General features: G+C 60.6%; 53 protein-coding genes and 4 tRNA genes (2 of these 57 cut by a window edge). 20 read left to right on the forward strand and 37 right to left on the reverse strand.

Going from position 1 to position 56507, the window contains the following annotated elements; genetic code table 11:
* Positions 1-338 carry the 3' end of a transporter substrate-binding domain-containing protein gene (locus P7C00_RS27700; protein ID WP_404937695.1) on the forward strand. The gene continues 3310 nt to the left of window position 1, outside the view, so 338 of the gene's 3648 nt are visible here — the last part of the coding sequence; its start codon lies beyond the left edge, outside the window; its stop codon occupies positions 336-338.
* Positions 339-435: 97 nt separating this feature from the next.
* Here the strand turns inward: P7C00_RS27700 and P7C00_RS27705 are convergent.
* The 7 genes from P7C00_RS27705 to rluD form a co-directional block, all read right to left on the reverse strand.
* Positions 436-512: transfer RNA gene (locus P7C00_RS27705), tRNA-Pro, on the reverse strand.
* Between the two features lie 93 nt (positions 513-605).
* Positions 606-681: transfer RNA gene (locus P7C00_RS27710), tRNA-Lys, on the reverse strand.
* A gap of 5 nt (positions 682-686) precedes the next feature.
* A tRNA-Pro gene (locus P7C00_RS27715) sits at positions 687-763 on the reverse strand.
* Between the two features lie 9 nt (positions 764-772).
* Positions 773-848 (reverse strand) — tRNA-Asn (locus tag P7C00_RS27720).
* Positions 849-1144: 296 nt separating this feature from the next.
* Positions 1145-3709: an ATP-dependent chaperone ClpB gene (clpB, locus tag P7C00_RS27725; RefSeq protein ID WP_346636002.1), complete on the reverse strand. Its 2565-nt coding sequence runs from the start codon at positions 3707-3709 to the stop codon at positions 1145-1147.
* A 130-nt stretch (positions 3710-3839) separates the two neighbouring features.
* Complete coding sequence (pgeF, locus tag P7C00_RS27730; protein WP_404937696.1) at positions 3840-4565, reverse strand: peptidoglycan editing factor PgeF; 726 nt, start codon at positions 4563-4565, stop codon at positions 3840-3842.
* On the reverse strand, positions 4562-5524 hold the full coding sequence (gene rluD / locus P7C00_RS27735) for a 23S rRNA pseudouridine(1911/1915/1917) synthase RluD (RefSeq protein ID WP_102865461.1): 963 nt from the start codon (positions 5522-5524) through the stop codon (positions 4562-4564). The genes pgeF and rluD overlap by 4 nt, the downstream gene beginning before the upstream one ends.
* A 150-nt stretch (positions 5525-5674) precedes the next feature.
* Here rluD and P7C00_RS27740 point away from each other — a divergent pair, with 150 nt between their 5' ends.
* The 3 genes from P7C00_RS27740 (at position 5675) to P7C00_RS27750 (ending at position 8535) form a co-directional block, all read left to right on the forward strand.
* Positions 5675-6697, forward strand: coding sequence for an outer membrane protein assembly factor BamD (locus P7C00_RS27740; protein ID WP_346636000.1), 1023 nt, complete (start codon positions 5675-5677; stop codon positions 6695-6697).
* A 126-nt stretch (positions 6698-6823) separates the two neighbouring features.
* Positions 6824-7057 (forward strand): PP0621 family protein, encoded by a 234-nt coding sequence (locus P7C00_RS27745; protein ID WP_346635999.1) that lies wholly within the window; start codon positions 6824-6826, stop codon positions 7055-7057.
* A 149-nt stretch (positions 7058-7206) separates the two neighbouring features.
* On the forward strand, positions 7207-8535 hold the full coding sequence (locus P7C00_RS27750) for a sigma-54 dependent transcriptional regulator (RefSeq protein ID WP_346635998.1): 1329 nt from the start codon (positions 7207-7209) through the stop codon (positions 8533-8535).
* Here P7C00_RS27750 and thiO read toward each other — a convergent pair.
* From thiO to pilV, 6 genes are all read right to left on the reverse strand, one after another.
* Positions 8532-9632 carry a glycine oxidase ThiO gene (gene thiO, locus P7C00_RS27755; protein WP_404937697.1) on the reverse strand — a complete coding sequence of 367 codons (1101 nt, stop codon included), beginning with the start codon at positions 9630-9632 and terminating at the stop codon, positions 8532-8534. The genes P7C00_RS27750 and thiO overlap by 4 nt on opposite strands.
* A 56-nt stretch (positions 9633-9688) precedes the next feature.
* Positions 9689-10090 (reverse strand): type IV pilin protein, encoded by a 402-nt coding sequence (locus P7C00_RS27760; RefSeq protein WP_346635996.1) that lies wholly within the window; start codon positions 10088-10090, stop codon positions 9689-9691.
* Positions 10091-10105: 15 nt separating this feature from the next.
* Entirely contained in the window at positions 10106-10378 is a 273-nt protein-coding gene (locus P7C00_RS27765; protein WP_404937698.1) for a hypothetical protein, read from the reverse strand.
* Between the two features lie 232 nt (positions 10379-10610).
* On the reverse strand, positions 10611-11051 hold the full coding sequence (locus P7C00_RS27770; RefSeq protein ID WP_346635995.1) for a PilX N-terminal domain-containing pilus assembly protein: 441 nt from the start codon (positions 11049-11051) through the stop codon (positions 10611-10613).
* A 41-nt stretch (positions 11052-11092) separates the two neighbouring features.
* Positions 11093-11803: a pilus assembly protein PilW gene (locus tag P7C00_RS27775; protein WP_346635994.1), complete on the reverse strand. Its 711-nt coding sequence runs from the start codon at positions 11801-11803 to the stop codon at positions 11093-11095.
* The gene (gene pilV / locus P7C00_RS27780) at positions 11800-12243 is read right to left on the reverse strand and encodes a type IV pilus modification protein PilV (protein ID WP_404937699.1); all 444 of its coding nucleotides are present in this window, start codon (positions 12241-12243) and stop codon (positions 11800-11802) included. Before pilV ends, P7C00_RS27775 begins: the two co-directional genes overlap by 4 nt.
* A 398-nt stretch (positions 12244-12641) precedes the next feature.
* Between pilV and P7C00_RS27785 the strand changes: the two genes are divergently transcribed.
* Positions 12642-13166, forward strand: a complete 525-nt coding sequence (locus P7C00_RS27785; protein WP_346635992.1) for a GspH/FimT family protein — start codon at positions 12642-12644, stop codon at positions 13164-13166.
* Here P7C00_RS27785 and ispH read toward each other — a convergent pair whose 3' ends face one another.
* The 6 genes from ispH to murJ all read right to left on the reverse strand — a co-directional run bounded on the left by ispH (position 13167) and on the right by murJ (position 20624).
* Positions 13167-14114, reverse strand: a complete 948-nt coding sequence (gene ispH / locus P7C00_RS27790; RefSeq protein ID WP_102865452.1) for a 4-hydroxy-3-methylbut-2-enyl diphosphate reductase — start codon at positions 14112-14114, stop codon at positions 13167-13169.
* Positions 14115-14217: 103 nt separating this feature from the next.
* Entirely contained in the window at positions 14218-14670 is a 453-nt protein-coding gene (fkpB, locus tag P7C00_RS27795) for an FKBP-type peptidyl-prolyl cis-trans isomerase (protein WP_123724475.1), read from the reverse strand.
* Positions 14663-15175 carry a signal peptidase II gene (gene lspA / locus P7C00_RS27800; protein WP_123724474.1) on the reverse strand — a complete coding sequence of 171 codons (513 nt, stop codon included), beginning with the start codon at positions 15173-15175 and terminating at the stop codon, positions 14663-14665. Before lspA ends, fkpB begins: the two co-directional genes overlap by 8 nt.
* The gene (gene ileS, locus P7C00_RS27805; RefSeq protein ID WP_346635991.1) at positions 15168-17999 is read right to left on the reverse strand and encodes an isoleucine--tRNA ligase; all 2832 of its coding nucleotides are present in this window, start codon (positions 17997-17999) and stop codon (positions 15168-15170) included. Before ileS ends, lspA begins: the two co-directional genes overlap by 8 nt.
* Before the next feature lie 13 nt (positions 18000-18012).
* A complete protein-coding gene (gene ribF / locus P7C00_RS27810; protein ID WP_346635990.1) occupies positions 18013-18957 on the reverse strand; it encodes a bifunctional riboflavin kinase/FAD synthetase in 945 nt (314 codons plus the stop codon).
* Positions 18958-19085: 128 nt separating this feature from the next.
* The gene (gene murJ, locus P7C00_RS27815; protein WP_346635989.1) at positions 19086-20624 is read right to left on the reverse strand and encodes a murein biosynthesis integral membrane protein MurJ; all 1539 of its coding nucleotides are present in this window, start codon (positions 20622-20624) and stop codon (positions 19086-19088) included.
* Positions 20625-20875: 251 nt separating this feature from the next.
* Here murJ and rpsT point away from each other — a divergent pair, with 251 nt between their 5' ends.
* Positions 20876-21154 (forward strand): 30S ribosomal protein S20, encoded by a 279-nt coding sequence (gene rpsT / locus P7C00_RS27820; RefSeq protein ID WP_016967023.1) that lies wholly within the window; start codon positions 20876-20878, stop codon positions 21152-21154.
* Positions 21155-21266: 112 nt separating this feature from the next.
* Here rpsT and P7C00_RS27825 read toward each other — a convergent pair whose 3' ends face one another.
* From P7C00_RS27825 to rplU, 5 genes are all read right to left on the reverse strand, one after another.
* A complete protein-coding gene (locus P7C00_RS27825) occupies positions 21267-21728 on the reverse strand; it encodes a CreA family protein (RefSeq protein ID WP_346635988.1) in 462 nt (153 codons plus the stop codon).
* Positions 21729-21747: 19 nt separating this feature from the next.
* A complete protein-coding gene (gene proB / locus P7C00_RS27830) occupies positions 21748-22866 on the reverse strand; it encodes a glutamate 5-kinase (protein ID WP_404937700.1) in 1119 nt (372 codons plus the stop codon).
* 184 nt (positions 22867-23050) lie between these two features.
* Entirely contained in the window at positions 23051-24274 is a 1224-nt protein-coding gene (cgtA, locus tag P7C00_RS27835) for an Obg family GTPase CgtA (protein WP_123724470.1), read from the reverse strand.
* A 194-nt stretch (positions 24275-24468) separates the two neighbouring features.
* Complete coding sequence (gene rpmA / locus P7C00_RS27840) at positions 24469-24726, reverse strand: 50S ribosomal protein L27 (protein ID WP_003228360.1); 258 nt, start codon at positions 24724-24726, stop codon at positions 24469-24471.
* Between the two features lie 35 nt (positions 24727-24761).
* Positions 24762-25073 (reverse strand): 50S ribosomal protein L21, encoded by a 312-nt coding sequence (gene rplU, locus P7C00_RS27845; protein WP_007924746.1) that lies wholly within the window; start codon positions 25071-25073, stop codon positions 24762-24764.
* Positions 25074-25336: 263 nt separating this feature from the next.
* Here rplU and P7C00_RS27850 point away from each other — a divergent pair, with 263 nt between their 5' ends.
* The 3 genes from P7C00_RS27850 (at position 25337) to P7C00_RS27860 (ending at position 27241) form a co-directional block, all read left to right on the forward strand.
* Positions 25337-26305: a polyprenyl synthetase family protein gene (locus P7C00_RS27850; RefSeq protein WP_123724469.1), complete on the forward strand. Its 969-nt coding sequence runs from the start codon at positions 25337-25339 to the stop codon at positions 26303-26305.
* Between the two features lie 121 nt (positions 26306-26426).
* Positions 26427-26768 carry a zinc ribbon domain-containing protein YjdM gene (locus P7C00_RS27855; protein WP_016967028.1) on the forward strand — a complete coding sequence of 114 codons (342 nt, stop codon included), beginning with the start codon at positions 26427-26429 and terminating at the stop codon, positions 26766-26768.
* Between the two features lie 203 nt (positions 26769-26971).
* Positions 26972-27241, forward strand: coding sequence for a hypothetical protein (locus P7C00_RS27860; protein WP_123724468.1), 270 nt, complete (start codon positions 26972-26974; stop codon positions 27239-27241).
* A gap of 89 nt (positions 27242-27330) precedes the next feature.
* Here the strand turns inward: P7C00_RS27860 and P7C00_RS27865 are convergent, their stop codons facing one another.
* The 3 genes from P7C00_RS27865 to P7C00_RS27875 all read right to left on the reverse strand — a co-directional run bounded on the left by P7C00_RS27865 (position 27331) and on the right by P7C00_RS27875 (position 29004).
* Positions 27331-27948, reverse strand: coding sequence for an FKBP-type peptidyl-prolyl cis-trans isomerase (locus tag P7C00_RS27865; RefSeq protein WP_404937701.1), 618 nt, complete (start codon positions 27946-27948; stop codon positions 27331-27333).
* 110 nt (positions 27949-28058) lie between these two features.
* A complete protein-coding gene (locus tag P7C00_RS27870; RefSeq protein WP_346635986.1) occupies positions 28059-28382 on the reverse strand; it encodes a DUF6482 family protein in 324 nt (107 codons plus the stop codon).
* 133 nt (positions 28383-28515) lie between these two features.
* The gene (locus P7C00_RS27875) at positions 28516-29004 is read right to left on the reverse strand and encodes a TIGR00645 family protein (protein ID WP_015637095.1); all 489 of its coding nucleotides are present in this window, start codon (positions 29002-29004) and stop codon (positions 28516-28518) included.
* A gap of 161 nt (positions 29005-29165) precedes the next feature.
* On the opposite strand from P7C00_RS27875, the gene P7C00_RS27880 reads away from it, so the two are divergent.
* The gene (locus P7C00_RS27880) at positions 29166-30995 is read left to right on the forward strand and encodes a hypothetical protein (RefSeq protein ID WP_346635985.1); all 1830 of its coding nucleotides are present in this window, start codon (positions 29166-29168) and stop codon (positions 30993-30995) included.
* A 3-nt stretch (positions 30996-30998) separates the two neighbouring features.
* Here P7C00_RS27880 and P7C00_RS27885 read toward each other — a convergent pair whose 3' ends face one another.
* Both P7C00_RS27885 and P7C00_RS27890 read right to left on the reverse strand, forming a co-directional pair.
* On the reverse strand, positions 30999-31340 hold the full coding sequence (locus tag P7C00_RS27885; RefSeq protein WP_123724465.1) for a hypothetical protein: 342 nt from the start codon (positions 31338-31340) through the stop codon (positions 30999-31001).
* A 213-nt stretch (positions 31341-31553) separates the two neighbouring features.
* Positions 31554-33992, reverse strand: a complete 2439-nt coding sequence (locus tag P7C00_RS27890; RefSeq protein ID WP_346635984.1) for an AAA family ATPase — start codon at positions 33990-33992, stop codon at positions 31554-31556.
* A 277-nt stretch (positions 33993-34269) separates the two neighbouring features.
* Here P7C00_RS27890 and P7C00_RS27895 point away from each other — a divergent pair, with 277 nt between their 5' ends.
* The 4 genes from P7C00_RS27895 to P7C00_RS27910 all read left to right on the forward strand — a co-directional run bounded on the left by P7C00_RS27895 (position 34270) and on the right by P7C00_RS27910 (position 37725).
* Positions 34270-34758 (forward strand): DUF3015 domain-containing protein, encoded by a 489-nt coding sequence (locus P7C00_RS27895; RefSeq protein WP_011063564.1) that lies wholly within the window; start codon positions 34270-34272, stop codon positions 34756-34758.
* A 93-nt stretch (positions 34759-34851) separates the two neighbouring features.
* Positions 34852-36705 carry a DUF4105 domain-containing protein gene (locus P7C00_RS27900; protein WP_346635983.1) on the forward strand — a complete coding sequence of 618 codons (1854 nt, stop codon included), beginning with the start codon at positions 34852-34854 and terminating at the stop codon, positions 36703-36705.
* A 99-nt stretch (positions 36706-36804) separates the two neighbouring features.
* Positions 36805-37161, forward strand: a complete 357-nt coding sequence (locus P7C00_RS27905) for a hypothetical protein (protein ID WP_346635982.1) — start codon at positions 36805-36807, stop codon at positions 37159-37161.
* A 72-nt stretch (positions 37162-37233) separates the two neighbouring features.
* Positions 37234-37725 carry a GreA/GreB family elongation factor gene (locus P7C00_RS27910; protein ID WP_346635981.1) on the forward strand — a complete coding sequence of 164 codons (492 nt, stop codon included), beginning with the start codon at positions 37234-37236 and terminating at the stop codon, positions 37723-37725.
* A 6-nt stretch (positions 37726-37731) separates the two neighbouring features.
* Here P7C00_RS27910 and gdhA read toward each other — a convergent pair whose 3' ends face one another.
* On the reverse strand, positions 37732-39069 hold the full coding sequence (gdhA, locus tag P7C00_RS27915; RefSeq protein WP_346635980.1) for an NADP-specific glutamate dehydrogenase: 1338 nt from the start codon (positions 39067-39069) through the stop codon (positions 37732-37734).
* Between the two features lie 324 nt (positions 39070-39393).
* Positions 39394-41058, reverse strand: coding sequence for an energy-dependent translational throttle protein EttA (ettA, locus tag P7C00_RS27920; protein ID WP_011063569.1), 1665 nt, complete (start codon positions 41056-41058; stop codon positions 39394-39396).
* Between the two features lie 282 nt (positions 41059-41340).
* Between ettA and P7C00_RS27925 the strand changes: the two genes are divergently transcribed.
* The 5 genes from P7C00_RS27925 to P7C00_RS27945 all read left to right on the forward strand — a co-directional run bounded on the left by P7C00_RS27925 (position 41341) and on the right by P7C00_RS27945 (position 49813).
* A complete protein-coding gene (locus P7C00_RS27925; protein ID WP_404937702.1) occupies positions 41341-45189 on the forward strand; it encodes an EAL domain-containing protein in 3849 nt (1282 codons plus the stop codon).
* 195 nt (positions 45190-45384) lie between these two features.
* Positions 45385-46638 (forward strand): serine hydroxymethyltransferase, encoded by a 1254-nt coding sequence (glyA, locus tag P7C00_RS27930; RefSeq protein WP_123724460.1) that lies wholly within the window; start codon positions 45385-45387, stop codon positions 46636-46638.
* 323 nt (positions 46639-46961) lie between these two features.
* On the forward strand, positions 46962-48275 hold the full coding sequence (locus tag P7C00_RS27935) for a C4-dicarboxylate transporter DctA (protein ID WP_404937703.1): 1314 nt from the start codon (positions 46962-46964) through the stop codon (positions 48273-48275).
* 79 nt (positions 48276-48354) lie between these two features.
* Entirely contained in the window at positions 48355-49068 is a 714-nt protein-coding gene (locus P7C00_RS27940; RefSeq protein WP_123724457.1) for a FadR/GntR family transcriptional regulator, read from the forward strand.
* Between the two features lie 37 nt (positions 49069-49105).
* Positions 49106-49813, forward strand: a complete 708-nt coding sequence (locus P7C00_RS27945; protein WP_404937704.1) for a GntR family transcriptional regulator — start codon at positions 49106-49108, stop codon at positions 49811-49813.
* Between the two features lie 23 nt (positions 49814-49836).
* Here the strand turns inward: P7C00_RS27945 and yjiA are convergent, their stop codons facing one another.
* The 3 genes from yjiA to P7C00_RS27960 form a co-directional block, all read right to left on the reverse strand.
* Entirely contained in the window at positions 49837-50808 is a 972-nt protein-coding gene (gene yjiA, locus P7C00_RS27950) for a GTPase (protein WP_404937705.1), read from the reverse strand.
* 114 nt (positions 50809-50922) lie between these two features.
* A complete protein-coding gene (locus tag P7C00_RS27955; protein ID WP_007937254.1) occupies positions 50923-51120 on the reverse strand; it encodes a YbdD/YjiX family protein in 198 nt (65 codons plus the stop codon).
* A gap of 16 nt (positions 51121-51136) precedes the next feature.
* Positions 51137-53203, reverse strand: a complete 2067-nt coding sequence (locus P7C00_RS27960) for a carbon starvation CstA family protein (protein ID WP_346635976.1) — start codon at positions 53201-53203, stop codon at positions 51137-51139.
* Positions 53204-53492: 289 nt separating this feature from the next.
* On the opposite strand from P7C00_RS27960, the gene P7C00_RS27965 reads away from it, so the two are divergent.
* Positions 53493-53861 (forward strand): PilZ domain-containing protein, encoded by a 369-nt coding sequence (locus P7C00_RS27965; protein WP_346635975.1) that lies wholly within the window; start codon positions 53493-53495, stop codon positions 53859-53861.
* Positions 53862-53877: 16 nt separating this feature from the next.
* On the opposite strand, the gene P7C00_RS27970 is transcribed toward P7C00_RS27965, so the two are convergent.
* The 3 genes in view from P7C00_RS27970 to P7C00_RS27980 are tightly spaced (at most 45 nt apart) and all read right to left on the reverse strand, a layout consistent with a single transcriptional unit that may run on beyond the window.
* Positions 53878-54606 carry a hypothetical protein gene (locus P7C00_RS27970; protein WP_404937706.1) on the reverse strand — a complete coding sequence of 243 codons (729 nt, stop codon included), beginning with the start codon at positions 54604-54606 and terminating at the stop codon, positions 53878-53880.
* A 33-nt stretch (positions 54607-54639) separates the two neighbouring features.
* Positions 54640-56007: a DNA repair protein RadA gene (radA, locus tag P7C00_RS27975; RefSeq protein WP_346635973.1), complete on the reverse strand. Its 1368-nt coding sequence runs from the start codon at positions 56005-56007 to the stop codon at positions 54640-54642.
* 45 nt (positions 56008-56052) lie between these two features.
* On the reverse strand, positions 56053-56507 hold the 3' portion of the coding sequence (locus P7C00_RS27980; RefSeq protein ID WP_346635972.1) for an ankyrin repeat domain-containing protein. The gene runs 85 nt beyond the window's last position; 455 of the gene's 540 nt are visible here — the last part of the coding sequence; its start codon lies off the right edge, out of view; the stop codon is at positions 56053-56055.

Below are 56507 nucleotides of genomic sequence, written 5' to 3' on the forward strand. Positions count from 1 at the left end.
ATACCTTGGTGGGCAGCGAACCGACGATGTTGCATCACATTTTGAGTGAGTTGCTCAGCAACAATCGCACGGACATGCAGAGCCTCGACACCTCGCTCCAGAAGCAGGCGACAGCCGAGCTGGCAGAGTTGGCGCACCGCATCAAGGGTGCTGCGCGCGTGGTCAAGGGCGAACAATTGGTAGAGAGCTGTCGCCAGCTAGAAGATGCCTGCCTGAGCCCTGACCTGTCCCTGGACATGGTCACGGAATGCGTGGAACAGGTGAAACAGGCCATCGTCACCCTCGAACAGCGCCTGCTTGAACAACGCAAGGCCTGGGAGGAACTGCCCCTCGGCTGACAACAAGGCGGCTGCCTCCCGGGCGGCCCCTTGATTCAGCGCTTTTTTGCAGACAAACGAAAAAGGGCACCTCTAGAGGTGCCCTTTTTCGTGAATATGGTCGGGGTAAGGGGATTCGAACTCCTGACATCCTGCTCCCAAAGCAGGCGCGCTACCGGACTGCGCTATACCCCGGTAAAAAAAAGGCACCTACAAGAGGCGCCTTCCTCGATCAGCGCTTTTGGCCTCTGATCTTAAGATTCGATTCCAGCGAACTGGTTTCAAAAATGGTGGGTCGTGTGGGATTCGAACCTACGACCAATTGGTTAAAAGCCAACTGCTCTACCAACTGAGCTAACGACCCAAAAATGGTCGGGGTAAGGGGATTCGAACTCCTGACATCCTGCTCCCAAAGCAGGCGCGCTACCGGACTGCGCTATACCCCGGTTTGAAATTGGCTCCGTGACCAGGACTCGAACCTGGGACCCAATGATTAACAGTCATTTGCTCTACCGACTGAGCTATCACGGAACTACATATTTCAAGCTACAACGTTTTTACTTCATCCTCTTCGACTTGCCCGTATCGCTACGTTCATGTCTCTGAGGCGCGCTATTTTACAATCTTAAAAACCCCTGTCAACCCCTTAAATTGCTTTTAAGACAATGATTTGCGACTTCATTGCCGGCTTCTTCCTGATCAGAAAAAACCCTGAGGGTGACTGACTGCGGGGCGCACTTTACAAGCCTTTTCCTTTCAGTTCAACGCCCTAGTGAAAAAAAAGGCCTCGTAATGCGAGGCCTCTTTATCAATACGCCACCGTGCGATCAGGCAAAGACGATTTCATCGTCCTGCACCGACGCAGTGACTGTCGCTCCTGGCAGGAAACCACCAGACAGGATCAACTGGGCCAACGGGTTCTCGATCCAGCGCTGGATCGCCCGCTTCAGCGGCCTCGCGCCATACACCGGGTCGTAACCGACGGCGATCAGCTTGTCCAAGGCCTCGTCACTCAGCTCCAGGCTCAACTCGCGCTCCGCCAGACGGCTACGCAGGCGACCCAGCTGGATCTGCGTGATACCGGCGATCTGATCCCGCGCCAAAGGCTCGAAGATCACCACTTCGTCGACCCGGTTGATGAACTCCGGCCGGAAGTGGGTGGACACCGCGTCCATCACCGCCGCACGTTGCGCCTCGCGATCCCCTACCAGTTCCTGGATCTGTGCCGAGCCCAGGTTGGAGGTCATGACGATCACCGTGTTGCGAAAGTCCACAGTACGCCCGTGACTGTCCGTCAGGCGGCCATCTTCCAGGACCTGCAAGAGGATGTTGAACACATCCGGATGGGCCTTTTCCACTTCGTCCAGCAGGATCACCGAATACGGCTTGCGACGCACGGCTTCGGTCAGGTAGCCGCCCTCTTCATAACCGACATAGCCAGGCGGCGCACCGATCAAGCGAGCCACGGAGTGTTTCTCCATGAACTCGGACATGTCGATTCGCACCATGGCCTCCTCTGTGTCGAAGAGGAATTCCGCCAGGGCCTTGCACAGTTCAGTCTTACCCACCCCAGTCGGGCCGAGAAACATGAACGAGCCACTTGGCCGGTTCGGATCGGACAAGCCGGCCCGGGAGCGACGCACTGCGTTGGCCACTGCCACCACAGCCTCGTTCTGGCCGATCACCCGTTGATGCAACAGGCTTTCCATCTTCAGCAACTTGTCGCGCTCACCTTCGAGCATTTTCGACACTGGAATACCGGTCCACTTGGACACCACCTCGGCGATTTCCTCCTCGGTGACCTTGCTGCGCAGCAACTGGTTCTCGCTGTGGCCGTGCTGGTCGACCATTTGCAGGCTGCGTTCCAGATCCGGGATTACCCCGTACTGCAGCTCAGCCATGCGGTTCAGATCGCCTTTACGCCGCGCCGCCTCCAGTTCCTGCCGCGACTGCTCGATTTTCTGCTGGATCTGCGCGGAACCCTGCACTTCGGCTTTTTCCGAGGTCCAGACTTCTTCCAGGTCAGCGTACTCGCGCTCCAGTCGGACAATCTCTTCCTGGAGTTTTTCCAGGCGCTTGATCGCCGCCTCGTCGTCTTCCTTCTTCAGCGCCTGGGATTCGACTTTCAGTTGAATCAGGCGCCGCTCCAGACGATCCAGCACTTCCGGCTTGGAATCGATCTCCATGCGGATGCGGCTGGCAGCCTCGTCGATCAGGTCGATGGCCTTGTCCGGTAGTTGCCGGTCAGTGATATAGCGGTGGCTGAGCTTGGCCGCAGCAATGATCGCACCGTCGGTGATCGCCACCTTGTGGTGCACTTCATAGCGCTCCTTCAGGCCGCGGAGGATGGCAATGGTGTCCTCCTCGCTCGGCTCATCCACCAACACTTTCTGGAAGCGTCGCTCGAGGGCTGCATCCTTCTCTATATATTGGCGGTACTCGTTGAGCGTGGTGGCACCCACACAATGCAACTCGCCACGGGCCAGGGCCGGCTTGAGCATGTTGCCCGCATCCATCGAGCCCTCGCCCTTGCCGGCGCCGACCATGGTGTGCAGTTCGTCGATAAACAGGATGATCTGCCCTTCCTGCTTCGACAGCTCGTTAAGCAGGGACTTCAGGCGCTCTTCAAACTCGCCACGGTACTTGGCACCGGCAATCAGCGCGCCCATATCCAGGGACAGCAGACGTTTGCCTTTCAGGCCATCGGGCACTTCGCCATTGATGATTCGCTGGGCCAGGCCCTCGGCGATGGCGGTCTTGCCCACACCGGGCTCACCGATCAATACCGGGTTGTTCTTGGTCCGGCGTTGCAGTACCTGGATGGTCCGGCGAATTTCATCGTCACGGCCGATCACCGGATCGAGCTTGCCGTCTTCGGCACGCTTGGTCAGGTCGACGGTGTATTTATCCAAGGCCTGACGCGACTCCTCGACGTTGGCATCATTCACCGCCTCGCCGCCGCGCAGGTTATTGATGGCGTTTTCCAGGGCTTTCTTGCTCACGCCCTGACCCAGCAACAATTTGCCGAGCTTGCTGTTTTCGTCCATGGCTGCCAGCAGCACCAGCTCACTGGAAATGAACTGGTCACCTTTCTGCTGCGCCAGGCGGTCGGCCTGGTTGAGCAGGCGCGCCAGATCCTGGGACATGTTCACGTCGCCAGTGGGGTTCTGGATTTTCGGCAGTTGGTCGAGCTCTTTGCTCAGTTCCTTGCGCAGGCTGTTGACGTCAAAGCCCACTTGCATCAGCAAGGGCTTGATTGAGCCGCCCTGCTGTTCAAGCAGCGCTTGCATCAGGTGCGCCGGTTCAATGGCTGGATGATCGAGGCCAACCGCCAGGGATTGAGAATCGGATAAAGCCAGCTGCAATTTGCTGGTTAATCGGTCTATACGCATTAGTCACCTTCCTTTTGAGCAGGCCGGAGCGATGGACACACCTAAATAGAGAAACCTGCCAGATGATTCTCTAGATGCGGTCGATTCTGGGAGATTCAAGCGTCAGCTGCTTGACGCAAGTCAGATTAGTCTAGCGCTCAAGCCAGATAAGGGAGGCGAAACGCCCAGTACGCGGGCTGCGTCGATAAGAGAAGAAGCGTGGGTCGGTCACCGTACAGTAGCCACCGCCATAGACCGCCGTCACACCTCGGGCCGCCAGACGCAGGCGCGCCAACTGATAGATATCGGCCATGAAGCGCCCGGCATTGACACTAGGGACAAAGGCTTGCTCCGCTGCCGCCAATTGGGCAACGAACGCTTCACGCACTTCCGCCCCGACCTCAAAGCTCTGTGCGCCTATGGCGGGTCCCAGCCATACCAGTACCTCAGCGGGCGATACATCCAAGCTGTCGAGAGTGGCTTCCAGCACGCCGGCTGCCAGCCCGCGCCAGCCGGCATGGGCTGCCGCGACCCGGGTTCCGGCACGGTTGCAGAACAACGCAGGCAGGCAGTCGGCGGTCATCACCGTACAGGCAACGCCGGGCGTGGCAGACCAGCTGGCATCGGCGCAGACCACTACGCCAGGATCGGCGTGGGCCACAGCGACCCCATGCACCTGCTGCAACCAGGCCGGGGCTATATCGAAGTGCTCGGTCAGGCGCCGGCGATTCTCGGCCACCGCTTGAGGCTGATCCTCAACGTGGTCTCCCAGATTGAGGCTGTCGAACGGCGCCAGGCTGACGCCGCCATCGCGGGTGGTAACACAGGCTTTGACCCCGGCCGGCGCGGGCCAGTCAGGAATCAGCCAATCACTCATCCGATGAACGCCTCACGGTCCTGCTTGAGCAGCGACAACAGCCAGACGAAGTCATCCGGCAACGGCGACTCCCAGCTCATGCGTTGACCGGTGGTCGGATGGTCCAACTCCAGGAAACGCGCGTGCAGGGCCTGACGCGGGAAGTTTTTCAGCGACTCGACCATGGTCTGGCTGGCCGCCGGCGGAATGCGGAAGCGACCGCCGTAAGCCGGATCGCCCACCAACGGGAAATTGATGTGCGCCATGTGCACCCGGATCTGGTGGGTGCGACCGGTTTCCAACTTGACCCGCACGTGGGTATGGGAACGGAAGCGTTCCAGCACGCGGTAGTGGCTGACAGCCTGCTTGCCACCCTCCATCACCGCCATGCGCTGGCGCTGCTGGCCGTGGCGACCGATGGGCGCATTGATCTTGCCCCCCGCAGTCACTACACCAATCACGATGCATTCATAGATGCGGCTGACGCTGCGGCTCTGCAACTGAGCCACCAACTGGGTCTGCGCTTGAATAGTCTTGGCCACCACCATCAGACCGGTGGTGTCCTTGTCCAGACGGTGGACGATACCCGCCCGCGGCACATTGATAATGTCGGGGATGTGATGCAGCAGGGCATTGAGCAGGGTGCCATCGGCATGGCCGGCAGCCGGGTGCACCACCAGGCCCGCAGGCTTGTTGATCACCAGGATGTCATCGTCTTCATAGACGATGTCCAGCTCGATGTCCTGGGCGATCCACTCACCCTGGGCCTCCTGCTCGGCGGTCAGTTCGAGAACGGCACCGCCGTGCACGATGTCCCGAGGGCGGATCACCGCTCCGTCCACAGTCAGGCGGCCGTCTTTGATCCAGGCGGAAAGGCGCGAGCGCGAATGCTCAGCGAATAGTTGGGCGGCGACTTGATCGAGGCGTTGACCGCCCAGTTCGGACGGCACCTCTGCGCGAAGTTCAATTTTATCGGACATGCTCGGACTGGGCGTCGGCACAGCCTTTGGTTTCGGCTGCGCGCTTGTGGTTAAATACGGCGTCTTTTGCCCCGAGGCTTTCAACGGGGCGCTCATCATAACAGGACGGCCCCGCCCAAGACAGCGGCCGTCATAGGGACGCAAGCCGCCATGCAAGTGAAACACCTGCTGCTGATCGCCATCCTCGCACTGACCGCTGCTTGCTCATCGAAGGAAGTCGTTGACGAAAACCTGAGCGAAGTCGAGTTGTACCAGCAGGCGCAGACCGACCTGGACAACCACAGCTTTACCAGCGCCACCGCCAAGCTCAAGGCCCTGGAATCGCGCTATCCCTTTGGTCGCTACGCCGATCAGGCACAGCTCGAGCTGATCTACGCCAACTACAAGAATGCCGAGCCCGAGGCCGCGAAATCCGCCGCCGAGCGCTTCATTCGCCTGCACCCCCAGCACCCGAACGTGGACTACGCCTACTACCTCAAGGGCCTGACCTCCTTCGACCAGGACGTAGGCCTGCTGGCGCGCTTCCTGCCACTGGACATGACCAAGCGTGACCCGGGTGCCGCCCGCGACTCCTACAACGAGTTCGCCCAACTCACCAGCCGCTTCCCCAACAGCCGCTACGCCCCGGACGCCAAGCAGCGCATGATTTACCTGCGCAACCTGCTGGCTGCCTACGAAATCCACGTGGCCGACTATTACCTGACCCGTCAGGCCTATGTCGCCGCCGCCAACCGTGGCCGCTATGTGGTGGAAAACTTCCAGGAAACCCCTTCCGTGGGTGACGGCCTGGCGGTGATGACCGAGGCCTATCAGCGCCTGCATCTGGACGAACTGGCTGCCACCAGCCTGGAAACCCTGAAGCTCAACTACCCGAACCACCCAAGTCTGGTTGACGGTCAGTTCGTGCCACGAGTGGCCGAAGCCGACAACCGCTCCTGGCTGAGCAAAGCCACCCTGGGCCTGATCGAGTCCCGTCCACCGCTGCCGCCGGGAGAAACCCGCGCCAACCAGGACGTGATGAAGCAGTACCAGGATGCCAAGGACGCGATCCCGTCGGAGCTCAAGCCTAAAGACAGCAATGGCGACGTGGTCGAGGAAGAAGAGCACGAGGCTACTGGCAACAACAGTGACCGCTCCTGGTTCAGCTACATGACCTTCGGCGTGTTCGACTGAACAGTGCCGCAGTAAAAAAAGGGAGACTTTAAGTCTCCCTTTTTCATGCCCGCAGCTTTATGGGCCTGTGCGCCCGCCGGGCGCTTGGATAAACTGCTCGCTCTTTTTCCCATAAAGCTGGTCACCATGGTTCGTCTACTGTTCTGGATCGCTCTGATTGCCGCTGCGGTATGGTTCTGGCGCAAATTCAAGCGCCCCGCTGCAACTCCCCGCACACCCCACGAGCCGGCCAGCACGCCAATGGTGCGCTGCGCCCACTGCGGCGTACATCTGCCTCAGGACCGGGCGCTGAGCCTGTCGCAACAGTGGTACTGCAGCCAGGCGCATCTGGAGCAGGGCCCGGACAACCAGCAACGCTGAGTCCTACCTGATCGCCCGCACAATTGGCGACAAAATAACCCGCCCCCAGCCCCCTGCGCCGCCCATCCTGGCGGCCTAGACTGAACTCTCGCCCCCCAACACGGGCGCTATTGCCCGCTGTTGACTCACCAATGAAAACGGCAGCCGCCATGAGCCCAATGCACAGGGTGCTGGTGGTCGATGAGGCCACGGAAGTCCGCGCCCTGGTGGAAATCACCCTCGGCCGCATGCGCCTGCACACCCAAAGTGCCCGCACCTTGCAGGAAGCCCGGGCTCACCTGGCCCGAGAGCACTTCGACCTGTGCCTGACCGACCTGCATCTGCCGGATGGCAGCGGACTGGATCTGCTGCTGCATATTCGCCAATGCCACCCTCAACTGCCGGTCGCGCTTTTAAGCGATGCCCCTGGCATGCAGGCCAGAGCCCTGGAAGCCGGGGCTTGCGACCTGTTGCACAAGCCTCTTCACCCCGTGCGCCTCCGAGAATGGATAAGCAGCAGGCTGAAACGGCTGTCCACTGCCACAAAAAACCTACCCGAGCATCAGTTGTTGGGGGACTCACTGCCCATGGACAACCTGCGCCGACACATCGACAAGTTGGCCCCCAGCCTGGCGGCGGTCTACATCAGCGGCGAATCCGGCAGTGGCAAAGAGCGAGTGGCACGCCTGATCCACCAGTTGGGCCCCAGGGCCAGGGAGCCCTTCATTCCGGTCAACTGTGGGGCCATTCCTGGCGAATTGATGGAGAGTGAGTTTTTCGGTCACCGCAAAGGCAGCTTCAGCGGCGCCCTGACTGATCAGCCCGGTCTGTTCCAGGCCGCTCAGGGGGGCACCCTGTTCCTCGACGAGGTCGCCGACCTGCCTCTTGCCATGCAGGTGAAGCTCCTGCGTGCGCTACAGGAAAAGTCCGTGCGCCCGCTAGGCAGCCAGGAGGAAAGAGCCGTCGATGTGCGGATTCTCTGCGCCACTCACAAGGACCTGAAGTGCGAGGTAGAGTCCGGCCGCTTTCGCCAGGATCTCTACTACCGCCTGAATGTCATCGAACTGCGAGTCCCCGCCCTGCGCGAGCGCCCGGACGATATCGGGATACTGGCGCGGCACATTCTGCAACGCCTGGCCGACGCCAGCGACAAGCCTGCCACCCAACTACACCGGCAAGCACTGCAAGCCCTGGAGCGCTACGACTTTCCCGGCAACGTACGTGAACTGGAGAACCTACTGGAACGGGCCCAGACCCTTTGCGAGGGCCCGTGGATTGAACTGGCCGACCTGCATCTGCCTGTCAGTGAAAACCAGGCCCCCCCTTCTCCCTCGCGCCTCCCCAACCTGGACCTCGCGCTGCACCTGCAACAGGTGGAGCGCCATCTGCTGCTCCAGGCCCTGGAGGAAAATCGCTGGAACCGTACAGCGGCGGCCCGACGCCTGAGTCTGTCCCTGCGTTCGATGCGTTACCGCATGAAAAAGCTCGGCCTGGATTAAATTCGACCTTCGGGCGCATAGGGTGCCGGATCAATAATCGGTGCCTGTCCCAGCAGCAGGTTGCAGAAGAGTTGGCAGGAAGCGGGCGCCAGCACCAAGCCGTTACGGTAATGCCCGCAGTTGAGCCACAAACCGGCAAATCCTGGAACTGGCCCGATGTAGGGAATGCCCTCTGGTGACCCCGGACGCAGCCCGGCCCAATGCCCCACTACCTCAGCGTCCGCCAGTGCTGGAATCAGCTCGACAGCAGAAGCCTTGAGACTTTCCAGAGCGGATGCAGTCGGCGTCTTGTCGAACCCTTCGTGCTCCAGGGTACTGCCCACCAGGATGTGTCCGTCACGCCGGGGAATCGCATAACGGCCCTTGGCCAGGACCATGCTGGACAGGAAGTCGGCAGCGCATTTGTACAGGATCATCTGCCCTTTGACCGGCTCCACCGGCAGTACAAGCCCCAGACTGCCCAGCAACTCCCCACTCCAGGCCCCCGCGCAGAGCACCACCTGATCGGCGCGAATCTCACCCAGCGAACTGTGCACGCCTACCACCTGCCGGCCTTCACAAATAAAGCCGCTGACGCTGCACTGCTCGTCGATGTGCACGTTGGGCAAAGCCTGCAAAGCGGCCTTGAGGGATTTGACCAGCCGCGGATTACGCACATTGGCCACATCGGCCATGTAGATCGCCCGCTGGTAGCCGCTGCCCAGCACCGGCACCCCATCATGTACCGCCGAGATATCCACAGCACTCAGTGGCCGCCCCTCACGCTGCGCCCATTGCAAGGCCTGAGCCTCATCGTCCAGGTCCAGCCAGTAGAGCCCGGTGGTATGCACCTCGGGGTCGACCCCGGTGGCCCCCAGCAATTGCTCCGCCAGCTGTGGATAAAAGTCCTGGGACCAATGAGCCAGCGCCGTGACTGCCGGGCTGTAGCGCCAAGGGTACAGCGGCGAGACGATGCCTCCGCCGGCCCACGACGACTCGCGTCCCAGGTCCGAACGCTCTACAAGCCGCACCTGCTGACCCTGGGATGCCAGATTGAAAGCAGTGAGCAGGCCGATCACTCCGCCGCCCACCACCAGCACTTGCTGTTGCTTAGCCATAATCCGATCCAATCATGAGAAAGACAGTGGGCGCCGCAGCTCCCCGATACAGGGACTCAGCGTCCCCAGCAATCCTTCGCCGCCAGACCGTCGGCCTGACCGCTGATGCTGGTGGCACCTGTCTGATCGATGCTGAAGTTGCCGCATTTGTCACCCGCCATCACTCCATCGGCTTTTGGCGTCGCGGTCAGCGAGAACCCGCTGTCGCTCAGAGTCGGAGTGATGCTGTAGTAATCATTACCGGCACTCAGATCCGGGGCGTTGCTGTAAGCACCGGTCTTGGAGAAGTGGCGCTCAAGCTGCTGCGCCTGCTCGGTGAGCAGCACGGCAATTTCACTGCGATGGGGCTTCTTCGTGTATTCGGTGATGCTGGGAAGGCTCAAGGTAAGGACCAGACCGATGATCGCAATCACGATCATGATTTCGATCAGGGTGAGCCCTTGGTTGAATCTGCGCATGGTCAAGAATCTCGCTTACTGAATTTGTCGCCACAGGATGCGCCGGCTGCCACCGCCGGTTTTTTCCACCCGAGCGCTGATGCCAGCACTGGAATCGCGGATGCTCTTGCGGGTGCCATGGGTATCCGCAACCGCAGCGTCGAGCATCTTACCGCTGAACGCTTGCAGCTCGATCAATTTCCCGCCGCCAGTGTTTGAGTCGGGGCCACCGGCCTTGAACTTCAGGGGCGTGCAGGCCACCCGCCTAGTGTCACGAACATGCTCCAACCGCCACGGAATCACACCCATGGGCTGGCCGGTACTACCTACTGCTGCACAAGGCCAGACCGGTCTGCGTGCTACGGGCGCAGTTAACTGCCGAACATAAGGAATGCTGGTTACGACTTCAGGCGCCACTGCAACCGCGCCTGGGAGCGGGCTATCGGCGGGGCAGCAAGCCTGAGCAGGTGCCCCCTGCCACAAACTGCCCAGCAACGTAGCGGCAACGGCGAGCAAAAGCCGACGACCTTTCGAGCCGGGTTCAATACTTGGCATAAATGCTCTCCAACACGCTGCGCGAATGACCAGCCAAACCCACTGCAGTCACTCGATACAAGGTGGCGGCGGTATTGATCGGCAAGTTGACCGCATCCGCAGAAGCACCCAGGTTCTGTACCCCATAGAAACCCTCTCCGGTGGCGATCCAGGTCACGGCGGAAACACTGTTGAAGCCTGCGCTGCTGACCGCTGCAGACTCAGCGGGAGGGACACATTGAGAAGGACCGGCGCATACCGGCAAACGATAGTCATCCATGCGCACTGCGTTTTCCCCCAGGCGCAAGGCGGTTTCTGCAGCCTGGAATGCGCGGTTGTTCAAGGTCAGGCTGGCGCTCATCTTTTCCTGGAGGATGGCGTTCTGCAGCGATGACAGGCCGATCATGGTCAGCAGCAGCAAGAACACCAGGCTCACCAACAGCGCCATGCCTCTCTCCCTGGAGCGCCCTGCTCCATTGACGCCAGGCATCAGGGCAACCTGTTACGCAAGGCCGCCACTAGCGTAAAGCGCTGTGGACGCACACGCTTCTGGGGATCAGCCAAGATCAGTTGCAGCCGCACGCTGCGGATACGTGCTGGATCTACCGGGTTGCGGCTGTAGCTGGAGGCGGCATTATCCGTTGCGGTACGGGCCATGCCGAAACTAACATCGAAGGCCTCGACATTATCCAACAGCACCGCCTGCTGCCTGCCCAAGCCGCTGCCCAGCATTAGTTGATGGTCCTGGAAGCTATAGAAAAGCCGACGCAAGGCCAGGACCTGTTGCCCGCTACCCCCTTGATGAGCCCCCGAATAGACCACGGCGCTGCGCCGACAGTCGGTGACCAGGCTCCAGGTCGGCGCCCCACCATCATCACCGATGTCGGCGGTGACCAAGGTCAGCTTGCGCTCGACATTGCTCCACTGAATCGGGGTGGCTGCGTAGCGGGAAAACTCCTTTGCCGTACTGCGATCACTGACGGTGCGCAGGCAACCGAAAAGTCCCGTCATGCGAATTTCCTGGAGCATCTTGCTCAGAACAAAACGCGCATCCTCCTGCAGGTAGGCCGAGGCGTTCTGGCTAAGGTAAGTAGCCTTTGCCGCGATAAATACCTGAGCCACACCCAGCACCAGTACCAGGCTCAAAGCCAGTGCCAGCATTATCTCCACCAGGCCAAAACCATGGCTGCCCGACCTCATCGAACACCTCCCGAATCCACGGCCACACGGCTGCTGAGCACCAGACTGCGCTCACTCTCCGGATGACCCTCGGCCCGGGAATCGTCCCACGTGATGCGGATGGTGTAGACCTGCTGGTTGACACCGATACTGCCCTTGGCGCTCGGGCCACCGAAGTTCGCCACGTTGCCGGCAAAATCATGCAGGTCCTGATCCCGCACATTGCCCGGGCTGCCCACGGTGGGCGTGACAACACCATAGTCGGCCGCCGCATTGGCACGGATCCGGTCAAGCATGTCGTAGGCGATAAAGCTGGCCTGGGTGCTCATTCGTGAACTGTCGGTGTACTGCAGGGCCTTGATCTGGACCGCGGCAGCCCCCAGCAGCCCCACCGAGAGAATCAACAGCGCCACCAGCACCTCGATCAGGGTCATGCCATCCTGTGCATGCCGCTCCCTCATCTTTCAGTCTCCGTCACACCCCTCGGTCCATGGAGGCAACCACCGATAGCCGATGAAGCGGGATCGTGTGAGCCCGCAGAAACGATGGAAGCCAATGCCCTCGACTTCAAAGGTTAGTGCCAGAGTCAGCCCCGGGCTGCCTCCCGGAACAACCCGCAATACATTGCCCCCTGCCCCCTTGCCGACAACCCACGCCCTTGAGACACAGGCGCAACGGCCCAGGCGCCGAGCAGCTTCAACGGCTTGAAACCCTTTGTACGCAAATACACCACCCGCCCTGGAACAGGCATCGGCTATAACGGGCTGCGACTCGATCCATCCCAGAAAGGCGCTTTGATCATGTGCTCAGCGCCTACGCACGGATAGCGTGAAAGCCTCATCTCCAGGGAGGAGACACCATGCATGAAAAGGGCTTCAGCCTGATTGAACTGCTGACCGCGCTGGCCTTGCTGGCACTTTTGCTGCCGCTGTCCACGGCTGCGCTCAGTGAACTATTGCGTACCAATCGACAGCAGGACGCGGCGCAGGTACTCGCCAGCGGCCTGCGCAATGCACGGGCGGCGGCCATCCTGTATCAGCGCACCGCGCTGATACACAGCCTGAACGACGACTGGAGCCAGGGCTGGCGCGTCATTCTGGATGTCAGTGGCAAGGGTTTGGAGGACCCGAAGAATCCGCTGCTGATCGAACGCCAGAGCGGTGGGCAAGTGCTGATTGTGGGCAACCGTCCGGTACAGCACTTCGTGCGTTTCAGTGCCCAGGGCAATCCGTTGCTACCGAGTGGCGCTTTCCAGGCCGGCACCTTGCATATCTGCCAGGCCGACCAGGAACACAGTCGCCATCAAGTGGTGCTGTCGCGCAGCGGGCGGGTCAGCCTGCGCAGCGAAACCGCTGAGCAGGCCCTTTGCGCGGGAGTGGGCTGATCAGAGCAGGGAACGAACCCGCAGCTCTTTGGGCATGGAGAAGGTGATGTTCTCTTCGCGACCGGCCAACTCGTCGGCACCCGTGGCGCCCCAGGCCTGCAACTGCTGGATCACCCCACGCACCAGGACTTCCGGCGCCGAAGCCCCCGCGGTGATACCGATGCGTTCGACACCATCGAACCAGCTGCGCTGCAGGTCCTCGGCACCGTCGATCAGGTAGGCGGGAGTGGCCATGCGCTCGGCCAGCTCGCGCAAGCGGTTGGAGTTCGAACTGTTGGGACTGCCCACCACCAGCACGACATCGCACTCGTCGGCCAGTTGCTTGACCGCATCCTGACGGTTTTGCGTGGCGTAGCAGATATCGTCCTTGCGCGGCCCGCCGATGGCCGGGAAACGCGTGCGCAGGGCATCGATCACCCGGCTGGTGTCGTCCATGGACAAGGTGGTCTGGGTCACGAACGCCAGGCGCTCGGGGTTCTGCACCTGCAGCTCGGCTACATCCTTTTCGTCTTCCACCAGGTAGATGGCGCCGCCGTTGCTGGCGTCGTACTGTCCCATGGTGCCTTCGACTTCAGGGTGGCCGGCGTGTCCGATGAGGATGCACTCACGACCGTCGCGGCTGTAGCGCGCCACCTCGATATGCACCTTGGTTACCAAAGGGCAAGTGGCATCGAACACCTTGAGACCGCGGCCGGCGGCTTCGCTGCGCACCGCCTGGGAGACACCGTGGGCGCTGAAGATGACGATGACGTCGTCCGGCACCTGCTCCAGCTCTTCGACGAAGATCGCGCCACGATTGCGCAGATCCTCCACGACAAATTTGTTGTGCACCACTTCATGCCGGACGTAGATCGGCGGCCCGAAGACTTCCAGGGCGCGATTGACGATTTCAATCGCCCGGTCCACACCGGCGCAGAAGCCACGGGGGTTGGCGAGTTTGATTTGCATGCTGTGCCTCGTGTCTTGCGCGCAAGAAGTTAGATCGTTGTAGACAGCCGATCGCCGGCAAGCCGGCTCCTACAGAATAGGGCACGGCATGCCAGCGATACGGTTAAAGCGCTTTGACGTCGATGATTTCCACGTCGAAGGTCAAGGTCTTGCCGGCCAGCGGGTGGTTGAAGTCGACGGTGACTTGAGCATCATCGAAGGCTTTGACCACACCCGGCAACTCAGTGTTCGCCGCGTCATTGAAGATCACCAGCAAACCTTCCGACAACTCCATGTCCTGGAACTGCGAACGCGGGATGACCTGCACGTTCTGCGGGTTGGGCTGGCCAAAGGCGTTTTCCGGCTCAATCGTCAGGTTGCGCTTGTCACCGGCCTTGAAGCCGAACAGCGCCGCCTCGAAACCAGGGAGCAGGTTGCCATCGCCAACCTTGAAGGTCGCCGGGGCCTTGTCGAAAGTGCTGTCTACGGTATCGCCGTTCTCCAGGCGCAATGCGAAGTGCAAAGTGACTTCCGTGTTCTGACCGATGCGTTGCTCAGTCAATACCTGTTCAGTCATGAACGGCTTCTCCGGTTTTCTTGCTCTTGAACATATCCAGGGCCAGCATCACTGCACCAACAGTGATAGCACTGTCGGCGAAGTTGAATGCCGGGAAGTACCAGCGGTTCTGCCAGTGCACCAGGATGAAATCGATCACATGGCCCAGGGCAATGCGGTCATACAGGTTGCCCAGGGCACCGCCCAGCACCAGGGCCAGGGCGATGGCCAGCCAGGTTTCGTTACGCCCCAGGCGCTTGAGCCAGACCACCAGCACCGCGCTGACCACGATCGCGATCAGGGCGAACAGCCAGCGCTGCCAGCCGGAGCTGTCCGCAAGGAAGCTGAAGGCTGCACCGGTGTTATAGGCCAGGGTCCAGCTGAAGTACTCAGGGATCACCACGATCTGCTGGTACATGGTCAGCGAACTTTCGAAGTGCAGCTTGCTGACCTGGTCAATGACCAGGACCAGCACGCTCAACCACAGCCAGCCCAAACGGCCAAAACGGCCTGCGGCGTTAGGCATAGTGACGAACCTCGCCCGAACCGCTGATGTTATCCACACAACGACCGCAGATTTCCGGGTGCTCAGGGTTCACGCCGACGTCTTCACGGCAGTGCCAGCAACGGGCGCACTTAGGGAAGGCCGACTTGACGACTTTGAGCTTGAGGCCTGGTACTTCGGTAGCCACGGCGTCTGCTGGTGCCTGGGCAAACGGTGCCAGGCTGGCGGTCGAGGTGATCAGTACGAAACGCAGCTCGTTGCTCAGTTTGGCCAAGTCGGCGGTCAGGCCATCCTCGGCAAACAGGGTGACTTCGGCTTGCAGGTTGCCACCGACGGCCTTGGCCGCACGCTGAACTTCCAGCTCCTTGTTCACCGCTACCTTGACCGCCATCACGCCTTCCCAATACTCGCGGCCCAGCTCGAAGTCGGCCGGCAGTTCGGTCAGGCCTTCGTACCAGGTGTTGAGCATCACAGACTCGTTGCGCTCGCCCGGCAGGTATTCCCACAGCTCGTCGGCGGTGAAGGCCAGGATCGGAGCGATCCAGCGCACCAGCGCTTCAGAGATGTGATACAGCGCGGTCTGCGCCGAACGACGTGCCTTGCTGTTGGCGCCGGTGGTGTACTGGCGGTCCTTGATGATGTCGAGGTAGAAACCACCCAACTCCTGCACGCAGAAGTTGTGGATCTTCGAGTACACGTTCCAGAAGCGGTATTCGCCGTAGTGCTCCTGCAACTCGCGCTGCAGCAACAGGGTACGGTCCACGGCCCAACGGTCCAGGGCAAGCATGTCCTCGGCCGGCAGGATGTCAGTGGCCGGGTTGAAGCCGGTCAGGTTCGACAGCAGGAAGCGTGCGGTATTGCGGATACGGCGGTAGGCGTCGGCGCTACGGGCCAGGATCTGGTCCGACACGGCGATTTCGCCCGAGTAATCGGTCGAAGCTACCCACAGACGCATGATGTCGGCGCCCAAGGTGTCGTTGATCTTTTTCGGCTCGATCACGTTCTTCAGCGACTTGGACATCTTGCGGCCCGTCTCGTCGACGGTGAAACCGTGGGTCAGCAGTTCGCGGTACGGCGCGTGGTTGTCGATGGCACAACCGGTCAGCAGCGAAGAGTGGAACCAGCCGCGGTGTTGGTCAGAGCCTTCCAGGTACAGGTCGGCACGTGGGCCGTTCACGTGGCCCATCGGGTGCGATCCGCGCAGCACGTGCCAGTGAGTGGTGCCGGAATCGAACCACACGTCGAGGGTGTCGCTGATCTTGTCGTACAGCGGCGCTTCGTCGCCCAGCAGCTCGGCGGCATCCAGCTTGAACCAGGCTTCGATGCCTTCCTGCTCAACACGCTGAGCCACTTCTTCCATCAGCTCGACAGTGCGTGGGTGCAGCTCGCCGCTTTCCTTGTTCAGGAAGAACGGGATCGGCACGCCCCAATTGCGCTGGCGGGAAATGCACCAGTCCGGACGGTTGGCGATCATCGAATGCAGGCGCGCCTGCCCCCAGGCCGGGACGAACTTGGTGTCTTCGATCGCTTTGAGCGAGCGCGCACGCAGGGTGTCTCCGCTGACTGGCTCTTTGTCCATGCCGATGAACCACTGCGCGGTGGCACGGTAGATCAACGGACTCTTGTGACGCCAGCAGTGCATGTAGCTGTGCTTGATAGTGTCGGATTGCACCAGTGCACCGACTTCGCGCAGCTTCTCGATGATCGACGGGTCGGCCTTGAAGATGAACTGGCCGCCGAAGAACTCCAGCGAAGGCGCGTAAACACCATTGCTCTGCACCGGGTTGATGATGTCGTCATTCACCATGCCGTACTTCTTGCAGATGACAAAGTCATCCACGCCGTAGGCGGGCGAGCAGTGAACAATGCCGGTGCCCGAACCCAGCTCCACGTAGTCAGCCAGGTACACCGGCGACAGACGGTCATAGAACGGGTGACGGAAGTTGATCAGTTCCAGCGCGGTACCGGTAGTGGTGGCGATCACCGAACCTTGCAGTTCGTAGCGAGCCAGGCACGCCTCGACCATCTCCTCGGCCAGCAACAGCAGGCGATCGCCGACGTCCACCAGGGCGTAGGTGAATTCCGGGTGCACGTTCAGCGCCTGGTTGGCCGGGATGGTCCATGGGGTGGTGGTCCAGATGACGATGGCGGCCGGCTTGGGCAGGCTTGCCAGACCAAAGGCCTCAGCCAGCTTTACGTCGTCAGCGACCGGGAAGGCCACGTCGATGGTCGAGGACTTCTTGTCTTCGTACTCGACTTCCGCTTCGGCCAAGGCCGAACCGCAGTCGAAGCACCAGTTCACAGGCTTGAGGCCCTTGAACACGAAACCGCCCTTGACGATTTCGGCCAAGGCGCGGATTTCACCGGCCTCGTTCTTGAAGTTCATGGTCTTGTAGGGGTTGTCCCACTCGCCCAAAACGCCCAGACGGATGAATTCGGACTTCTGCCCCTCGATCTGTTCGGTGGCGTAGGCACGGCACAGTTCGCGGGTTTTATCCGCGCCCAGGTTCTTGCCGTAGGTCACTTCGACTTTGTGCTCGATCGGCAGGCCGTGGCAGTCCCAGCCCGGAACATAAGGCGCGTCGAAACCCGACAGGGTTTTCGAGCGCAGGATCATGTCCTTGAGAATTTTGTTCAGCGCATGACCGATGTGAATCGTGCCGTTGGCATAAGGAGGGCCGTCGTGCAGGACGAATTTCGGACGATCCTTGCCAATCTCGCGCAACTTTCCGTACAGGCCAATGCTGTCCCAACGCTGCAGAATCTGTGGTTCGCGCTGAGGCAGGCCGGCCTTCATTGGGAAGGCGGTGTCCGGAAGGTTTAACGTGGCTTTATAGTCGGTCATTTAAGGCTCTTCATTAGCGATTGGCGCTATGGATACGTGCCACTTGGGCACGGGCGGCGGCAACATCCGCATTGATCGCCGTCTTCAACGCCTCCAGGGAGGCGAAACGCTGCTCTTCACGCAGCTTGTGGTGGAAAACCACCGTCAAACGCCGGTCATACAGATCGCCGGCAAAATCTAAAAGATGGACTTCCAGGTGGGCCTTGCCATCACCTGCGACCGTGGGCCGCACGCCGATATTGGCGACGCCGGGCCAGGTCTTGCCGTCGATCTCGACACTCACCAGGTACACCCCGGAAAGCGGCACGCGACGGCGTTTCAACTGCACATTGGCCGTGGGCGTTCCCAGCTGGCGCGCCAGTTTCTGGCCGTGCAGTACCCGACCGGCAATCCGGTACGGACGGCCCAGCAGACGCTCGGCCAGATCGAAATCGGCAGCGGCCAGGGCATTACGAACCTGGGTGCTGCTGACGCGCAGGCCATCGAGTTCGACGGTCTGCGCCGCCTCGACGGTAAAACCGTGGGTCGCGCCGGCCTGCTGCAGGAAGTCGAAATCGCCGACCCGGTCGCAACCGAAGCGGAAGTCATCACCCACTTCCAGGTGCTGTACACCGAGGCCGTCTACCAGGATTCGCTCGACAAATTCGCTGGCGCTGAGCTTGCTCAGGCGCTGGTTGAAGGCCAGGCATAACACCCGGTCGACACCGGCATCAGCCAGCAACTGCAGCTTGTCACGCAGGCGGGCCAGACGCGCCGGGGCCGTCTCGGGGGCAAAGAACTCCCGCGGCTGGGGCTCGAAAATCACCACGCAGCTGGGCACGCCCAACTCGAGCGCACGTTCACGCAGCCGGCCCAGGATAGCCTGGTGACCACGGTGAACACCGTCAAAGTTGCCAATAGTGGCGACGCAGCCCCGATGCTGGGGGCGCAGATTGTGGAGGCCTCGAACCAGCTGCATAACGCGCTTCTTGCTCATAAAGTGGTCGATTATAACCACACCCGGCGGCCGACGACAGGCAGCACCGCACCCAATGTGGTTGAACCGACAAAACCGATGTCTGCCCTGCCCTGGTAGCTAAACAGCCGTCAGTTCAAGGCCTTGCGATTGAAGTCGCGCAAACGGAAGCCCAGCAGTGCCAACATGCCGAAATACGCCACCACCCCAGCCACCACTAGCATGCCCAGGCGCAGAAAACGCTGGAGCATGTGGCCCTGGTCCCAAGCCGGCATGAAGTGCATCAGGCCCAGCAATACCGCGGACATGACGGCTACCGCCAGCAGCAACTTCAAGGTGAATCCCCCCCAGCCGGGTTGCGGCTGGAACATCTGCTGCTTGCGCAACTGATAGAACAGAAGACCGGCATTGATACATGCCCCGGCACTGATGGCCAGAGCCAGGCCCGCATGCTTCAAGGGACCGATAAACGCCAGGTTGAGCAGTTGGGTGACGATCAGCGTAAAGATGGCGATCTTCACCGGCGTGCGAATGTTCTGCTGCGCATAGAACCCCGGCGCCAGCACCTTGATCACAATGATCCCCAGCAAACCTACGGCGTAAGCCACCAGGGCACGCTGGGTCATGGACGCGTCGAAAGCGCTGAATTCACCGTACTGAAACAGTGACACGGTCAGCGGCTCGGCGAGGATGCCCAGCGCCAGGGAGCACGGCAACACCAGGATGAAACACAGGCGCAGGCCCCAATCGAGAATCCGCGAATACTCTTGACGGTCCTTGCTAGCGTAGGTTTTGGCCAGGGTCGGCAGCAGAATGGTGCCCAGCGCCACCCCCAGCACACCGGACGGCAACTCCATCAGGCGGTCGGCGTAATACATCCAGGACACCGAACCGGCCACCAGAAAGGAGGCGAAGATAGTGTTGATAATCAGCGAAATCTGGCTCACCGAGACCCCGAGGATCGCCGGCAACATTTGCTTCAGCACCCGCCAGACGCCGGTATCACGCAAATTCAGGCGTGGCAGCACCAGCATGCCGATCTTCTTCAGATGCGGCAGTTGATAGAGCAACTGCGCCAGGCCACCGGCCAGCACCGCCCAACCCAGGGCCATGACCGGCGGATCGAAGTAAGGCGTCAGGAACACCGCAAAGATGATCATGCTGACGTTGAGCAGGGTCGGCACGAACGCCGGCACCGAGAAGCGATTCCAGGTATTGAGAATCGCCCCGGCCAGGGAAGACAGCGAGATCAGCAATATATAAGGAAAGGTCACCCGGAGCAGATCGGAGGTCAGGGCAAATTTTTCCGGGGAGTCGACAAAACCCGGCGCCGTCGCCCAGATCACCCAGGGTGCAGCGATGATGCCCAGGGCAGTGACCAGGGCCAGGACCAGGGTCAGTAAGCCCGAGACATAGGCAATGAAGGTTCGAGTCGCCTCCTCCCCCTGCTGACTCTTGTACTCCGCCAGAATCGGCACGAAGGCTTGGGAAAAGGCCCCCTCGGCAAAGATTCGCCGCAACAGGTTGGGCAACTTGAAGGCAATGAAGAAGGCATCCGTAGCCATCCCGGCGCCGAACGTGCGCGCGATGATGGTATCGCGGACAAACCCCAGTACCCTGGAAAGCATCGTGATAGAGCTGACCGCGGCCAATGACTTGAGCAGGTTCATGAAAAGGTTGTTTGCCTGTAGATAAACAGCAGGCGAAAAGACGCCCACTTATGCGATACTCCGCGCCGCAACAGCACAGAGCCAAAGCTCGCGAGTTTACAGGTCAAGCGCCGGAAATAAATATCCCGCCTCTTCAGATCGACCACTCAGCGGAACGCATCAGCTGCCCTTGACAAGACTTCAACTCATCGGCATGATTCGCGGCCTATTTTGTTTGCTATTTCCCAAAAAGTCTTTCGAGGAGCTCGACGGTGGCCAACACACCTTCCGCCAAAAAACGTGCAAAACAGGCTGAGAAGCGTCGCAGCCACAACGCCAGCCTGCGTTCCATGGTTCGTACCTACATCAAGAACGTAGTTAAGGCCATCGACGCCAAAGACGCTGCTAAAGCGCAAGCTGCTTATGTTCTGGCAGTGCCAGTTATCGACCGTATGGCCGATAAAGGCATCATCCACAAGAACAAAGCTGCTCGCCATAAAGGTCGTCTGAATGGCCACATCAAGGCTCTGAACCTTGCTGCTGCAGCCTAAGCGACACGCTTGTTAAAAAACCGACCCAAGGGTCGGTTTTTTATTGCCTGCAATTTACCCCACCACAACAAGCCAGCCCCCAACAGGAGCCGGCTCGCCAGCGCTCAACAGATCACTGATGAGGCCAAGGCAGAATCGGGATCGCCGTTACCGCATTCTGCGGACTACCCTCGATCACACGATCGCTATAAACCAGATACACCAGGGTGTTGCGCTTCTTATCGAGGAAGCGCACCACCTGCATGGTCTTGAACACTAGCGAGGTGCGCTCCTTGAAGACCTCATCACCATCCTTGAGCTCACCCTTGAACGCGATCGGCCCCACCTGACGACAGGCAATGGACGCCTCGGCACGATCCTCCGCCAAGCCCAGCCCACCCTTGAGACCACCCGTCTTGGCTCGCGACAGATAACAAGTCACACCATCCACCTTGGGATCATCGAAAGCCTCGACCACGATCCGGTCGTTCGGCCCGACAAATTTGAACACCGTGGACACCTGACCAATTTCCTCGGCCGACACCATGAGCGGCATCGCCAAGAGCAGACCCAACAATCCTTTTGCTATGCGCATTCGCTTTTCCTTAGGTCACTTACACCAGAATCAGGTTATCGCGGTGAACCAATTCCGGCTCAGCCATATAACCCAGGACACCGACAATCGCATCAGAGGGCTGACCGATGATTTTCTGCGCCTCAAGCGCACTGTAGTTGGCCAGGCCACGGGCAATTTCACTCCCATCAGGCGCCACGCACACCACCATTTCGCCGCGACGGAAACCACCCTGGACCTGCTTGACCCCCACCGGCAACAGACTCTTGTTGCCCTGAGACAGGGCCGACACAGCCCCCTCATCCAGCACCAGGGTACCGCGGGTTTGCAGATGCCCGGCAAGCCACTGCTTGCGCGCCGCCAACATGCCACGCTCCGGCGACAGCAGGGTACCAATGCGCTCCCCCGCCTTCAGGCGATCCAGTACCCGCTCCAGACGCCCACCAACAATAATGGTGTGCGCCCCGGAGCGCGCCGCCAGCCGCGCCGCTCGCAGCTTGGTTTGCATACCGCCACGCCCCAACGCCCCACCGGTACCACCAGCCACGGCGTCCAGCGCCGGATCATCGGCCCGCGCCTCGTAAATCAGCTGCGCATCGGGATTGTTGCGCGGATCGGCATCGAACATCCCATCGCGATCAGTGAGGATTACCAGCAGGTCAGCCTCCACTAGATTGGCCACCAGCGCCGCCAGGGTGTCGTTATCGCCGAAGCGGATTTCATCGGTCACCACGGTGTCATTTTCATTGATCACCGGAATCACCTTGAGCTCCACCAGCGCCCGCAGGGTACTGCGAGCATTGAGGTAACGCTTACGGTCCGACAGGTCGTCATGGGTCAGGAGAATTTGCGCCGTATGCCGACCATGCTCGGCAAAGCTCGACTCCCAGGCCTGCACCAGACCCATCTGGCCGATAGCCGCAGCCGCCTGCAGCTCATGCATCGCACTCGGTCGTGCGGTCCAGCCAAGGCGACTCATTCCGGCCGCCACGGCGCCCGAAGAGACCAGTACCAATTCGACACCGGCCTCATGCAAGGCCACCATCTGCTCGACCCACACGCCCATTGCCGCGCGATCCAGTCCTTTGCCGTCCGCCGTCAGCAGTGCACTGCCGATCTTAACGACCCAGCGCTGCGCACCCGTCACCTTGCTCCGCATCTTATTCAACCTTTGCCAGCGAGCGGCGCGACCGAGCGCCACTCATGGGGTTATTCGTATTTAAGCCTTGCAGATACCAAAACGCCGCTCGAATGAGCGGCGCCTTGGGAGCTGGCTGGCAGCGATGATAACACCGCGCCCGCCCAGATAAACCGTGTTCGCGGGCGAGCCCGCACCCACAGGATCAGTCGCGGACGTAGATGATTTCCGGGCCGTCCTCGTCATCCACATCTTCTTCATCCCAATCATCGTCGCCGATGTCGTGGACACTCTTGACGCCGCTGCGGCGCAGGGCACGCTGATCATCCAGCGCTTGCAACTGGGCACGCGCCTCATCTTCGATGCGCTGATCCAGCTCAGCCAACTCATCGGCGTAGGCCGGGTCAGCTGCCAGGCGATCAGCACGATCTTCCAGATAACGCATGATGTCGCGACTCAGACGCTCGGTACCATCCTTGGAGATGGCCGAAATCACATACACCGGGCCAGTCCACTCCAGGCGATCAACGATCTCCTTGACGCGCTCCTCGTGCTCCTCCTCAAGGATCTGGTCGCTCTTGTTCAGCACCAGCCAGCGCTCACGCTCAGCCAGAGACGGACTGAACTTGACCAATTCATTGACAATCACTTCAGCCGCATCCGCCGGACTGCTTTCATCCAGCGGCGCCATGTCCACCAGGTGCAGCAGGATGCGTGTACGCGCCAAGTGCTTGAGGAAGCGAATCCCCAGGCCAGCACCATCGGAAGCCCCTTCGATCAGACCAGGAATATCGGCGATCACGAAACTCTTCCAGCGGTCGACACTGACCACGCCCAGGTTTGGCACCAGCGTGGTGAACGGGTAGTCGGCCACTTTCGGCTTGGCGGCGGAAACCGAGCGAATGAAGGTACTTTTACCGGCATTCGGTAAACCCAACAGACCGACGTCCGCCAACACCTTCAATTCCAGCTTGAGATCACGCTGCTCACCCGGTTTGCCCGGCGTGGTCTGTCGTGGCGCACGGTTGGTACTGGACTTGAACCGGGTGTTACCCAGGCCGTGCCAGCCACCCTGCACCACCATCAGACGCTGACCAGCCTTGGTCAGGTCGCCGATGACTTCCTGAGTACCGGCATCAATGATGGTGGTACCAACCGGAACTCGCAGCTCCAGATCCTCACCCTTCTTGCCGGTGCAGTCGGTGCTGCCACCGTTGGAGCCGCGCTCGGCATCGAAGTGCCGGGTATAACGGTAGTCCACCAGGGTGTTGAGGTTTTCGTCGGCAACCATGTAGATCGAGCCACCGTCACCACCATCACCGCCGTTGGGGCCACCGTTCTCGATGAATTTTTCCCGACGGAAACTCATGCAGCCATTGCCGCCGTCGCCAGCTTTTACTCGAATCGAAACTTCATCAACAAACTTCATGATCAAACGCCTCTCGCCGCACGGGCGAGCTGAAGAAACCAAGACATAAGACTCTTGCAAAAATGAGCGCAGCGACCTCAATCAACGACCGAAACATCCAACGCTGGCAGCTCGTACAAACAGTTTTGCAAGAGACTCATCCCACAAACGAAAAAGCCCCGTCGCGAGACAGGGCTTTTCCAGCGATCGCGCAATTAAGCTGCGACGACGCTCACGTAACGACGACCGAAGGCGCCTTTTACTTCAAACTTGATCACGCCTTCGATTTTCGCGAACAGGGTGTGATCTTTACCCATGCCAACGCCGTAGCCAGCGTGGAATTGGGTGCCGCGCTGACGCACGATGATGTTGCCGGCCTTGATGACCTGGCCGCCATACATCTTCACGCCAAGGCGTTTGGCTTCTGAGTCGCGACCGTTACGAGTACTACCACCAGCTTTTTTGTGTGCCATGAGTTCAATTCTCCTAGTGAGGAATTAGGCTGAAATTAAGCCTGAATACCGGTGATTTTGATCTCGGTGAACCACTGGCGGTGGCCCATACGCTTCATGTGGTGCTTACGGCGACGGAACTTGATGATGCGGACTTTATCGTGACGACCTTGGGAGATCACTTCAGCCTTGACGGTTGCGCCAGCAACAACAGGTGCACCGATGTTCACGTCGTCGCCATTGGCAACCAACAGAACGCGGTCAAAAGTCACGGATTCGCCAGTGGCGATTTCCAGTTTTTCGATCTTCAGGTATTCACCTTCAGCGACCTTGTATTGCTTACCGCCGGTAACGATTACTGCGTACATGGTATTTCTCCGATAATCCTGCTCACCCAGCTCTTTATAAGAAGAGGTATTGGCTGGCATGGCTGCATGGGGCTGGAACGGCCCAAGTGCAATTGCGTAAGGCAGGTGCTGCCCAGGAAGTTCAGGGTGCGCGATTGTACGCAAGGCACAATAGCGATGCAAGTGCCGTTCAGGCGGCGCGGAGTCCCGCCAGGACCGCGCCTTGACACCTGCGGACGCGGGTCCTAGCATGCCGCGCAACCCTTCTGGAGCACCTGTCGCTGATGCAACCCCAAGCTTTCTACCGCGCGGTGGCGGACGATTTTAGCGCCGTCGACGGCATCATCAAGAAACAGCTGACTTCCCGAGTGCCGCTGGTTTCAAAAATCGGCGACTACATCACTTCGGCCGGAGGCAAGCGCCTGCGTCCTTTATTAGTGCTGCTGTGTGGCAAGGCACTGGGGCGCGAAGGCGACGATTTGCGCCTGCTGGCTGCCACCATCGAGTTCCTGCACACCGCCACCCTGCTGCATGACGATGTAGTCGACATGTCCGGCATGCGCCGTGGCCGCTCGACCGCCAACGCCATGTGGGGCAATGCGCCCAGCGTGCTGGTGGGAGACTTCCTGTACTCTCGCTCGTTCGAAATGATGGTCGAACTCGGCTCGATGCCAGTCATGCGCATCCTGTCCCAGGCCACGCGGATCATCGCCGAAGGCGAAGTCCTGCAACTGTCCAAGGTACGCGACGCCAGCACCACCGAAGAAACCTATATGGAAGTCATCCGCGGCAAGACCGCGATGCTCTTCGAAGCCTCAACCCACAGCGCTGCCGCCCTGGCCGGTGCCACAGCGGAACAGGCTGAAGCCCTGCGCACCTTCGGCGATCACCTGGGCGTAGCCTTCCAACTGGTGGACGACCTGCTGGACTACCGTGGCGACGCCGAAACCCTGGGCAAGAACGTGGGTGACGATCTGGCGGAAGGCAAACCCACCCTGCCGCTGATCTACACCATGCGCGAAGGCACCCCAGAGCAAGCAGCTCTGGTTCGCCAGGCCATTCAGAAAGGCGGTATCGAAGACCTGGAAAGCATCCGTGCAGCCGTTGAAGCCTCGGGCTCCCTGGACTACACCGCACAGCTGGCCCGCGACTATGTCGCTCGTGCCATCACTTGCCTGGAAGCCCTGCCTCCCAGCGAATATCGCGATGCCCTGGTGGAGCTCAGTGAATTTGCGGTCGCCCGCACCCACTGACAGCCTCGGCTCCTACTGACCCGTAGGAGCCGGGCCACCGACGAAACTCCCTACGCCCCCCTCCCCAACAAAACCCTATACAATGTGCGCTTTTTAGCCATCCTGACTTTGAGGAGCTTAAGTGAGCACTTTGCCACCCTGCCCAAAATGCAATTCCGAATACACCTACGAGGACGGCACCCAGCTGATCTGCCCTGAGTGCGCCCACGAGTGGTCCGCCAGTGGCGAAGCCGAGGCCGCATCCGATGAAGCCGTGAAAAAAGATTCAGTGGGCAATGTGCTGCAAGACGGCGACACCATCACAGTCATCAAGGACCTCAAGGTCAAGGGCACGTCCCTGGTGGTCAAGGTCGGCACCAAGGTCAAGAACATCCGCCTGTGCGATGGCGACCACGACATCGACTGCAAGATCGATGGCATCGGCCCGATGAAGCTCAAATCCGAGTTCGTCCGCAAAGTGTGATGCCTACCCCCTCTCGCGCCCGCCGCGAGAGGGTCCCCCCCAATCCCCCCGCCCCACTTGATCCAAGCACTTGCTAGCACAAAGCCAGTCGATTTGATCGAAAACAATTTCTACACAGAAAAAGACAGAAACCGCCAATAGGCACTTGCTATTCATTGAATAAGAATTATTCTCATTGAACCCCATTCAAGGAGATAACGACCATGACTTATTTGATTGATGCCTGGCTGGACCGCCCACACCCTTACCTGCGAATCCTGCATCGGGAAACCGGGGAAGTCTGTGCGGTACTGGAAGAGGAAGCCCTGAGCGAGCTGCAGGACCAGGGAGATCTGGACCTGAACGGCTTGAGCTCCAGCGAACCGCTGGTACTCAAGGAATTGGTGCGCAACCTGTTTTTGTTCTGCTACGCCAGAGCCTTGCGGCCGACCGGAACCGATGGCCACAGCCTGAGCGCAAAGATCCGTCTATGAAACCCAAGCCGATGAAGGGGCAAGCTAACTGGCGATGAACAAAGTGCAATGCGCTACCGTCATCGCCAGCTGGCTGGCTCCTACACAGGTTACAGAACGTCCAGCAGCTCGACGTCGAACACCAGAACGCTGTGCGGCGGGATGCTGCCCACGCCTTGTGCGCCGTAAGCCAGTTCGCTCGGCACGTACAGACGCCACTTGCTACCGGCGTTCATCAGTTGCAGCGCTTCGGTCCAGCCAGCGATCACGCCGCCTACCGGGAATTCAGCAGGTTGGCCGCGCTCGTAGGAGCTGTCGAATACAGTGCCGTCGATCAGGGTGCCGTGGTAGTGAGTACGCACGCTATCTTCACGAGATGGCTTGGCGCCATCGCCCTGGGTCAGCACTTCGAATTGCAGGCCGGAAGCCAGAGTGGTGATGCCTTCACGCTTGGCGTTTTCTGCCAGGAAGGCCAGACCGGCACCTGCAGCAGCTTCGGCTTTGGCAGCGGCTTCAGCCTGCATGATTTCGCGGATGACCTTGAAGCTCGCGGACATCTCTTCCTGACCCACACGGCTTGGCTCACCGACGAAAGCATCAGTCAGACCCGCGAGGATCGCGTCCAGGCTCACGCCCGGTGGAGGGTTGTCGCGCAGTTGGTCGCCCAACTGACGGCCAATGCCGTAGCTGACGCGGGTTTCGTCGGTGGACAGATTTACTTCGGACATGACACTGCTCCGCTGTGCGGACGGCTCGGGAAAGGCCGCAGGAACACAGCGCCTCCCGGAGCGCCCGGAATCAAAAGGGCGAGCAGACTAGCACAGAAGCCCGGCACGGATCATCGCCGTACAGGGCCTTCCCCCCCCGAGTGCAAGGTGATGGGCACTTTCAGGCTTTCCTCGACACCCGCGGACAAACCACACATCTCGTCATGCACTGAGGTGTGAATCAGGTTGAACGGCAACCTGGGAAAGGACTGCAGGACTTCACGGGCATGCTCCACAGAGCGCAGATGAAACATCTGGCCCTGGGCATCACTCAGAGGATAAGCCGCCCCATGCATGCGCGCCTCAAGCAGATAGATCCCGCCCTCCAGAGAGATCAGGTTCAATTCGTCGACCTTTCCGGCAATAGCGTAGGCATTCATTTCCTGCAGGTTCATGAGCGCACCTCGTGCTTTTACAGCCCTGACAGCTACAGGCATATGCCCCAGCCAGGAAAAGCACAAGCCACAAACAACGCCGCCCGTCCGTTTCGCAACGGCCGGGCGGCATTCAATCAAACAGCGGGACCTGTCAGTGCTTGGTCAGCTTGTCCAGGTAACCCATGGCAAACGCCGAAATCACGAACGTCATGTGAATCACCACGTACCACAACAGGTATTCGGTGGGGGTGTTCTTGGCGTCCATGAACACTCGCAACAGGTGGATCGACGAAATCGCCACGATGGACGCGGCCACCTTCATCTTCAACGACGACGAATCCATCTTGCCCAGCCAGCTGAGCTTCTCCTTGTCTTCGTCGATGTCCAGTTGCGACACGAAGTTCTCATAACCGGAGATCATCACCATCACCAGCAGGCCACCCACCAGCGCCATGTCGATCAACGACAACAGCACCAGGATCAGGTCGGACTCAGCCATGGAAAACACATTGGGAATGACGTGGAAGACTTCCTGGAAGAACTTCAATGCCAGTGCCAGCAGGCCCAGGGACAAACCGAAGTAGATCGGCGCCAGCAGCCAGCGTGAGGCATACATTGCATTTTCGATAAAACGTTCCATTGAATCTCGCACCCGGTGTAAAAACGGCGGCGAGTATATCAGCGCCCGAAAACCCCATAAACCACAGACAATCACCTGACCCACGGGTTTTTCCGGTGGTTTTTTCTGCTAGTGTCGAAGCCATTGCTAACGCTCACCGACATTGGACAGGAAGACTGGAAATGGATGTGCGATTGCCTTTGGCCAGTGTCGGCCTTGGTCTGGCGCTGCTGATCAGCGGCTGTTCCCCCAGCGACGAAAAGAAACAGGCGAGCCTCGAAGAGAAAACCGCACAGTTTGAACAGTCGCTGGATGCCATCCAGGACCCTAAGCTCAAGGACGCCATCGCCGATCTTGGCGGCTCCCTTCTGCTGCTGGAACGGGCACAGCTCAAGCTCGACAGCAAGCCACTGGAAACCGAATACGGCGACGACAGCCTGGCCCTGCTCAAGCACTACCCCACCGCCCAAGCTCTGGTGGACACCTACGTCAACGGTCTGTTCGTACTGCGCAAATCCTCCAGCTCCGACTATTTGACCGATCTGCAGCCAGTCTTCCCCTTCAGCTTCAACATGCCCGCACAGTTCCCGTTTCCCCACGGCCTGGAATGGCAGTCGGTGACCCTCAGCAACAAAAAAGTCATCCCCTTCCAACCCGAATGGTCAGAGACCGATCCGGGTATCCAGCTAAGCCCTTCCAGCTCCAACCTGACCAATCCGGATGACTTGACCATCACCTACCCCTTCATCGAGGGCCTGGAGGTGGACAACAAGAACCAACCGCAGCCGGTTTCCCTGCAAGGCAAGCTGGAGGTGATAGCCCCAGGTCGGGTACTCGATTTTGAACTGACCAGGGCCGACATCGGCAAACCGCGCCAGGACGGCAATATCCGCCTGACCCTGTTGACACTGGACAGGAACGTCGCCGAGATCGAGCTGAGCAATAGCGCCCCCCTTCCCGAAGAAGCCAACGATGCTTCCCTCAATCCCTTGCTGACCCAGGCCCGCGACAGCAGTGGACAGATTCTTTCCCGCGCCGGCTCGATCAATGAAAGTGCCCAGCAGATTGCCTTCTACAGACAGCAGTTGGCCGAGATGCAAAAGCAGAAGGGGTGGAGCGAGGCATTCGAAAAACAACTGGAGGACGAGCAACAGGTCTTCGACCAACAACACACCAATCATTACGCCAAGGTGTATTTCAATGGCCTGGTGGATCGGCTGGAGGTCGCAGTACTGGATTTCTCCCAGGCCAGCGTGACGCGCAAGGACCTTGACCTGCCGGTACATCGTTTCGACCGCAATACCACCGACAGGAATATTCAACCGCTGCCAATGCCGGTGGTGGTCTATGACGATCAAGCCACCCACTACCTCAAGGGCGCACAGCTGGACGAAGAGTCACTGAAAAAATCCGTGACCATCAGCCAGTCGGTGGAAGATGCCAGCGCGGCGCGTATCGAGTTCAGCCATCCACGAACCTTCAATGACGAGTTGCTGGGCTCGGAGTTCAGCACCAGCAATACCCCGCTGACCTTCTTCACCCAGAACGAGAAGGGCCAGAGGGGCGAACCGATCGAACTGCCGGACGAAGCCTTCGACATCGATCCATTGCGGAGCGTCATCACCTACGACCTCAACCTTTTTCCGGAAACCCCCGCCTACGCCGTGGGCTCCATTCCTCTGTTCCTGGCCACCATCGAGAAGAGCAGCATCAACGCTCAACAGCTGCCCAAAGGCCTCGAACTCAAGGGCAACGCCTTGATCGTCGATCAGAAACTCTTTCCCGCTGACGCCTGGCGCTTCTATGCCAAGGACGCCAGCGGCCAATACTTGAAGGAGATTCTTGCAAGTAGCCATAGCGCCTCGGCCGACGGTCCGGCCTTGTTCGATGTGCACTACTTCTACGGCCAGCCCAGCCAATTGGAAAGCTACACCCGCAGCGAGCTCGACACTGTGGAATACGGCTTCGAGGTCAAACTCGAAAAAGCCGAGTCGGCGCCTCCGGCCCCCTAGGGATCAGTGTTCGGGATGGAACTGGAAATCACCGGCATTGCGTCCCCGCTCACCATTGATCTGACGTAACTGGGCCTGCAGATGCAGGCACCAGATCTGTGGATCATCGGCCAGCTGATAGCCGTGGGTGGTCAGGCTTTCAACAATCGAATCAAGGATCGACTCCGCCACCACAGGCCCACAGAACGGGCCCTGGGATTTGATCGCTGAGGGTTGTTCACCCGCCATTCCGGCGGCGAAGAGAAGGGTCCACATACCGTTGTCCCCCGCCAGTGGGCGGACGCTGCATTCGATACGGGTGACCAGGCCAAGGCATTGGCGGGTGAGGCAAAGGTTGCGCGACATGGCGGCGACCCTCGGTAGAACCACTGTTCAGCCTTCAGTAGAGGGCTGTTTCGATCCAGCGACGACTGTCGTTCTCCTTGCCCTGAGAATAGAAGAAAAGCCTGATAAACAAAGTTGACCGATCCAACAGGCGCCGAATGGTCTATTTTGAGAAATTGGCGTCAGCCCCCTGACGCCACTGGCGAGGATCAGTGCCCTCGCCAGCAGCCACCGTCACGCCGGCTTGGTCTCTGTCAGAGCCTCTTGCGCCAGTTCCTTTTCCGCTTCTTTCAGGTCTTCTTCGCTGATCATCTCGGCAATGACCCGCAGGCGCTCCACCACCCGCGCGTTGACGCTGCCTTCGGGGAACTGCCCTTCGGCATCCGGTTCACCAGCCGGCTCGCCCACCAGCAGGCTCAGGGCCTCATCAGCCTGACGCACCGCGTACACGTGGAACTTTCCGGCACGTACTGCCTGCAGCACCTTCTCGTCAAGCATCAGAGTGGCGACGTTGGCCTGGGGAATGATCGCGCCCTGCTCTCCCGTCAAGCCACGGGCTTCGCACAGGCGGAAGAAGCCTTCGATCTTCTCGTTGACCCCGCCCACGGCCTGCACCTCACCGAACTGGTTGATCGAGCCGGTGATGGCGAAACACTGTTTGAGCGGAGTTTTCGACAGCGCCGAAATCAACGTGCAGGCCTCCCCCAGGGAAGCACTGTCGCCGTCCACATAACCATAGGACTGCTCAAGGGCAATGCTCGCGGAAATCGCCAGGGGGAACTCCTGGGCATAGCGACTGCCCAGGTAACCGGTCAGGATCATCACCCCCTTGGAGTGGATGGGCTGGCCAAGATTGACCTCACGCTCGATGTCGACGATGCCACTGCCACCGGGGTAGACCGTGGCGGAAATCCGCGCCGGCACGCCGAACGCCGAATCCCCCACTTCCAGTACAGTCAGGCCGTTGCACTTGCCCACGGCGGCACCATCGGTGTCGATGAGAATGATGCCGGCCAGCATGTCATCGAGAATCCGCGCCGATACCCGACCGGTACGAGTGGCCTTGGCCTTCAGCGCCCTTTCGATATGCCCGGCGTCAGTCATCTCGTCGGAAGCCAGGTGGCGGATGAAGTCGGCCTCGCTGACCAATTGAAACAGGTCGCCGATCCGCGCCGACAGACGCCCCTGGTGCTCTGCAAGACGCGCACTGTAAGTGGCCAGGCGCGCTACCGCATCAGCGGTCAGCGGGGCCATGCCCTCCTCCGAGGTGCGGGTTTTCAGCAACTGGGCAAATTGCTCCAGGCTTTCATCCACCATCGGGATGTCTTCGTCGAAGTCCACCAGCACCCGAAACATTTCCTGGAAGTCCGGATCCAGGTCCTGCAGCGTGTAATACAGCTGGCGAGCACCAATGATGATGACCTTGACCTGCAGCGGAATCATCTGCGGCGTCAGGGTCACGGTGGCCAGACGACCCATCTCGCCCAGGGGCGACTCCATCTTCAGCTTACGCGACTGCAAGGCGCGCTTGAGGGCGTCCCAGACAAAGGGTTCGCTGAGCATCTTCTCGGCTTCCAGGATCAGGAAGCCGCCATTGGCTCGATGCAGTGCACCGGGACGCAACTGCCGGTACGTGGTGTAGAGCGCGCCCTGGTCGGTGCTGTACTCGATCCGGCCGAACAGGTTGTCGTAGGTCGGATGAGGCTCGAACACCACCGGAGCGCCGCCACTGGCCGGGTGGCCCACCACCAGGCTTGGGCAGTACTGCTCTTCCAACAACTTGCGTGCCACCGCATCGGTCTTGCTGTCGTCAACCAGTTGCTCGACCACAGTCTTCAGCAGATAGACCTGCATGGCTTGCAAGTAACCGCAGACCGCAGCGTTCTCGGCGTACTTCTCGGACAGTGGCGCCAGCAACGGCTGCAGAGCCAGGGTGATGGTTTCTTCATTGAGCTGACGCAGTTGGTTGCTCGACTCGCGCTTCCACTGCGGCAAGCTCGCCAGCTCTTCATTAAGGCGCTCTTCCAGAGCGGAAATATCCTCGTGAAAACGCTCGCGATCAGCCTCCGGCAGTTGGGCGAACTCGGCTTCGTCCAGGGCCTTGCCATCGAGCATCGGGGTAAAGGCGATATTGCTGCTGTCGCGGTACAGCGCCACATCCTTTTCCAGGGCCAGGCGCTCGATCACGTCCAGCGCGCGGTCATAACGCTGGTTGAAGGCGCGGTCGATGGCGCTCTTCTTCTGCTGATAGGACGGATGCTCGAAGACTGCCGGGAACGTCGCCAGCAGGTTATCGATCAAACCGTTGATGTCGCTGATGAAACTGCCCGCGGCACCGGCCGGCAGTTCCAGCGCCCGAGGCTCCCGGGGCTCGTCGAAATTGTTGACATAGACCCAGTCAGACGGGGTCTGCAGGCGCTTGCCTTCAGCCTTCAGATAGCGCTTTACGAAAGAGAAGCGTCCCGTGCCCGGTTCACCCATGACAAACACGTTGTAACCGGGGCGTGGCATGGCGACGCCGAACTGCAAGGCTTCGACCGCACGTTCCTGGCCAAGCACACCGCGAAAGGGCTCCAAATCATTGGTGGTCGAGAAGCTGAACTGTTCAGCAGAAAAAGGGCGGGTCAGCGCTTCAGGCGCAAGACGCAGGCTGGCAGCAACAGGATCAGGCATCGGGCTTCCTTACATCAGGCGGGGCAGATGGCGGCATTCTGGCGCCGGGTATGCCCGGCTGGCAAGGCGCGCCTCAGGGGAAAGCATAGACAAGGCGGATGCAGCTACCCGTCCCATGTAAAACCAGCTGTTTCAGGCATTGTTTTGTAAAATTCTACGGAACCCATGGAACATGCCTAAACTCCAAACTGCGCGGCTGGATAGATAACCGGCCCACTGGCGCCCCTAAGGGCCAGTCTCCCCCGTCCATTGGTATGCACACAAAGAGAACAACGCTATGAAACGGATTCTTCTCGGTACTCTTTTCACCGCTGTATCCCTCAACGCCATGGCACAAGCACCCGGCGGTCCGGATTGCGGTTGGGGCAACATGCTGTTCGAAGGTCAGCGTGGCACTCCAGCGCACTTCCTGGCGTCCACCACCAACGGCACCTCCGGCAACGCGACCTTCGGCATGACTTCCGGCACCAACGGCTGCTCCACCAATGCGTCACTGACTTACGGTGGTAAATCCTGGTTCGCCATGAACGGCATGATGAACGAGCTCTCCGAAGACATGGCCAAGGGGCAAGGCGAAGCCTTGACCACCTACGCCGTGGTACTCGGTGTCGCTCCTGAAGACCGTGCGCACTTTGCTGCGGTCACCCACGAACACTTCCAACAGATCTTCAGCAAGGCTGACGTGACCGCGGAAGATGTGCACACCAATACCCTGGCCGTGTTGAAGAACGATGCGCGCCTGGCGAAATACGCCACTCCGGCTTAAGCTCGACCCGCCCGCTCCCCCCCGGGGAGCGGGTTTTGTCTTCTGGACCTTGCCCATCTTGGGTCTTTGTATTTCCGACTTAAGTTGCCCACCATGCTCAAACGCCTTGCCTATCTGGCGCTCTTTGTCTGCGCCCCGCTGTATGCCGCGCCCCACATCGATCCCCAACGTTTGCAGCAACTGGCCAATGACCCGTTCTGGATTTCCATCGGACACTATGAAACCTCCAAACTGGGCGGCTGGCGCAGTTATGTCAGTGATCCGAAGTTCTTTCTCGCAGCCGATGGCGCCCACCATCCCGATGCAGAGCTGAGCGCGACTCTGAACGCCCTGTACGCTGCCCCCGATGCCGGTGACCGGCATGCGCAGTGCGTCTATCCGTCCCGCACCCGCTGGCTCAAGACGCAACTGGGGCTGAACGACTTGCCCCAGGTTCAATGCACCGAATTCAAACAATGGTTCAAGGATGTCTCGCCCCACAGCACCGTGATGATTTTCCCCGCGGCCTACCTCAACAGCCCATCCTCGATGTTCGGCCATACCCTGCTACGCATCGACCAGGCCGACGTGCAAAGCAACAACACGGCCCTGCTCAGCTACGCGATCAACTTCGGTGCCTATATCGAAGGTTCGGACAACAGCATCCTCTACGCCTGGAAAGGCCTGATGGGCGGCTACCCCGGACTGTTCGCCCTGGTGCCCTACCAAGAGAAGCTGTCGGAGTACCGCAGCCTGGAAAACCGCGACCTGTGGGAGTACCGCCTGAACCTGACGCAAGTTGAAACCGAGCGCATGGTGGAGCACGTCTGGGAACTCAAGCAGATCAAGTTCGACTACTTCTTCTTCGACGAGAACTGCTCCTACCGCCTGCTGGAGTTGCTACAGGTCGCCAGGCCCAGCCTGCGCCTGACCGGACAATTCCCCTTGACCGCCATTCCCACCGATACGGTGAAGGCGGTCAAGGACGCCGGGCTGGTGGAGCGCATCGACTATCGCCCTTCCCGGGAGCGGGAGCTGCTCAGCCGCGCCCAGCCCCTGAGCCACGACGAACAGCAATGGGTACTCAAGGTCAGCGCCGATCAGAAACAACTGCAGGGCGCCGAGTTCAAGGCCCTGCCTCGGGCTCGCCAGGCCTTGATCGTCGACGCTGCCTACCGTCTTGAGCGTTACCGGGCCAACGGGCTGGAGCGCGATACCGAGCGCTCCCAGCGCAGCTTCGAACTGTTGCGGGCGATCAACCAGAACCCCGCGCCGGAACTGCAGATCGAACGCCCCGGCCTGCCGGAAGACGGTCACCAGTCCCGTACCTGGCAACTGGGGCTAGGGACCCGGGACGACAAGGCCTTTGCCGAATACGGCCTGCGCATGGCGTACCACGACCTCAACGACAACGCCGAGGGCTTCCCACTGGGGGCGCAGATCGAAATCCTGCAGATGAAGCTGCGCCAGTACGAAGGCAACCACTGGCAGTTGCAGCAACTGGACCTGGCGACCATCCGCTCCCTGACTCCACGCAACGAACTGCTGCAACCCTGGTCCTGGCAAGTCACTGGCGGCCTGGAGCGGGTGCCTGGCAAGCATGACGATGAAACCCTGGTCAGCCACGTCAATGGCGGCGCTGGCGGTACCTGGCAGTTGGGCGAGGACACCCTGGGGTTTGTCCTGGGCACCGTTCGGGTAGAACACAACGCCGATTTCGCCGGGTTCATCGCTCCGGCGGCGGGCTTCAACTCAGGGCTGCTGTGGAAGAACCCCCTGGGCAACTTCAGCCTCGAAGCCAAGGGCGACTACTTCACCAACGGCGAAGTCCGCCGCAGCCTGAGCCTCAACCAGCAATGGGAACTGTCCCGCAACCTGGGCCTGCGCCTGAGCGCACAGCGCGAGTTCAGCCAGCTGGCTACCCCGGTCAACGAAGTCATGCTCGAACTCAAGTGGTATCACTATTAAGGGCTGCTGGGAGCTTCAAGCTGCTAGCGACAAGGTTTTCACGCGTCGCTGACACTCGTCCTTCTAGACTTCACTCAGGTGAAGCCTGGGAGTTACTCGATGTGGCGTTATGGTTGGGCAGTGCTGGCACTGGCACTCATCGGTGGTTGTGAGTCAAACCACGAGTATTTGCTCAAGCAAGGCTATCCGCCGGCCTTTGTCGACGGGTTCGACGCTGGCTGCGTCAGCGGCCGTCAAGCGGCAGGATCGATGAGCGGGGAGTATCGCAAGGACGTTCCGCGCTACCTCAAGGACCCGCAGTATGCCGAGGGCTGGAACGATGGTTTCCGCCAGTGCCAGGGCATGCTGGAGAACCAGGACCGCAATGAGTACCGGGAACGTCACTGGGACGAACGGGAGCGCGCCTGGCAGCAGGAGAAGGACCGTGACGCGGCTCGAGCCTATCGCTCGCAATAAGTCGTTTTCAGCTAACCGCCCGGGTCAAAAGCCTGCAACCATGGTCCATCCCTCCCTTGAAGGAGAACAACCATGAGCCGCGCTTTCGTCAATGAAGATCTGGCCGCTGCCCAGGTCGAGCAACCCGTGGAACGTCAGATCAGCACCCTGCCCAACTACGTCACCCCCCTGGGTCTTGCCGAATTGCAGGCCAAGGTGGCAGAACTGCACAGCCAGCATTCGACACAAACCGACTTGGGTGACGCCGCAGATCAGCAGCAGGTGGCGGAGCTGGAACGGGACCTGCGCTATTTTTCGTCGCGCCTGCACAGCGCCCAGGTGGTCAATGCGAGCACCTGCGACAAGGTGCAGATCGGCAGTCGGGTGACCTTCGCTGATGAACAGGATCAACAGCAGAGCGTGCAGCTGGTCGGTGAGGATCAAGCCGATGCAGCCAGGGGGCTGATCAATTGGGCCTCGCCCCTGGGCCGTGCCCTGTTGGGGGCGCAACCCGGTGACGAAGTCCTGTGGCAACGGCCGGCAGGGGATCAGTTGATCGAAATCATCCGGATCGAACTGGCCTGAGACGACTCAGACCACGCCCTGGGCCAGCATGGCATCGGCAACCTTGACGAAGCCGGCGATGTTCGCCCCTTTGACGTAGTTGATCCGACCGTTCTCTTCGCCGTAATGCACGCAGGCATGGTGGATCGACTGCATGATGGCGTGCAGCTTGCTGTCCACCTCACCGGCAGTCCATAGCAGGCGCATGGCGTTCTGCGACATCTCCAGCCCGCTCACCGCCACTCCGCCGGCATTGGATGCCTTGCCCGGAGCAAACAGGATGCCGGCGTCGATAAAGATATCCACAGCTTCCAGGGTGGTGGGCATGTTGGCGCCTTCGGCAACACAGATGCAGCCGTTGCGCAGCAAGCTGCGGGCGGCATCGGCATCCAGTTCGTTCTGTGTGGCGCACGGCAGGGCGATGTCGCAGGCCAGGTCCCACGGCGTCTTACCGGCACGGAACTCCAGGCCGAAGCGGCTTGCCAGCTCGCTGATCCGCCCCCGGGTGACGTTCTTCAGCTCCAGCACCGCCAGCCATTGTTCTTCGCTCAAGCCTGACTCGCAGTACAAGGTGCCCTCGGAATCGGACAGGGAAATCACCTTGCCCCCCAGATCCATGACCTTGCGCGCCGCATATTGCGCCACATTGCCGGAGCCGGAGATCGCCACGCGCTTGCCCTCGACCCGGTCGCCACGACGTTTGAGCATCTCCTCGGCGAAGTACACGCAACCGAAACCTGTGGCCTCCGGGCGGATCAGGCTGCCGCCATAGCTGATGCCCTTGCCGGTCAGCACCGAAGTGAACTGGTTGCTCAGGCGCTTGTACTGACCGAAGAGGAAACCGATTTCCCGGGCCCCCACACCAATGTCTCCCGCCGGCACGTCCACGTCGGCACCGATATGCCGATACAGCTCGGTCATGAAGGCCTGGCAGAAGCGCATCACCTCGGCGTCGCTCTTGCCTTTGGGGTTGAAGTCCGAGCCACCCTTGCCGCCGCCCATGGGCAGGGACGTCAGGGAATTCTTGAAGGTCTGCTCGAAGGCGAGGAATTTCAGCACGCCCATGTTGACCGATGGATGGAACCGCAAGCCGCCCTTGTAGGGACCGATGGCGCTGTTCATCTGGATGCGGAAGCCGCGATTGACCCGGACCTTGCCCTGATCGTCGACCCAGGACACGCGAAACACCACTGTGCGCTCCGGTTCGCAGATTCGCTCGAGAATACCGGAGCTCAGGTAGTGCGGATTGGCCTCGAGAAATGGCCAGAGGCTGCGCAGAACCTCTTCCACCGCCTGATGAAACTCAGGTTGGTCCGGATCGCGCTTTTTCAGGCGGGCGAGGAAATCTTCGACGGATTCGATCATGGGAAGTCTCGGCAAATTTATTGTCGTTAAGGGGAGATTTGCCCCGGACTTTATCAATTCAAATCGCACCGCGACAGCGCAAAATGTCGCAGATCTGAATTTAAATGGTGCAATAAATATAAATGGCGACGATTTGCAGGGGTTTTGTGCACCGGTTTGGTGGAAAAAAATTCAGGGTTTGCACGTTTTTGGGGAGCAGCAGAAAACTCTTCGCCGGCAAGCCGGCTTCTACAGGAACGGTGCTGTTTTTGCAGGAACCGGCTCGCCGACGAACAAAAAAAACGGAGCCCGAGGGCTCCGTTTCGTTTTCAAGCAGCGACCCGGTCAGGCCAGCTTCTTGTGCCGCACACGGTGCGGTTGCGCAGCCGCTTCGCCCAGGCGTTTCTTGCGATCGGCTTCGTACTCGGTGTAGTTGCCTTCGAAGAACACTGCTTGTGAGTCGTCTTCATACGCCAGGATGTGAGTGGCCACCCGGTCCAGGAACCACCGATCGTGAGAGATCACAATGGCGGCGCCCGGGAAGTCCAGCAGGGCTTCTTCCAGGGAACGCAGGGTTTCAACGTCGAGGTCGTTGGACGGTTCGTCGAGCAGCAGGACGTTGCCGCCCTCTTTCAGGGTCAGGGCCAGATGCAGACGGCCGCGCTCGCCACCGGACAGATCCTTGACGAACTTCTGCTGATCGCCGCCCTTGAAGTTGAAACGACCGACGTAAGTGCGCGACGGAATCTCGTAGTTGCCGATGCGGATCTGGTCGGAACCGTCGGAAATCTGCTGGAACACGGTCTTGCTGCCGTCCAGGTCCTCACGGCTCTGATCCACGCAGGCAAGCTGCACGGTTTCACCGATTTCGATGCTGCCCGAATCCGGGGTTTCCTTGCCCATGAGCATGCGGAACAGGGTGGATTTACCAGCACCGTTACCGCCGATCACGCCGACGATGGCGCCTTTAGGCATGGAGAACGACAGGTTGTCGATCAGCACGCGATCGCCATAGCCCTTGGTGACGTTCTTGAACTCGATGACCTTGTCACCCAGGCGCGGACCGGCCGGGATGTAAATCTCGTTGGTTTCGCTGCGCTTCTGGAATTCCTGGGACTGCATTTCCTCGAAGCGTTGCAGACGAGCCTTGGATTTCGACTGGCGGGCCTTGGCGCCTTTGCGCACCCACTCCAGCTCTTCCTTCATGGCCTTTTCATGGGCCGACTGCTGCTTGGATTCCTGGGCCAGACGATCGGACTTGGCTTCCAGCCAACCCGAATAGTTGCCCTCGTAAGGAATACCGGCGCCGCGGTCGAGTTCGAGAATCCAGCCGGCGACGTTGTCCAGGAAGTAACGGTCGTGCGTGATCGCGACCACGGTGCCCGGGAAGTCGTGGAGGAAATGCTCCAGCCAGGCCACGGAGTCGGCGTCCAAGTGGTTGGTTGGCTCGTCGAGCAGCAGCATGTCCGGAGCGGACAGCAGCAGGCGGCACAGGGCCACACGACGCTTTTCACCACCGGACAGGTGCTCGACCTTGGCGTCCCAGGCCGGCAGGCGCAGGGCGTCGGCGGCCACTTCCAGCTGGCGCTCCAGGTTATGGCCGTCGCTGGCTTGCAGGATGGCTTCGAGCTTGGCTTGCTCGGCGGCCAGCTTGTCGAAATCGGCATCCGGCTCGGCGTAGGCCGCGTAGACCTCGTCCAGGCGAGCCTGGGCATCCTTGATCACGCTGACCGCTTCCTCGACCACTTCACGCACGGTCTTGGCTGGATCGAGCTGGGGTTCCTGAGGCAGGTAGCCGATGTTCAGGTCCGGCATCGGACGGGCTTCGCCTTCGAACTCGGTATCGACGCCGGCCATGATTTTCAGCAGCGTGGACTTACCCGAACCGTTGAGGCCCAATACGCCAATCTTGGCGCCGGGGAAAAAAGACAGAGAGATGTTTTTCAGGATTTCCCGCTTCGGTGGAACAACTTTGCCCAGCCGATGCATGGTGAAGACGTATTGAGCCATGGTGAACCTAGCGTCAGTGACAGATGAATAGAACGGGCCGGGCCCGGGCCAGGCCATGCGCTGCACCGGCATTGACCATGATCAATACCGGCGGGCGGAAAAAGCCTGATTGTCTGGAGCTGGAACGCTCCCGCGTAACCGGCAAAACTACCTCAATGCACGATCCAGGTCCAGCCAGGCGGGACTGGCACTTTGCCACAACTCAAGGCATGCTAGCCGCCCTTCGGGCGTCCGGCTTATAGTGCACGTCGCGCCAGCCCAGCCAAACCGCAGGATCACAGCTTGTCCAACGTCATTTCGCCACAGCCCGCGCGCGCTAAAGCCTCCGCGTCGGCCTATCCTTTGCGGGGCACACTCAAAGGCGCACTGGCTACCCTGGTGCTATTACTCCTGGCCCTGTTGTTCTGGCAGCTGCTCGATCAACTGCAGCAAACCCGCAAGGACCAGCGCCAGCACGCCATCGACTACAGCGCCGACCTGGCCGACCACCTGAGCCTGAACCTGGCGCTCAATGCCCAGATCGCCCTCAATCTGCTACCGATCGTCGAAGCCCCCCAAGACCGCCAGCAGCAACAGCAATTGCTGCAAAAGCTCCAGCGCTCCCTGCCGGACGTACGCAGTTTCGCCCTGCTGGACAGCCAGGGGCAGATCCTCAGCGACAGCGCCAGCGACAGCCAGGACACTCTCTGGCTCACCGAACTGGTCCAGCGCAGCCGTTCCCAGCGCTATTACTACAGCAATCCTGCCGACGGTTCAGTGGTGCATGTCTTGCTACACCAGGCCAGCGGCTCGACCCGCAGTTTCTGGATACTGCGCATGGCCCCCAGCTTCCTGCAGACCCTGGTGCGGCAAAGCGAGGAAGGTTTCAAACCGACCTGGGTGATCGAGAACCGCCTGAGCCGCCAGGTGATCAAGCGCGACGAACGCAGCACGCCGACCCCGGGCATGCTGGACCCCGACGAGATGGCCAGCAGTGTGCTGCTGGTGCCATTGAACAATAGCGACTGGCAACTGCGCGGGCTGTTCGACCAGCGTGCGGTGATCGAGGAGCTGCTGCCGGCCTTTATCGGCAAGTGCCTGCTGGGCCTGGCGTTCTCCCTGCTGCCGGTGATTGCCCTGCTCAACATGCGTCGGCGCCAACGCCAGCTCCACGAGGGCCGGCGACGCTATCAGGATATTTTCGAGGGCACAGGGGTGGCCCTCTGCGTTATGGATATCTCCGGGCTCCCGGACCTGCTCGGCAAATACCATTTACACAACAGCGACCAGCTCAAGCGCTGGCAGACCAGCCACCCGGACCACCGTCGCCAGTTGCTGGAAGAATTGCGCATCACCGAAGTCAATCAGGTGGCGCTGCGCCTGCTCAACGTCGAATCCAGCGACCAGGCCTGGCAACTGCTGATCGAAGGTTGCCCGAAGAACGGCAACGCCATCGGCGGCCAGTTACTGGAAGCCGTGGTCAACCAGCAGAAACAGCTGGAACTGGAGATCAAGCTCAGCGACGCCCAGGGCAATGACCAGCATCTATGGCTGGTGCTGCGCCTGCCGGAAGCGACAGAAGACTACAGCGCAGTGATCCTCAGCATCAGCGACATCACCAGTCGCAAGCTGATCGAGCTGTCGCTGCTGGAGCGCGAAGGTTTCTGGTCGGACGTAGTGCGCACCGTGCCCGATCACCTGTATGTGCAGGACGTGATCAGCCAACGGATGATCTTCAGCAACCACCACCTGGGCCAGACCCTCGGCTACAACAAGACCGAGCTGCACCAGATGGGCGAATATTTCTGGGAAATCCTCCTGCACCCGGAAGACGCCGACCTCTATCACCGCCTGCGCCAGGAACAGCGTCATTCGGCCTATGCCCAACTCCTGCAATGCCAACTGCGCTTCCGCCACCGCAGCGGCCAGTGGCGGCGCTTCGAGATCCGCGAGCAGGCCCTGGCCCGGGATCGCTACGACCAGGTGACGCGAATCATTGGCGTGGCCAAGGACATCACCGACCAGATTGAGGCCAGCGAATCCCTGCGCGACAGCGAACAGCGCTACCGCATGCTCGCCGAAAGCATCAGCGACGTGATCTTCTCCACTGACAACAAGCTGTCGCTGAACTACGTCAGCCCCTCGGTGCATGCGGTGCTCGGCTACGACGTGGAGTGGATTTTCCAGAATGGCTGGCAGTCCACCATCGCCAATCCACAGCAACTGGCCGGCATCTACACCCTGATGGACCGGGTCAGCAAAGCTCTGGACAAACCCGAGCAACTGGCGCAATTGCGCAGCCAGGTGCAGACCCAGCTGTTTCTGTTCGACTGCCTGCGGGCCGATGGGCGCAAGATTCCCATCGAACTGCGCCTGGTATTGGTGTGGGACGAGCATGGCGCCTTTGAGGGCGTACTCGGGGTCGGCCGCGATATCAGCCAGCAGCGCCGCGCGGAAAAAGACCTGCGCATGGCGGCCACGGTATTCGAACACTCGACCTCGGCGATCCTGATCACCGACCCCGCCGGCTACATCGTCCAGGCCAACGAAGCCTTCAGCCGGGTCAGCGGCTACGCGGTGTCCCAGGTGCTCGATCAGTTGCCGAACATGCTCACCGTCGACGACCAGCAAGAAGCCCACCTGCGTTATGTGCTCAAGCAGTTGAACCAGCACAGCACCTGGGAAGGCGAAGTCTGGCTCAAGCGCCGCAATGGCGAGCACTACCCGGCCTGGGTCGGCATCACTGCGGTGCTCGACGATGAAGGCGACCTGGCCAGCTACGTGTGCTTCTTCAGCGACATCAGCGAGCGCAAGGCCAGCGAACAGCGGATTCACCGCCTGGCCTACTACGACGCCCTGACCCACTTGCCCAACCGCACCCTGTTCCAGGACCGTCTGCACACTGCGCTGCAATCGGCAGAGCGGCAGAAGTCCTGGGTGGTGCTGATGTTCCTCGATCTGGACCGCTTCAAGCCGATCAACGACTCCCTGGGCCACGCCGCGGGCGATCGCATGCTCAAGGAAATGGCCACCCGCCTGCTGGGTTGCGTCGACGATGACGACACCGTGGCGCGCATGGGTGGTGACGAATTCACCCTGCTCTTGCAACCCCGCTCCAGCCGCGAGATTGCCCTGAACCGGGCCATCAATGTGGCCGAGAAGATCCTCGCCAGCCTGGTCAAGCCCTTCGTCCTGGAAGGCCGGGAATTCTTTGTCACCGCCAGTATCGGCATCGCCCTGAGCCCTCAGGACGGCAACGAACTGAGCCAGTTGATGAAGAACGCCGACACCGCGATGTACCACGCCAAGGAGCGCGGCAAGAACAACTTCCAGTTCTACCAGGCCGACATGAACGCCAGTGCCCTGGAGCGCCTGGAGCTGGAAAGCGACCTGCGCCACGCCCTGGAACAGGAAGAGTTCGTGCTTTATTACCAGCCACAGTTCAGCGGCGACGGCAAACGCCTGACCGGTGCCGAGGCGCTGCTGCGCTGGCGTCATCCGCGCCGCGGGCTGGTGCCGCCGGGCGACTTCATTCCGGTCCTGGAAGAACTGGGCCTGGTGGTGGATGTCGGCGACTGGGTGATCAGCGAAGCCTGCCGCCAGCTCAAGTCCTGGCACCAGGCCAAGGTGCGGGTACCGAAGGTCTCGGTGAACATTTCCGCACGGCAGTTCTCCGACGGCCAGTTGGGCATGCGCATCGCCACCATCCTCAAGGACACGGGGCTGCCACCGGCGTGCCTGGAACTGGAGCTCACCGAAAGTATCCTGATGCGCGAAGTCAGCGAGGCGATGCAGATCCTCGACGGCCTGAAAAACCTTGGCCTGAGCATCGCGGTGGACGACTTCGGCACAGGCTATTCATCGCTGAACTACCTCAAGCAGTTCCCCATCGACGTGCTGAAGATCGACCGCACCTTCGTCGACGGCCTGCCGTCCGGCGAGCAGGACGCGCAGATCGCCCGAGCCATTATCGCCATGGCCCACAGCCTGAACCTGGCGGTGATCGCCGAGGGCGTGGAAACTCATGAGCAGCTGGACTTCCTGCGTGAGCACGGCTGCGATGAAGTCCAGGGCTACCTGTTCGGCCGACCGATGCCGGCCAACCGCTTCGAAGCGCAATTCAGCAACGACGCCCTGTTCATGTTCGACTAAATCTCTCCTATGCGTAGGAGCCGGCTTGCCGGCGAAGGCGATTCAGGGGCCTCTTCGCTGGCAAGCCAGCTCCTACGAGAGATCACTTACGACGTGAAGGCCACTTGTCTGCGACATGATGTCCTTTCATATGCCATCTAAAACCCATTGGGTTAGAATGCCTCCCTTTTCTGCCCCCGATCCTTGAGGACCGCCATGTTCAGCCGTGATTTGACTATTGCCAAGTACGACGCCGATCTCTTTGCCGCCATGGAGCAAGAAGCTCAGCGCCAGGAAGAGCACATTGAGCTGATCGCTTCGGAAAACTACACCAGCCCAGCGGTGATGGAAGCTCAAGGCTCGGTATTGACCAACAAATACGCCGAAGGTTACCCAGGCAAGCGCTACTACGGCGGCTGCGAGTACGTCGACGTGGTTGAACAGCTTGCAATTGACAGAGCCAAGGAGCTGTTCGGCGCCGACTACGCCAACGTCCAGCCACACGCCGGCTCCCAAGCCAACGCTGCGGTCTACCTGGCCCTGCTGCAAGGCGGCGACACTATCCTGGGCATGAGCCTGGCCCACGGTGGTCACCTGACCCACGGTGCCGCGGTATCCTCCTCCGGCAAGCTGTACAACGCTGTTCAGTACGGCATCGACGCCAACGGCCTGATCGACTACGACGAAGTCGAGCGCCTGGCCGTTGAGCACAAGCCAAAAATGATCGTGGCCGGTTTCTCCGCCTACTCGCAGATCCTCGACTTCCCGCGCTTCCGCGAAATCGCCGACAAGGTCGGTGCCTACCTGTTCGTCGACATGGCCCACGTGGCCGGTCTGGTCGCCGCTGGCGTCTACCCGAACCCAGTGCCATTCGCCGACGTGGTCACCACCACGACCCACAAGACCCTGCGCGGTCCACGTGGCGGCCTGATCCTGGCTCGCGCCAACGCCGACATCGAGAAGAAGCTGAACTCCGCGGTATTCCCGGGCGCCCAAGGTGGCCCGCTGGAGCACGTGATCGCCGCTAAAGCGATCTGCTTCAAGGAAGCGCTGCAGCCTGAGTTCAAGGCCTACCAGGAACAAGTGGTGAAGAACGCCCAGGCCATGGCCGAAGTGTTCATCGCACGCGGTTTCGACGTGGTTTCCGGCGGTACCAAGAACCACCTGTTCCTGCTGTCGCTGATCAAGCAGGACATCTCCGGTAAAGACGCCGACGCCGCTCTGGGCAAAGCGTTCATCACCGTGAACAAGAACTCCGTGCCAAACGATCCACGCTCTCCGTTCGTCACCTCCGGCCTGCGCTTCGGTACTCCGGCTGTGACCACCCGCGGCTTCAAGGAAGCCGAGTGCAAGGAACTGGCCGGCTGGATCTGCGACATCCTGGCGGACCTTTCCAACGAAGCGGTGATCGACGCCGTACGTGAGAAGGTCAAGGCCATCTGCAAGAAGCTGCCGGTATACGGCGCTTAATCAGCCCGCAGACTGCAGTACAGGAAGCCCGGCCTCAGTGCCGGGCTTTTTTATGCCGGTGAAATACCAGCGAGCCTACCCAAGCGCCTCTTGCAGGCCGTGCCACAAGCGGCGACCAGCAGCGTTCGCAACGCATGATCCATAGAGCAAAACCACTGGTCAGACCGGTCATGCCAATTTGCGCCACCCCTCTTGTAAACCTCTGAAAGCCGAGCGTAGACTGCGCCTGCACTGGACATACCGGTAAGACCACAATAATTAAGTCCTCCATCCGCTGCGCTCCCGGCGCACGGCAGACAGGACACCGACCAGGATTCCTCCCCATGCTCAGATGGTGCTCGCGTTCGATTTTCCTCCAGGTTGTGCTCGGACTGATGCTCGGCATCGTCTGCGGACTCACCCTCCCCGAATACTCCTCACAACTCAAACCACTGGGCGACGGCTTCATCAAGCTGATCAAGATGCTCATCGGCCTGATCGTGTTCTGCGTGGTGGTTAGCGGCATATCCGGCGCCGGCGACCTGAAGAAGGTCGGCCGCATCGGCCTCAAATCAGTGATCTACTTCGAAATACTCACCACCATCGCCCTGGTGATCGGCCTGGTCATGGCCTTCAGCACCGGCATCGGCAGCGGCGCCAATATCCACCTGGAGCAGCTGTCCACCGCCGACATGGGCGATATCGCCCAGCGCAGCCAGCACATGCACACCACCACCCAGTTCCTCATGGACCTGATCCCCACCTCGGTGATCGGTGCCTTTGCCGAGAACAATATCCTCCAGGTGCTGCTGTTCTCAGTACTGTTCGGCAGTGCCCTGAACCTGGTGGGCGAAGCCGCCTCCGGCATCTCCCGGCTGATCAATGAACTGAGCCACGTGATCTTCCGCATCATGGGCATGATCGTGCGCCTGGCGCCCATCGGCGTGTTCGGTGCCATCGCCTTCACCACCAGCAAATACGGCCTGGATTCGCTACAGCACCTGGGCAGCCTGGTGGGCCTGTTTTACCTGACCTGCTTCGCCTTCGTCGCGGTGATCCTCGGCCTGGTCATGCGGCTGTCGGGCCTGCGCATGCTGCCCTTCCTCAAATACCTGCGGGAAGAGTTGCTGATCGTCCTCGGCACCGCCTCCTCCGACGCTGTCCTGCCGCAGATCATGCGCAAGCTGGAGCATCTGGGCATCGGCAGCTCCACCGTGGGTCTGGTGATTCCCACCGGCTACTCCTTCAACCTGGACGGTTTCTCCATCTACCTGACCCTGGCCATCGTCTTTATCGCCAATGCCACCGGCACGCCGTTGTCCATGTCGGACCTTTTGACCATCCTCCTGGTGTCGCTGATCACCTCCAAGGGCGCCCACGGTATTCCCGGTTCGGCCCTGGTGATTCTGGCAGCGACGCTGACCGCGATCCCGGCGATTCCGGTGGTGGGCCTGGTGCTGGTGCTGGCAGTGGACTGGTTCATGGGCATCGGCCGCGCCCTGACCAACCTGATCGGCAACTGCGTGGCCACCGTGGCCATCGCCCGCTGGGAAAAGGACATCGACGTGCAACGGGCCAACAAAGTGCTCAGTGGTCAACAGGGCTATACCTTCCAGGCACGAAAACCGGTGGCCGGTGCCCACCAGCAGGAATTTTGATCCGACCTTGTGCCTGCCGACGGCAGGCACAACAATCAGCGCGGCAACAGCGCGCTACCGATAGCTCATGGAGTCAACAGTGATCAGCTCGTCAACGGTTGTGAATTCAGTGGTAGAAAAGCTCCGGGCCGCCCTTGCCCGAGGCCAGTGGCGCTCCGGCGACATGCTGCCCGGGCAACGTGAATTGGCCGAGCAACTGGGCATCAGCCGCCCCAGCCTGCGTGAAGCAGTGATCGTCCTGGAGACCCTGGGCCTGGTGCGCTCCATGCCCGGCAAGGGCGTGGTGGTGCTGGACGCCCCCCTGGGCGAAGCCCAGGGGGGCGAGAGCAGTGTGGCCGGCGCCAGCCTCGAGGACGTGCTGCAACTGCGCTACACCCTGGAACCCTTCATCGTCGGGCTGGTGGCGCAATCCATCAGCAGCAAGGAAGTCGGCCAACTGCGCCTGACCCTGATGGACATGCGCGAAGCCCTGGAGGCCAATGACAGCGAAGCCGGGGTCAATGCCTACATCGCTTTCCACGAGGAACTGTTCACCCTGACCAGCAACCCGATCTTCCAGAACGTGGTGCAACAGACCAGCAATGCCCTCAAGCAAAGTGCGCAGATCCTGCGCAATTCGCCGGAGCACCTGGCCGAGCGCCTGGAAGAGAATGAAGCGGTAGTGCGAGCGATCCGTAACAAGAACAGCGCCCTGGCCAGCGCCGAGATGCGTCGGCACATCCTCCAGGAGGGCCAGCGCATGGGCATCGAACTGAATATTCCGGACGATCACCTGGGCTCCAACGCCCTGTAATCAACCCCCGAGTCAGCAACTGGACTGGAGACAGGCCATGGTCAGCTACGCCCTGAAAAACAACCCCTTCACCCTGGTGGCCAGCCTGCCTCGGCGTCAGTGCGGCGAAAAAAAACTGCTGGTCGATGATGTCTATCCGCAGATCTTCGACGCTATTCTCGAACAGCGCATCGCCCCCGGCAGCCGCTTCACCGAAGACAGCCTCGGGCAGGCCTTCGGCGTCAGCCGCAGCATCATCCGCCAGGTCCTGGCGCGGTTGTCCCACCAGCAAGTGGTGATCCTGCGGCCCAATTACCGCCCCCAGGTCGCGGCTCCTGACCTGGAGCAGACCCGGCAGATCCTGCACGCCCGGCGCCTGACGGAAATCACCCTGGTGCGCCTGGCCTGCCAGCAACCCCGGCGCCAGTTGCAGTCCCTGCGGCAACTGATCGCCCAGGAACGAGAGGCCATCGAGCGCGACCAACGAGGCCCGGCCATTCGCCTGTCCGGGGAGTTCCACCTGCAACTGGCTGAAGTGGCCGGCAATGCACCACTGGCGCAGTTTCTCGGCAGTCTGGTGCCGCTGACCTCCCTGGCCATCGCTCAGTTTGAAGGCCGCGCCTGCCACTGCTGCGCCTGGCAAGAGCACGCGACGATCATCGACGCGCTACAGGCGGCCGACGTCGAAAAGGCCGAAGCCCTGATGAACCGACACCTGGATCATCTGCAACAACGCCTGCTAGGCACAGCACCCGCCGACCTGTAGGAGCCGGCTTGCCGGCGAAAACCTCAGCCCCCCAGCATTTTCTCGAAGCCCTGCCGGATCTTCTCTTCCGGCAGATCGTCGGCAATGAACACCATCACACTCTCCCGCGCCTCGCCCTCAGCCCATTGGGTATCCCAGTCAAAGCCATAAAGCTTGAGCACGCCCTGGAACACCATGCGCCGTGGCTCGTCGATCACATTCAGCACGCCCTTGTAACGCAGCAATTGCTTGCCATGATCCTCCAGCAGCTCATTCATGAACTCGCTGAGGCGATCCAGATCCAGGGCCTGCTCGGTGCGCAGTACCAGACTGGAAATCCGGTCCACCGAGGGTGCCTGGCTCACCGGTCGCAGACTGATGCCGCCGCCCAGATCAGCATTCAAGTTGAAGCCCCGTACATCCAGCAGCTCCGCCAGATCGATCTGGCCGTGCTCCACCAGACGAATCGGCGCCCGGCGGTTGATCCGCGTCAGGCGCTGGCTGAGGGCGTCGAAGGTCTGTTCATCCACCAGGTCGCGCTTGCTCACCAGCAGCCGGTCGGCAAAGCCGATCTGCGCCTGGGCGATGGTCTGGGTCAGGTGGAACTCGGCGTGCTTGGCATCCACCAGGGTGATGATGCCGTCGAGGATGTAGCGCTCGCGCAACTCTTCATCAATGAAAAAGGTCTGCGCCACCGGCGCCGGATCGGCCAATCCGGTGCACTCGATCACCAGTCGATCAAAGGCGATCTCGCCACTGTCCAGGCGTTCCAGCAGCAAGTACAGGGCCTTGGTCAGGTCGGTGTGGATGGTGCAGCAGACACAGCCATTGGACAGGGTCATGACCTGGACCGGCTCGTCCCCCAGCAGCTGGGTGTCGATACCGGCATCACTGAACTCATTCTCGATCACGGCGATCTTCAAACCATGCTCGGCCTTGAGCAGGTGCCGCAACAAGGTGGTCTTGCCGGCACCGAGGAAACCGCTGAGCACGGTGACGGGAATAGGATTTTGCAAAACAGGATCTCCCACGCATGAAAACGTAGAAGCCGGCTGGTCGGCGATGGCGTCCGAAGAATCGCTATCGCCGGCAAGCCGGCTCCTACATGGGTGTGACTTACACGCTGTACTTCAACAGCACTTCGGACCGCCCTTGCCGCCGTACCGGGCTTCCTGGCGTTCACGGAAGAACGCCTCGTACGACATCACCGGCTTGTCCGGGTGCTTGGTTTGCATATGCTCGACGTAGTTGTCGTAGTCGGGCATGCCGACCATCAGGCGCGCGGCCTGACCGAGGTATTTACCGAGGCGACTCAGGTCATTGAACATCGTTGCAATCCTCGGGTTACGCGTCTGGCACAGCCTGGAAGGGCGATTCTTTATCCGTACGTTCCTTGGTGCCCCAAGCCGCAATACCGACCTTGAGCGCGTAGAACAGGATGCTGAACACCACCAGCAGGAACAATGCCGTCAGGGTCGCGTTGGTGTAGGCGTTGAAGATCACGTGCTGCATCTGCGTGATGTCCTTGGCCGGAGCGAGGATCTGACCATTGGCCATCGCATCGCTGTATTTCTTCGCCAGCGACAGGAAGCCGATCGCAGGGTTGGCGTCGAACAGCTTGATGAAGCCTGCGGTAGTGGTGCAGATCAGCAGCCAGACAGCCGGCAGCAGGGTGACCCAGATGTAGCGCTGACGCTTCATCTTGATCAGGACCACGGTGCCCAGCATCAGGGCGATACCGGCCAGCATCTGGTTGGAGATGCCGAACAGCGGCCACAAGGTGTTGATGCCACCCAGCGGATCGATCACGCCCTGGTACAGCAGGTAACCCCAGAGGGCGACACAGCCGGCCGTGGCGATCAGGTTGGCGGTCCAGGATTCAGTGCGTTTCAGCGCGGGAACGAAAGACCCCAGCAGATCCTGGAGCATGAAACGACCGGCACGGGTACCGGCATCCACAGCGGTAAGAATGAACAGGGCTTCGAACAGGATCGCGAAGTGGTACCAGAACGCCATGGTGTTTTCACCCGGCAGTACATGGTGGAGGATCTGTGCGATACCCACCGCCAGGGTCGGCGCACCGCCGGCACGGGCCAGGATGGTGTTTTCACCGATGTCCTTGGCCACCGCCTGGAGTTGTTCCGGGCTGATGACAAAACCCCAGCTACTGACGGTTTGGGCCACAGCCACCACATCACCGCCAACAATGGCCGCCGGGCTGTTCATGGCGAAGTAAACGCCGGGCTCGATTACCGAGGCCGCGACCATGGCCATGATCGCCACGAAGGACTCCATGAGCATGCCGCCATAGCCGATGTAGCGAGCGTTGGCTTCGTTATCCAGCAGCTTCGGCGTGGTCCCCGAGGAGATCAGCGCGTGGAAGCCGGACACCGCGCCACAAGCGATGGTGATGAACAGGAACGGGAACAGGCCGCCCTTCCATACCGGGCCAGTGCCATCGGTGAACTGGGTCAGGGCCGGCATTTTCAGCTCGGGCATGGTGATCAGGATGCCAATCGCCAGGGCGATGATGGTACCGATCTTGAGGAAGGTCGACAGGTAGTCACGGGGCGCCAGGATCAGCCACACCGGCAGCACCGCAGCGACAAAACCGTAGCCGATCAGCATCCAGGTGATCTGGATGCCGGTGAAGGTAAACATCTTGCCCCAGACCGGATCGGCGGCCACCTGGCCCCCCAGCCAGATGGAGCCGAGCAGCAATAGCACGCCGATCAACGAAATTTCGCCGATGCGCCCCGGGCGGATGTAGCGCATGTACACGCCCATGAACACCGCGATCGGGATGGTCGCCATCACCGTGAAAATGCCCCACGGGCTCTCGGCCAGGGCCTTGACCACGATCAGCGCCAGCACCGCGAGGATGATGATCATGATCAGGAAGCAGCCGAACAGCGCGATGGTGCCGGGGATACGGCCCATTTCCTCACGAACCATGTCGCCCAGGGAGCGACCGTTACGCCGGGTGGACAGGAACAGCACCATGAAGTCCTGTACCGCACCGGCCAGGACCACCCCGGCAATCAGCCACAGGGTGCCGGGCAGGTAGCCCATCTGCGCCGCCAGAACCGGGCCCACCAAGGGACCTGCGCCAGCAATGGCCGCGAAGTGGTGACCGAAGAGAATGTGTTTGTTGGTCGGCACATAGTCCAGACCATCGTTGTTGAGCACAGCGGGAGTGGCCCGACGAGGGTCCAGCTGCATCACATTATTGGCAATGAACAGACTGTAATACCGGTACGCCACCAGATAGATGGCCACCGCGGCCACCACAATCCACAAGGCGTTGATCGCCTCGCCGCGACGCAATGCAACTACGCCGAGGGCGCACGCTCCTACGATTGCCAGCAGCAGCCAAGGGACATGGCGCAGCAGGCTATTATTATTTTTCATTTTTTTATCCCAGCCAGGGTGGACAGAAAGACCGCGTTTCGAGTGTAGCGCTACTGTTCTCAAAGACCACCCCCCACGTTGGTCTAGAGCCTTCTTTTAACTTATGAGCCGCACTTTTCTCGAAACTTTTCAGCTCAAGGCCGCCGACAAAAAACCCTGAATCCGCCCGCCTTTCGTCCGGCAAGCTGCGAGCAAGGTGGCAATCCGTGTTTTTTGAGGTCCGATGGCTGTGGTAGCGACAGTGATAAACCGGGGTCTATAGTCAGTGCACCACGCAGAGGGCCAGCCCATGAGCGAGCAACACGCCGAACGCCGACGCTTCAAACGCATCGCCTTCGATGCCACGACCGAACTGAGCCAGGGCACTCACCGCTGGCCGGTGCGGCTGCTGGACCTGTCCCTCAAGGGACTGTTGATCGAACGCCCCGATCCCTGGATTGGAGATCCCAATCGCCCCTTCGAAGCCGATATTCACCTCGGCCTCGATGCCGACGTGCGTATGGATGTGCAGCTGGCCCACGACCATCACGGTCAGTTGGGCTTCGTCTGCCTGCACATCGGCCTGGAGTCCATCGAACACCTCAGGAGGTTGATCGAGCTGAACCTGGGAGACCCCGAGGAGTTGGAGCGGGAACTGGGCGCACTGATCAATATTTGATCAGCGACACCGGTATTCAGGGAAACAGCGCGGGTTCGGGAAAATCGCTTTCCATGTCCCAGTAACCCGCTTGCTGCCGTGAGGCGACTGTCCATTGGCCGTCGACATAACGGAAGGTGCGATAGGTGGTGATGAACTCTTCGTTCTCCATCGACGACGCCGATGACACCTGCTGGATGCTTTCGGTGCCCCCTTCACGGGACGGCACGATCTGCCACGCCGCCTTGCCAGTCTGGGCAAACACCAGCGGCTGTCTTTCCCCTCCTTCACCCAGGTAGAGCACCGGGTCCAGCTGACTCTGCTCCGGCGTCAGCACTTCGGTGGCCGGACCGCTGTAGCTGCCCATGGGTGCGGTCTGGTCGACGGTGAGGAAAAACGCCGGCGATGGCAGGCCGTTGAGCGGCGCCTTTTCCACCGTGGCCAGGGGATAGCCCAGGGACTTCTGCGCCAGCACCTCGCCGCTGTCGGAAACCAGGCGCGCCTGAGCGCCCAAGGGAGCGGCCGGGTGATCGTCCTCGGACTGGGCAAAGCTGTCGGCGTCCAAGCCATTGCCCCAACTGTCAGCGTGCAGTTGCGGCGTGATGCGCACATCCTCCAGCACCTCCAAAAGCGAGCCATCTCCCACCAGTACCTGCTGGGCCACACGATAGCCCTCGGGCATCTCGCTCTGCTGCGCCACGGCAAAGCCGCTGCCACACAGCAGGCTGATGCCCAGTAACCAGCCATTCAACCTTGTCATGCCCATTACCTGCTTCCTTCCATGAGAGCCCAGCTGTGTTTATTCGAAGAGCGCATCCAACGCCTGTTCCAGGCGGGTCACGGCAATGATCTTCAAGCCCGGCGGCGACTCTTTCGGCGCATTGCCCTTGGGCACGATGGCCCGTTTGAAGCCGTGCTTGGCTGCCTCTTTCAAGCGCTCCTGGCCGCTGGGTACCGGACGCACTTCACCGGACAGGCCCACTTCACCGAACACCAGCAAGTCATGGGGCAGCGGACGGTTGCGCAAACTCGACATCACCGCCGCCATCAACGCCAGGTCGGAGGCGGTTTCCAGCACCTTGACCCCGCCCACCACGTTGAGGAACACATCCTGGTCATGGGTCGGAATCCCGCCGTGGCGGTGCAGCACTGCCAGCAGCATGGCCAGGCGGTTCTGATCCAGACCCAGGGTGACCCGACGCGGATTGGCCAGGTGGCTGTCATCCACCAGCGCCTGGACTTCCACCAGCATCGGCCGGGTCCCCTCCCAGGTCGCCATTACCACGCTGCCGGGCACTTCTTCTTGAGCCCGAGTGAGGAAAATCGCCGAAGGGTTGGACACCTCCTTCAGACCACGGTCGGTCATGCCGAACACACCCAGCTCGTTGACCGCACCAAAACGGTTCTTCACCGCCCGCAACAACCGCAGGCGACCGTCGGACTCGCCCTCGAAATACAGCACGGTGTCCACCATGTGCTCCAGCACCCGCGGTCCGGCCAGGGCGCCTTCCTTGGTCACGTGGCCCACCAGGAAGATCGCCGTGCCGCTCTGCTTGGCGTAACGCACCAGCAAGGCAGCGCTCTCGCGCACCTGGGACACACCGCCCGGAGCCGATTGCAGCTGTTCGGTGAAGATGGTCTGGATCGAGTCGATCACCATGACCTTGGGTTTTTCCACCCGAGCGGTGGCGATGATGGTTTCAATGCAGGTCTCGGTCATCACCCGCAACTGATCCTGGGGCAGGCCCAGGCGCCGGGCGCGCATCGCCACCTGCTGCTGGGATTCCTCACCGGTGACGTACAGCGCCGGCATGCGCGTGGCGATGTTGCACAGGGTCTGCAGCAGGATGGTCGACTTGCCGATTCCCGGATCACCGCCGATCAGCACCACCGAACCGTCCACCAGGCCACCGCCCAGCACCCGGTCGAGTTCGCCGGACGCGGTAGAGAAACGCGGGATTTCCTCGACGCTGACTTGCGCCAGGGTCTTGATCTGCGCCTGCTGCCCGGCCCAGCCGGTACGCCCGGCAGGCGCCGCGGCGCCGCCGCTTTCGATCATGGTCTCGGTCAGAGTGTTCCAGGCCCCGCACTCGCCGCATTGCCCGGCCCATTTGGGAAAGGTGGAGCCGCACTCGGTGCAGCCGTACATGCGCTTGGCCTTGGCCATCTGAACCCCCGGCAAAAACCGCGATGATAGCTCAGCTGGAGCCGATCAGCGCGGCGCCGTGGTGCGTATCTGCCCGCTGGCCAGACGCGTGGCGCTATTGCCCAGCGGGTCTTCGGCATTCAGGTCGGCGCCCTTGGCGGCCAAGGCGTCCAACAACTCGACCCGCTTGAACAATCCGGCGTACATGGCCGCGGTCTGCCCGGCGCCATTACGCTGATCAGGGCTGCAATCGGTCGCCAGCAGGCGTCGGGCGATCTGCACCTCGCCCTTGAAGATTGCCCCCATCAACGCCGTGTTACCGCGTTTGTCCTGGGTACAGGCGTTGGCACCGGCGGCCAGCAGGCGCTCCACTGCCGGATACTGGCCGTGATAGGCGGCCAGAATCAGTGCCGTGTAACCCTTTTCATCCTGGGTATCGAGGGAATAACCGGCCTCGATAAAGGTGTTGAGCATCTCCACATCGCCCCGGCGGGCGGCGTCGAAATAGTAGTTTTCCAGCT

The sequence above is a fragment of the Pseudomonas sp. JDS08PS003 genome, assembly GCF_045013505.1.
In the GTDB taxonomy this organism is placed as follows: domain Bacteria; phylum Pseudomonadota; class Gammaproteobacteria; order Pseudomonadales; family Pseudomonadaceae; genus Aquipseudomonas; species Aquipseudomonas protegens_B.

Excerpts from the sequence above, each read along its gene's own strand:
- clpB (WP_346636002.1), bottom strand. The coding sequence starts at position 3,709 with ATGCGTATAGACCGATTAACCAGCAAATTGCAGCTGGCTTTATCCGAT.
- pgeF (WP_404937696.1), bottom strand. The coding sequence starts at position 4,565 with ATGAGTGATTGGCTGATTCCTGACTGGCCCGCGCCGGCCGGGGTCAAA.
- rluD (WP_102865461.1), bottom strand. The coding sequence starts at position 5,524 with ATGTCCGATAAAATTGAACTTCGCGCAGAGGTGCCGTCCGAACTGGGC.
- P7C00_RS27740 (WP_346636000.1), top strand. The coding sequence starts at position 5,675 with ATGCAAGTGAAACACCTGCTGCTGATCGCCATCCTCGCACTGACCGCT.
- P7C00_RS27745 (WP_346635999.1), top strand. The coding sequence starts at position 6,824 with ATGGTTCGTCTACTGTTCTGGATCGCTCTGATTGCCGCTGCGGTATGG.
- P7C00_RS27750 (WP_346635998.1), top strand. The coding sequence starts at position 7,207 with ATGAGCCCAATGCACAGGGTGCTGGTGGTCGATGAGGCCACGGAAGTC.
- thiO (WP_404937697.1), bottom strand. The coding sequence starts at position 9,632 with ATGGCTAAGCAACAGCAAGTGCTGGTGGTGGGCGGCGGAGTGATCGGC.
- P7C00_RS27760 (WP_346635996.1), bottom strand. The coding sequence starts at position 10,090 with ATGCGCAGATTCAACCAAGGGCTCACCCTGATCGAAATCATGATCGTG.
- P7C00_RS27765 (WP_404937698.1), bottom strand. The coding sequence starts at position 10,378 with ATGGGTGTGATTCCGTGGCGGTTGGAGCATGTTCGTGACACTAGGCGG.
- P7C00_RS27770 (WP_346635995.1), bottom strand. The coding sequence starts at position 11,051 with ATGGCGCTGTTGGTGAGCCTGGTGTTCTTGCTGCTGCTGACCATGATC.
- P7C00_RS27775 (WP_346635994.1), bottom strand. The coding sequence starts at position 11,803 with ATGAGGTCGGGCAGCCATGGTTTTGGCCTGGTGGAGATAATGCTGGCA.
- pilV (WP_404937699.1), bottom strand. The coding sequence starts at position 12,243 with ATGAGGGAGCGGCATGCACAGGATGGCATGACCCTGATCGAGGTGCTG.
- P7C00_RS27785 (WP_346635992.1), top strand. The coding sequence starts at position 12,642 with ATGCATGAAAAGGGCTTCAGCCTGATTGAACTGCTGACCGCGCTGGCC.
- ispH (WP_102865452.1), bottom strand. The coding sequence starts at position 14,114 with ATGCAAATCAAACTCGCCAACCCCCGTGGCTTCTGCGCCGGTGTGGAC.
- fkpB (WP_123724475.1), bottom strand. The coding sequence starts at position 14,670 with ATGACTGAACAGGTATTGACTGAGCAACGCATCGGTCAGAACACGGAA.
- lspA (WP_123724474.1), bottom strand. The coding sequence starts at position 15,175 with ATGCCTAACGCCGCAGGCCGTTTTGGCCGTTTGGGCTGGCTGTGGTTG.
- ileS (WP_346635991.1), bottom strand. The coding sequence starts at position 17,999 with ATGACCGACTATAAAGCCACGTTAAACCTTCCGGACACCGCCTTCCCA.
- ribF (WP_346635990.1), bottom strand. The coding sequence starts at position 18,957 with ATGCAGCTGGTTCGAGGCCTCCACAATCTGCGCCCCCAGCATCGGGGC.
- murJ (WP_346635989.1), bottom strand. The coding sequence starts at position 20,624 with ATGAACCTGCTCAAGTCATTGGCCGCGGTCAGCTCTATCACGATGCTT.
- P7C00_RS27825 (WP_346635988.1), bottom strand. The coding sequence starts at position 21,728 with ATGCGCATAGCAAAAGGATTGTTGGGTCTGCTCTTGGCGATGCCGCTC.
- proB (WP_404937700.1), bottom strand. The coding sequence starts at position 22,866 with ATGCGGAGCAAGGTGACGGGTGCGCAGCGCTGGGTCGTTAAGATCGGC.
- cgtA (WP_123724470.1), bottom strand. The coding sequence starts at position 24,274 with ATGAAGTTTGTTGATGAAGTTTCGATTCGAGTAAAAGCTGGCGACGGC.
- rpmA (WP_003228360.1), bottom strand. The coding sequence starts at position 24,726 with ATGGCACACAAAAAAGCTGGTGGTAGTACTCGTAACGGTCGCGACTCA.
- rplU (WP_007924746.1), bottom strand. The coding sequence starts at position 25,073 with ATGTACGCAGTAATCGTTACCGGCGGTAAGCAATACAAGGTCGCTGAA.
- P7C00_RS27850 (WP_123724469.1), top strand. The coding sequence starts at position 25,337 with ATGCAACCCCAAGCTTTCTACCGCGCGGTGGCGGACGATTTTAGCGCC.
- P7C00_RS27860 (WP_123724468.1), top strand. The coding sequence starts at position 26,972 with ATGACTTATTTGATTGATGCCTGGCTGGACCGCCCACACCCTTACCTG.
- P7C00_RS27865 (WP_404937701.1), bottom strand. The coding sequence starts at position 27,948 with ATGTCCGAAGTAAATCTGTCCACCGACGAAACCCGCGTCAGCTACGGC.
- P7C00_RS27870 (WP_346635986.1), bottom strand. The coding sequence starts at position 28,382 with ATGAACCTGCAGGAAATGAATGCCTACGCTATTGCCGGAAAGGTCGAC.
- P7C00_RS27875 (WP_015637095.1), bottom strand. The coding sequence starts at position 29,004 with ATGGAACGTTTTATCGAAAATGCAATGTATGCCTCACGCTGGCTGCTG.
- P7C00_RS27880 (WP_346635985.1), top strand. The coding sequence starts at position 29,166 with ATGGATGTGCGATTGCCTTTGGCCAGTGTCGGCCTTGGTCTGGCGCTG.
- P7C00_RS27885 (WP_123724465.1), bottom strand. The coding sequence starts at position 31,340 with ATGTCGCGCAACCTTTGCCTCACCCGCCAATGCCTTGGCCTGGTCACC.
- P7C00_RS27890 (WP_346635984.1), bottom strand. The coding sequence starts at position 33,992 with ATGCCTGATCCTGTTGCTGCCAGCCTGCGTCTTGCGCCTGAAGCGCTG.
- P7C00_RS27895 (WP_011063564.1), top strand. The coding sequence starts at position 34,270 with ATGAAACGGATTCTTCTCGGTACTCTTTTCACCGCTGTATCCCTCAAC.
- P7C00_RS27900 (WP_346635983.1), top strand. The coding sequence starts at position 34,852 with ATGCTCAAACGCCTTGCCTATCTGGCGCTCTTTGTCTGCGCCCCGCTG.
- P7C00_RS27905 (WP_346635982.1), top strand. The coding sequence starts at position 36,805 with ATGTGGCGTTATGGTTGGGCAGTGCTGGCACTGGCACTCATCGGTGGT.
- P7C00_RS27910 (WP_346635981.1), top strand. The coding sequence starts at position 37,234 with ATGAGCCGCGCTTTCGTCAATGAAGATCTGGCCGCTGCCCAGGTCGAG.
- gdhA (WP_346635980.1), bottom strand. The coding sequence starts at position 39,069 with ATGATCGAATCCGTCGAAGATTTCCTCGCCCGCCTGAAAAAGCGCGAT.
- ettA (WP_011063569.1), bottom strand. The coding sequence starts at position 41,058 with ATGGCTCAATACGTCTTCACCATGCATCGGCTGGGCAAAGTTGTTCCA.
- glyA (WP_123724460.1), top strand. The coding sequence starts at position 45,385 with ATGTTCAGCCGTGATTTGACTATTGCCAAGTACGACGCCGATCTCTTT.
- P7C00_RS27935 (WP_404937703.1), top strand. The coding sequence starts at position 46,962 with ATGCTCAGATGGTGCTCGCGTTCGATTTTCCTCCAGGTTGTGCTCGGA.
- P7C00_RS27945 (WP_404937704.1), top strand. The coding sequence starts at position 49,106 with ATGGTCAGCTACGCCCTGAAAAACAACCCCTTCACCCTGGTGGCCAGC.
- P7C00_RS27955 (WP_007937254.1), bottom strand. The coding sequence starts at position 51,120 with ATGTTCAATGACCTGAGTCGCCTCGGTAAATACCTCGGTCAGGCCGCG.
- P7C00_RS27960 (WP_346635976.1), bottom strand. The coding sequence starts at position 53,203 with ATGAAAAATAATAATAGCCTGCTGCGCCATGTCCCTTGGCTGCTGCTG.
- P7C00_RS27965 (WP_346635975.1), top strand. The coding sequence starts at position 53,493 with ATGAGCGAGCAACACGCCGAACGCCGACGCTTCAAACGCATCGCCTTC.
- P7C00_RS27970 (WP_404937706.1), bottom strand. The coding sequence starts at position 54,606 with ATGGGCATGACAAGGTTGAATGGCTGGTTACTGGGCATCAGCCTGCTG.
- radA (WP_346635973.1), bottom strand. The coding sequence starts at position 56,007 with ATGGCCAAGGCCAAGCGCATGTACGGCTGCACCGAGTGCGGCTCCACC.